Annotated in this window: 40 protein-coding genes and 3 tRNA genes; 35 read left to right on the forward strand and 8 right to left on the reverse strand. The window is 61.9% G+C overall.

Annotation, left to right across the window (positions count from 1 at the left end):
- The 10 genes from ACO59D_RS07740 to ACO59D_RS07785 form a co-directional block, all read left to right on the forward strand.
- Nucleotides 1-195: hypothetical protein (locus tag ACO59D_RS07740; protein WP_485126496.1), on the forward strand; the 195-nt coding region annotated here is incomplete at its 5' end.
- Between the two features lie 75 nt (nt 196-270).
- Nucleotides 271-588, forward strand: coding sequence for a YbaB/EbfC family nucleoid-associated protein (locus tag ACO59D_RS07745; RefSeq protein WP_130811674.1), 318 nt, complete (start codon nt 271-273; stop codon nt 586-588).
- A gap of 2 nt (nt 589-590) precedes the next feature.
- The gene (gene recR, locus ACO59D_RS07750) at nt 591-1196 is read left to right on the forward strand and encodes a recombination mediator RecR (RefSeq protein ID WP_485126497.1); all 606 of its coding nucleotides are present in this window, start codon (nt 591-593) and stop codon (nt 1194-1196) included.
- Nucleotides 1197-1248: 52 nt separating this feature from the next.
- Entirely contained in the window at nt 1249-2094 is an 846-nt protein-coding gene (locus ACO59D_RS07755) for a hypothetical protein (protein WP_485126498.1), read from the forward strand.
- A gap of 446 nt (nt 2095-2540) precedes the next feature.
- A tRNA-Asp gene (locus ACO59D_RS07760) sits at nt 2541-2617 on the forward strand.
- Between the two features lie 221 nt (nt 2618-2838).
- Nucleotides 2839-3600: an HAD family hydrolase gene (locus tag ACO59D_RS07765; protein ID WP_485126499.1), complete on the forward strand. Its 762-nt coding sequence runs from the start codon at nt 2839-2841 to the stop codon at nt 3598-3600.
- Nucleotides 3601-3602: 2 nt separating this feature from the next.
- Nucleotides 3603-4082, forward strand: a complete 480-nt coding sequence (locus ACO59D_RS07770) for an RrF2 family transcriptional regulator (RefSeq protein WP_485126500.1) — start codon at nt 3603-3605, stop codon at nt 4080-4082.
- Entirely contained in the window at nt 4079-4960 is an 882-nt protein-coding gene (locus ACO59D_RS07775; RefSeq protein ID WP_485126501.1) for an HhH-GPD family protein, read from the forward strand. The genes ACO59D_RS07770 and ACO59D_RS07775 overlap by 4 nt, the downstream gene beginning before the upstream one ends.
- 91 nt (nt 4961-5051) lie before the next feature.
- Nucleotides 5052-5597 carry a rubrerythrin gene (gene rbr, locus ACO59D_RS07780; RefSeq protein WP_485126502.1) on the forward strand — a complete coding sequence of 182 codons (546 nt, stop codon included), beginning with the start codon at nt 5052-5054 and terminating at the stop codon, nt 5595-5597.
- 352 nt (nt 5598-5949) lie between these two features.
- On the forward strand, nt 5950-7269 hold the full coding sequence (locus ACO59D_RS07785) for an O-acetylhomoserine aminocarboxypropyltransferase/cysteine synthase family protein (protein ID WP_485126503.1): 1320 nt from the start codon (nt 5950-5952) through the stop codon (nt 7267-7269).
- A gap of 624 nt (nt 7270-7893) precedes the next feature.
- On the opposite strand, the gene nth is transcribed toward ACO59D_RS07785, so the two are convergent.
- Nucleotides 7894-8571, reverse strand: coding sequence for an endonuclease III (gene nth, locus ACO59D_RS07790; protein ID WP_485126504.1), 678 nt, complete (start codon nt 8569-8571; stop codon nt 7894-7896).
- Nucleotides 8572-8923: 352 nt separating this feature from the next.
- Between nth and glgB the strand changes: the two genes are divergently transcribed.
- From glgB to ACO59D_RS07865, 15 genes are all read left to right on the forward strand, one after another.
- Nucleotides 8924-11095 (forward strand): 1,4-alpha-glucan branching protein GlgB, encoded by a 2172-nt coding sequence (gene glgB, locus ACO59D_RS07795; RefSeq protein ID WP_485126505.1) that lies wholly within the window; start codon nt 8924-8926, stop codon nt 11093-11095.
- Nucleotides 11096-11226: 131 nt separating this feature from the next.
- Nucleotides 11227-13656: a glycogen/starch/alpha-glucan phosphorylase gene (locus ACO59D_RS07800; RefSeq protein WP_485126506.1), complete on the forward strand. Its 2430-nt coding sequence runs from the start codon at nt 11227-11229 to the stop codon at nt 13654-13656.
- A 73-nt stretch (nt 13657-13729) separates the two neighbouring features.
- Entirely contained in the window at nt 13730-14875 is a 1146-nt protein-coding gene (locus ACO59D_RS07805; protein WP_130811302.1) for a glucose-1-phosphate adenylyltransferase, read from the forward strand.
- A gap of 3 nt (nt 14876-14878) precedes the next feature.
- The gene (glgD, locus tag ACO59D_RS07810) at nt 14879-15973 is read left to right on the forward strand and encodes a glucose-1-phosphate adenylyltransferase subunit GlgD (protein ID WP_485126507.1); all 1095 of its coding nucleotides are present in this window, start codon (nt 14879-14881) and stop codon (nt 15971-15973) included.
- A gap of 11 nt (nt 15974-15984) precedes the next feature.
- Complete coding sequence (gene glgA / locus ACO59D_RS07815) at nt 15985-17484, forward strand: glycogen synthase GlgA (RefSeq protein ID WP_485126508.1); 1500 nt, start codon at nt 15985-15987, stop codon at nt 17482-17484.
- A 3-nt stretch (nt 17485-17487) separates the two neighbouring features.
- Entirely contained in the window at nt 17488-20763 is a 3276-nt protein-coding gene (locus ACO59D_RS07820) for a 4-alpha-glucanotransferase (RefSeq protein WP_485126509.1), read from the forward strand.
- 195 nt (nt 20764-20958) lie between these two features.
- Nucleotides 20959-22773, forward strand: a complete 1815-nt coding sequence (locus ACO59D_RS07825; protein ID WP_485126510.1) for a phosphotransferase — start codon at nt 20959-20961, stop codon at nt 22771-22773.
- Nucleotides 22774-22798: 25 nt separating this feature from the next.
- On the forward strand, nt 22799-23743 hold the full coding sequence (locus ACO59D_RS07830; protein ID WP_485126511.1) for a DMT family transporter: 945 nt from the start codon (nt 22799-22801) through the stop codon (nt 23741-23743).
- A 714-nt stretch (nt 23744-24457) separates the two neighbouring features.
- Nucleotides 24458-27928 (forward strand): transcription-repair coupling factor, encoded by a 3471-nt coding sequence (gene mfd, locus ACO59D_RS07835; RefSeq protein ID WP_485126512.1) that lies wholly within the window; start codon nt 24458-24460, stop codon nt 27926-27928.
- A 207-nt stretch (nt 27929-28135) separates the two neighbouring features.
- Entirely contained in the window at nt 28136-30241 is a 2106-nt protein-coding gene (mazG, locus tag ACO59D_RS07840; protein ID WP_485126513.1) for a nucleoside triphosphate pyrophosphohydrolase, read from the forward strand.
- A gap of 90 nt (nt 30242-30331) precedes the next feature.
- The gene (locus ACO59D_RS07845; RefSeq protein WP_485126514.1) at nt 30332-31162 is read left to right on the forward strand and encodes an FtsB/FtsL family cell division protein; all 831 of its coding nucleotides are present in this window, start codon (nt 30332-30334) and stop codon (nt 31160-31162) included.
- Nucleotides 31162-32160, forward strand: a complete 999-nt coding sequence (locus ACO59D_RS07850; RefSeq protein WP_485126515.1) for a Ppx/GppA phosphatase family protein — start codon at nt 31162-31164, stop codon at nt 32158-32160. The genes ACO59D_RS07845 and ACO59D_RS07850 overlap by 1 nt, the downstream gene beginning before the upstream one ends.
- Before the next feature lie 14 nt (nt 32161-32174).
- Nucleotides 32175-32259, forward strand: a tRNA-Leu gene (locus ACO59D_RS07855).
- 171 nt (nt 32260-32430) lie between these two features.
- Entirely contained in the window at nt 32431-34089 is a 1659-nt protein-coding gene (locus ACO59D_RS07860) for a UTRA domain-containing protein (RefSeq protein ID WP_485126516.1), read from the forward strand.
- Nucleotides 34082-35080 (forward strand): transketolase family protein, encoded by a 999-nt coding sequence (locus ACO59D_RS07865; protein WP_485126517.1) that lies wholly within the window; start codon nt 34082-34084, stop codon nt 35078-35080. The genes ACO59D_RS07860 and ACO59D_RS07865 overlap by 8 nt, the downstream gene beginning before the upstream one ends.
- A gap of 37 nt (nt 35081-35117) precedes the next feature.
- On the opposite strand, the gene ACO59D_RS07870 is transcribed toward ACO59D_RS07865, so the two are convergent.
- The 4 genes from ACO59D_RS07870 to ACO59D_RS07885 form a co-directional block, all read right to left on the reverse strand.
- Entirely contained in the window at nt 35118-35414 is a 297-nt protein-coding gene (locus ACO59D_RS07870; protein WP_485126518.1) for a PTS sugar transporter subunit IIB, read from the reverse strand.
- A 182-nt stretch (nt 35415-35596) separates the two neighbouring features.
- Nucleotides 35597-35671: transfer RNA gene (locus tag ACO59D_RS07875), tRNA-Glu, on the reverse strand.
- 31 nt (nt 35672-35702) lie between these two features.
- Entirely contained in the window at nt 35703-36674 is a 972-nt protein-coding gene (locus ACO59D_RS07880) for a hypothetical protein (RefSeq protein ID WP_485126519.1), read from the reverse strand.
- Nucleotides 36671-37744, reverse strand: a complete 1074-nt coding sequence (locus ACO59D_RS07885) for a response regulator receiver protein (RefSeq protein WP_485126520.1) — start codon at nt 37742-37744, stop codon at nt 36671-36673. The genes ACO59D_RS07880 and ACO59D_RS07885 overlap by 4 nt, the downstream gene beginning before the upstream one ends.
- A 422-nt stretch (nt 37745-38166) precedes the next feature.
- Here ACO59D_RS07885 and ACO59D_RS07890 point away from each other — a divergent pair, with 422 nt between their 5' ends.
- The 4 genes from ACO59D_RS07890 to ACO59D_RS07905 all read left to right on the forward strand — a co-directional run bounded on the left by ACO59D_RS07890 (nt 38167) and on the right by ACO59D_RS07905 (nt 43125).
- Nucleotides 38167-40002 carry a carbon starvation CstA family protein gene (locus tag ACO59D_RS07890; RefSeq protein WP_485126521.1) on the forward strand — a complete coding sequence of 612 codons (1836 nt, stop codon included), beginning with the start codon at nt 38167-38169 and terminating at the stop codon, nt 40000-40002.
- Between the two features lie 427 nt (nt 40003-40429).
- The gene (locus tag ACO59D_RS07895; protein ID WP_130811286.1) at nt 40430-41656 is read left to right on the forward strand and encodes an iron-containing alcohol dehydrogenase; all 1227 of its coding nucleotides are present in this window, start codon (nt 40430-40432) and stop codon (nt 41654-41656) included.
- A gap of 103 nt (nt 41657-41759) precedes the next feature.
- The gene (locus ACO59D_RS07900) at nt 41760-42236 is read left to right on the forward strand and encodes a transposase (RefSeq protein ID WP_485126522.1); all 477 of its coding nucleotides are present in this window, start codon (nt 41760-41762) and stop codon (nt 42234-42236) included.
- A 40-nt stretch (nt 42237-42276) separates the two neighbouring features.
- Nucleotides 42277-43125 (forward strand): IS3 family transposase, encoded by an 849-nt coding sequence (locus ACO59D_RS07905; protein ID WP_485126523.1) that lies wholly within the window; start codon nt 42277-42279, stop codon nt 43123-43125.
- 258 nt (nt 43126-43383) lie between these two features.
- Here the strand turns inward: ACO59D_RS07905 and ACO59D_RS07910 are convergent, their stop codons facing one another.
- Nucleotides 43384-44145, reverse strand: a complete 762-nt coding sequence (locus ACO59D_RS07910) for a DeoR/GlpR family DNA-binding transcription regulator (RefSeq protein WP_130811284.1) — start codon at nt 44143-44145, stop codon at nt 43384-43386.
- A 243-nt stretch (nt 44146-44388) separates the two neighbouring features.
- Between ACO59D_RS07910 and ACO59D_RS07915 the strand changes: the two genes are divergently transcribed.
- From ACO59D_RS07915 to ACO59D_RS07925, 3 genes are read left to right on the forward strand one after another with little or no spacing between them, the layout of a single operon-like run.
- Nucleotides 44389-45090, forward strand: coding sequence for a class II aldolase/adducin family protein (locus ACO59D_RS07915; protein ID WP_485126524.1), 702 nt, complete (start codon nt 44389-44391; stop codon nt 45088-45090).
- Between the two features lie 54 nt (nt 45091-45144).
- Nucleotides 45145-45597 carry a PTS sugar transporter subunit IIA gene (locus tag ACO59D_RS07920; protein ID WP_130811283.1) on the forward strand — a complete coding sequence of 151 codons (453 nt, stop codon included), beginning with the start codon at nt 45145-45147 and terminating at the stop codon, nt 45595-45597.
- 52 nt (nt 45598-45649) lie between these two features.
- Nucleotides 45650-45952: a PTS sugar transporter subunit IIB gene (locus ACO59D_RS07925; protein ID WP_130811282.1), complete on the forward strand. Its 303-nt coding sequence runs from the start codon at nt 45650-45652 to the stop codon at nt 45950-45952.
- A 16-nt stretch (nt 45953-45968) separates the two neighbouring features.
- On the opposite strand, the gene ACO59D_RS07930 is transcribed toward ACO59D_RS07925, so the two are convergent.
- Nucleotides 45969-46166 (reverse strand): hypothetical protein, encoded by a 198-nt coding sequence (locus tag ACO59D_RS07930; protein WP_485126527.1) that lies wholly within the window; start codon nt 46164-46166, stop codon nt 45969-45971.
- On the opposite strand from ACO59D_RS07930, the gene ACO59D_RS07935 reads away from it, so the two are divergent.
- From ACO59D_RS07935 to ACO59D_RS07945, 3 genes are read left to right on the forward strand one after another with little or no spacing between them, the layout of a single operon-like run.
- Complete coding sequence (locus tag ACO59D_RS07935) at nt 46090-47421, forward strand: PTS transporter subunit IIC (RefSeq protein ID WP_485126525.1); 1332 nt, start codon at nt 46090-46092, stop codon at nt 47419-47421. The genes ACO59D_RS07930 and ACO59D_RS07935 overlap by 77 nt on opposite strands.
- A 30-nt stretch (nt 47422-47451) precedes the next feature.
- Nucleotides 47452-48123, forward strand: coding sequence for a class II aldolase/adducin family protein (locus ACO59D_RS07940; protein WP_130811280.1), 672 nt, complete (start codon nt 47452-47454; stop codon nt 48121-48123).
- A gap of 23 nt (nt 48124-48146) precedes the next feature.
- Entirely contained in the window at nt 48147-48692 is a 546-nt protein-coding gene (locus ACO59D_RS07945; protein WP_130811279.1) for a YcxB family protein, read from the forward strand.
- Between the two features lie 1031 nt (nt 48693-49723).
- On the opposite strand, the gene ACO59D_RS07950 is transcribed toward ACO59D_RS07945, so the two are convergent.
- The gene (locus ACO59D_RS07950) at nt 49724-49846 is read right to left on the reverse strand and encodes an IS3 family transposase (RefSeq protein ID WP_485126526.1); all 123 of its coding nucleotides are present in this window, start codon (nt 49844-49846) and stop codon (nt 49724-49726) included.
- Nucleotides 49847-49866: the final 20 nt, after the last annotated feature.

Here is a 49866-nt window from a genome sequence, read left to right on the forward strand (position 1 = left end):
GTCCCGGCCCCAATCCCCAAGCCTGCTGCGGCCCAAGCCCCGCCCGCCAAGGCACCCGCAGACGATGCCCCGGTCCTCACCGAGGAGTTTGCAAGCATTGCGGCTATGCTTGAGGATGCGTTTGGCGGCTCGGTCGTCGTGAAGCCCGACGACCAGGGGGCGCCCTCGGCATCCGACGGGGAAGGCACGGATTAGCTCTCCCAAGAGCTTCCACCAGAACACAACCAACAGGAGGAACACATGTCCAAGGGATCTAGAGGCGGCTACAACATGGGTGGCATGAACCGTAACCAGATGATGGCCCAGGCCCGCAAGATGCAGGAGCAGCTTGCCGCGGCGCAGCAGCAGGCCGCGTCAGCCGAGGTCTCGGCCTCGGCCGGTGGCGGCACGGTGAAGGTCACGGCCACAGGCGACCTTCGCCTCACCTCGGTGACCATCGACCCACAGGCGCTCGACCCAGAGGATGCCGATATGCTGCAGGACATGATCCTCGCCGCGGTGAACGATGCCCTCGAGCAGGCAGAGTCTGCCACCGAGAAGGCCATGAGCGCCGTTACCGGCGGACTTAACATCCCGGGGCTCTTCTAGGGATGGATCAGCTCAACGACGGCCACGCGCTCCAGCGTCTTCTCGATGAGCTGGGCAGACTTCCTGGTGTGGGACCCAAGTCCGCCCAGCGCATCGCGTACTACCTTCTCGAGGCAGATGCCGAGGAGGCGCGCAGGCTTGCCACGGCAATCCTCGAGGTAAAGGAGCAGGTCCACTTCTGTCCCATCTGCTTTAGCTACGCCACGCACGATACCTGTGACGTATGTTCCGACGTCTCGCGCGACCGCACGACCATCTGCGTGGTCTCCGAGCCGCGTGACGTCTCGGCCATCGAGCGGACGGGCAGCTACCACGGGCTCTATCACGTGCTTGGGGGCGTCATCTCGCCCATGGACAAGATTGGCCCCGAGCAGCTCCACGTGAGGGAGCTGCTTTCCCGCTTGGCATCGGGCGAAGCCCAGGAAGTAATTCTCGCCACAAACCCCGACGTGGAGGGAGAGACGACCGCCACGTATCTCTCGCGCATCATCCGCCCGCTTGGTGTTCGCGTGTCTCGCCTTGCCAGCGGGCTGCCTGTGGGAGGGGACCTGGAATATGCCGACGAGGTGACGCTTGGCCGCGCTATCGAGGCGCGCCACGAGGTGTAGCGCGCGGAGGGGCTAGGATGGTATTGGTTCGAGAAGCACAGGGGGAGACGAGATGAGCTACGCATCTAATGGCGAGAAGTACAGGCGCTCCGCGCATGCCGTGCACGCTGCAGGCAGGCGCGCCGTTGGCGGTGCGCCCAGGAGTGGTGCGCACGCAGCCCCCGAGGACATCGACGACAGCGCAGCCCCGCGTCAGAGCGCCGCTCCCGCAGGCTCCCTCGAGACCCTCTCCGCCGGTCAGGGCGCACGCGTTACCACACGCGACAATGCCACCGAGGCAGCCGACATCGCACGCGATCGCGCCGCCGAGCGCTCTCGCAACCGTCGGCTTAGCGGACGCAACAGGCCTAGCTATGGGCATGAGCCCCAGCGCAAGTCCCCCGACGTGAAGTCGGTCCTGCTCGTTGTTGCGGGTGTGGTGGGGCTCTTCGTGATTCTCGCCATCGCGGCCTTTGTCACGTTCCTCAATGCCCAGGACACCCCCCAGTCCCAAGAGACCACGACCACCGTGGAGGAGCCGCAGCAGACACAGACCACCGCCGACGGCACCGTTACGTATCAGGGTATTACCTACAGCATCGAGGCCGCCGAGGCCGGAGGGTATGCTGTGATGGGCACCGACTCCCAGGGCAACAAGTCGCAGGAGTTCACCGTCGAGGGCACACCCGTCTCGCTCATCCTCTACAACTCGGCCATCGTGGTTCCCGAGAACAAGTCCAACGGCACGTGGGACGTGGTGGCCTACACGATTGGCGGCGACTCGGCGCCCATGTCGGTCGTCGACTCTTCTGGCAACGCCATCATGGGTATGGGCACCATCTCTTCTGCCTCGCTTGATGGGTCCGTTGTCCATGTGACGGACTCAAACGGTGCCACCACGGACGTCGCGCTCGAGTAGGGGGGTACGGCGATAGCGGGGGCGGTTGTGGCTGTGACTGTGGCGAGAAATTCTCATCGTGCGTACTCACAGGTGTACTTTTCTGTCCGTTGGGGCCTTCGGAAGCGGGGGTGTGGTAGATGCTTCCCCTTGTGCGTACGCATAAGCCTTAACCTCTGACACGTCTCTTCTCGGCAACTGGGCAGACGCGATGGCCCTGTCAGAACTTGTCAATCGTGCGTACGCAGAAGGGGAGTAATTTGCCAGCGCGGGGCTCCAAGGCCCGCCTTAGGGCAGAAAACCGCACGTGTGCGTATGCACGATGGCTACCTTTTGCCGCAAGCTCCTACGGGGAAGATCCCCGCGAACGGCAACGCATGGCATCTGTGGCATCCACAAAACTTTTCCATAGTTCTGGCTAGACAGATCTCGCATTCCCTGCGTATAATAGCTCCCGCAACGCGCGTGGGGTATTAGCTCAGCTGGTTAGAGCGCCGGCCTGTCACGTCGGAGGTCGCGGGTTCGAGTCCCGCATATCCCGCCATTGTAGATTCTAGGAGCCCCGAAAGGGGCTTCTTTCATACCCATGCGTGCCACGGTCGCCAAACTGCGCCGCAATCCGCGGCCTCTCTGGGGCATATTGTGACAGGCTGCCCCCAATCGCTTCAATTGATACGGTAAATAGTACAATTGATTCAACCGCTGATGCCGCACTGGTATCATTGGAGCAATACGATTTCCGAGAGCACTATGGAGACGCACAGCATGCTCGCTTCCACAAACGATAGCGCGCAACCGCAGAGAAAAGCCAGGCTTGCCGTGTTCGACTTCGATGGCACGTCCATTGACGGCCAGTCTGGCGCGCTCTTCTCGGTGTACCTGTGGCGTCACGGGCTCATGTCCGTCCCGCGCGCCCTTGCGCTCAGCTGGTGGGGGCTGCGCTACAAGCTGCATCTGCCGCAGAGCCAGGACGAGGCACGCGAGCTTGTCTTCGGGGCACTCGAAGACCTGGGCCATCGCGACATCGACAAGATCATGCACGAATTCCATGAGAGCGTCCTCAAAGACCGCTATCGCCCCGAGGCTCCGGCAGAGGTTGCCAAGCGGCGCAAGGAAGGCTGCGTTACCCTGCTCGTCTCGGCAACGTTTGCACCCATCGCAGCCGATGCAGCCAAGACCCTAGGGGCAGATGACTACATCGCCACGGGCATGGAGTGTGACGCAGACGGCAACTATACCGGGCGTGTCGCAGGCACCGTGATACAAGGCCCCGAGAAGGTCGCAGCCGTTACCCGCTGGGCGGACGCTCACCTTGGCAAGGGTGCATGGACCCTTGCGTATGCCTATGGCGATCACCACACAGACGCCACGCTCCTCTCGGCGGCAGCAAAGTGCTATGCAGTGTGCCCAGGGGAGACGCTTCGAAAGTTGGCACGGCAGCATGGCTGGGAAGTCCTCGAGTGGGGCGACTCTCCAGCAAAGATGAGTCCGAAGAGGGGGCCAGCCCGTCGGGCTGCCAGGAGGTAGAAATGGAGATCTCGAGAAAGACCGATTACGCGCTCCGCATGCTTGCGTCGCTTGTCCAGAACCCGGACGGCGTTGTGTCGGTGCGCACGGCGGCGAAGGACAACGATGTCCCGTACTCGTTTGCCCGCTCCATCCAGCACGACCTTGCTTTGGCGGGCATCGTCGAGAGCACGCGCGGCGCACATGGCGGCATGAGGCTGGCTGTCGACCCGCGCACCACGTCGCTCTTGAGGATTGTGGAGGCGGTCCAGGGGTCAATCGTGATATCTGTCTGTGACTTTGCCGGAGATGATGGTGGCCCTTGCCCTCGCATGGCCGAATGCCACTTCAACCCTGTCTGGTGCAACGCCGAGCGCATGCTGCGTGACTACTTTGGCTCTGTGTCCCTCTACCAGGTCGTGATGGAGGGCAAGGTCCCGCAGATGACGGGCTCGTTCAAAGTCATGGGTCGCAGGCATCGGCAGAAGGCTGTTGCCGAGTGACGCCAGCGCTGCCCCCAGAAGTCCTTGCTGCGTTTCGCGCGACCGTGCTGGCACGTGGGCGCGAGTTCTACCGCGACTTGCCGTGGCGGCGGACGAAAGACCCCTATGCCATCTGGATCTCGGAGGTCATGCTCCAGCAGACGCAGGTCTCGCGTGTCGACGGGCGCTGGCAGCACTGGCTTGAGCTCTTCCCCACGACAGACGCGCTGGCCTCTGCGGACGCGGCGGACGTGCTCGACGAGTGGCAGGGCCTGGGCTACAACAGGCGTGCGCTCTCGCTTTGGCGAGCAGCGCAGGAGGTCTCTGCTGCAGGTGGTCATGTGCCGTCCGACGATGCTGCCCTGCGCGCGCTTCCCGGCATCGGGCCGGCTACGGCGGCGGGGATTCGCGCCTTCGCCTTTGACCTCCCGGGCGTCTATCTCGAGACCAACGTGCGCACCGTCCTTCTCCACGAGCTCTTCCCGGAGGAGCAGTCCGTTTCGGATGCGACGTTGGCACCCATTGTGCGCGCGACCTGCCCGTCGGACGCCGACAATCCGTCGGACGACCCACGTACCTGGTACTATGCTTTGCTCGACTACGGGGCGCACCTCAAGGCCACTGTCCCTAATCCCTCGCGACGCTCTCGCTCGCACGTGAAGCAGTCTCAATTCGAAGGCTCTCACCGACAGAAGCGTGCGGAGGTCCTGCGCATCCTCCTCGCTCACCGAGATGATCCGCGTGGCGGCGTGGACCTTGATACTCTTTGCGTGGAGCTTTTCCGCATGGAGCGCGCAGCGGGTAGAAGAGGTGTGAGTGCGTCGGATGCCCAAGCGTTGTTGGCAGAGCTTTCGAGAGAAGGATTCTGCCATAATCACAGTAGCATTTGGTGTACCTGATGCTATCATGTGTATCACCTGCGCAAGCAGGGGGGGATCCGAAAGGGGGATTCCGACGTTTCCCCAGTGGCGGGGAAGGAGAGGAGCGGTAATGGCAGTCGATTTCAAGAGCTCTCAGACCAAGAAGAACCTCGAGGCAGCATTTGCAGGCGAGTCCCAGGCAAGCCGCAAGTATTCCTACTATGCCAGCAAGGCCAAGAAGGAGGGCTACGTCCAGATCTCTGACATCTTCACCGAGACTTCTGGCAACGAGTCCGAGCACGCCAAGCTCTGGTTCAAGTACCTGCACGACGGCGACGTGCCCGACACCCTGACCAACATCAGGGATGCTGCGGCTGGCGAGAACTACGAGTGGACCGACATGTACAAGGGCTTCGCCGAGACTGCCGACGAGGAGGGTTTCAAGGAGATTGCTGCCAAGTTCCGTCTGGTCGGCGAGGTCGAGAAGCATCACGAGGAGCGCTACAACAAGCTCGCCGAGCGCGTCGAGAAGGGCGAGGTCTTCAACCGTCCGGGCGTCAAGGTTTGGAAGTGCCTCAACTGCGGCCACCTGCACGTTGGCCCCGAGGCCCCCAAGGTCTGCCCGGTCTGCAACCACCCGCAGAGCTACTTCGAGGAGCAGGCGATCAACTACTAGTACCTCGTTGCTCATCGCATGCCCTGCGCCCGTCCTCATGTTGAGGATGGGCGCTTTTTTGTGTGACCTTGCAGGGGCATGCGTTGCCAGACCACGGCAAAATCACTGATCAGGAAATATCTTTGAAAACGATAGCCAGTTGCTATCAAACACTCTACCAATGCTGGTAGATTTTGCCGCCATAAGCGTTACTATGCAGGTCATGAAAAAGACGGTGACATATACAGCGTTATCGGGGAATCAGATGCCATAGCCCGAGAAGAGACGCCGCAGTGCGGTGACTGGTCTCGGGCTTCCTCGCTTCCCACACGCTCGGCGCAGATGGCGCCACCATCAAAAAAAGGAGAACATCATGGCCTTCGAACTCAACCCCGACTTTGCCAAGGATCCCGAGAAGCACTTCAACACCCTACAGGTTCACGCCGGCTGGTCACCCGATCCCGTTACCGGCGCGGCAGCCCTTCCTGTCTACGCCTCGGCCGCATTCCAGTTTGACGACGCCGCCGACGGTGCCGCCAAGTTCGCGCTTGCCAAGCCCGGCAACGTCTACGGCCGCCTGACCAACACCACCACCGACGCCGTTGCCGCCCGCATTGCCGCGGTGGAGGGCGCCGCCGGTGCCGTGGCCGTTGCCTCTGGCCACGCCGCCGAGATTCTCGCCCTCACCAACCTGGTTGGCGCCGGTGACGAGATTGTTGCCTCCGACTCCCTCTATGGCGGCACGTGGAACATCTTCCTTCACACGCTGGGTGACCTTGGCGTCAAGACCACGTTCGTCGAGAACAACGACATCGACGCCTTTGTTGCCGCCACCACGCCCAAGACCAAGCTCTGGTACGTCGAGACCATCGGCAACCCCCTCGTAGACGTGGTCGATGTCCCCGCCATCGTCGAGGCGGCCAACGCGCTTCCCAGCCCCGTGCCCGTGTTTGTGGACAACACCTTTGCCACACCGTATATCTATCGTCCGGCAGAGGATGGCGCGGCAGTCGTGATTGAGTCTCTCACCAAGTGGATTGGCGGCCACGGCACAACGCTTGGCGGGGCCGTTGTCGATACGGGCAAGTTCAACTGGAAGCAGGACCCCGAGAAGTGGCGCACCATCGCCCAGCCCGACCCGTCCTACCACGGCGTGGTCTTTGCCGACGCGGCACCTGCCGCCCCGTTTGCCACCCGCGTGCTCGCCAACAAGCTCCGCGACTTTGGCCCTACGCTCTCCCCGTATGCGGCTCAGCTCATTGGCCTGGGCATCGAGGACCTCTCCCTGCGCGTCCAGCGTCACTCCGACAACGCGCTTGCCGTTGCCAGGTGGCTCAAGGAGAATCCCAAGGTCTCCTGGGTGCGCTACTCCGGACTCGAGGGCGACCCCTCGCACGAGGTCGCGAGCCGCATCCTGCACCACGGCTTTGGCGGCGTAGTGGTCTTCGGCGTCAAGGGCGGGCGTGAGGCTGGCCTTGACGTGGTGAACAATGTGAAGCTCTTCACGCACCTCGCCAACGTGGGTGACGCCAAGTCCCTCATCATCCACCCCGCCTCCACCACGCACTCCCAGCTCACGGCCGAGCAGCTCCAGGCCGCGCACCTCTCCGAGGACCTCATCCGCCTGTCCATCGGCATCGAGGACGTGGATGACATCATCGCCGACCTCGACCAGGCCATCGCCAAGGCATAGGGGGCTGGCAGCGACTCGCCGGTCCTGTGCCTGGCCTACATGGGCTTGCTGCATTCGGGTCCCGTCGCCGTTTGGCGCCGGGGTCCGATGCCGTGGCGGGCGTCCGTGGGCCTTGGGGCAAAGGTTCGGGCTTGTGCGTACGCACGACGCGGGTTTCTCGCCAAAAGACGCCCTCGGGAGGGCTGGCTGGGCAGGATGTTCCCGTTATGCGTACGCACGACGCGGATTTTCTGACAAGGGCCTCGTGTTTGCCCAGTTGGACGAGAGGTGCCTGGCAGCAGGCGGAGGTTGTGCGTACGCACGACGCGGGTTTCTCGCCAGCAAGCAGCCCCAGGGCTCCCATCTGCCAAATAGCATCGGTTGTGCGTACGCACGACGTCGCTTTTCTGCCGCACCCGTCGTCCCCTACCTCTTCCCGCGGGAGGCAGCGAGTTTGCCTGCGCAACCGTCGACGGGATCCTGCAGCCCGACATTGGCTCTCCGACGGGGGCGAGACGCAAGGCAACCGGGTGGTACGCGTGACGTGCAACACCGACCTGCTCGTTGGTGCAACGGGAACGTCGTGTGCCGATGCCCCTATCGATAATGGCAACGCTGACAACCCCGCAGGGTTACTTCTTCCCGCTACTGCTTCCGCTTGGTGTAGCGGTCGGGCCTTCCCGCGCTGGGGCAGATGTCTGCCATGGGGCATCCCACGCACTTGGGGGCGCGTGCGGTGCACACGTCTCGCCCAAAGTGGATCCACTCCTCGTTGACCGGTCCCCAAAGCTCGCGCGGGATGATGTCGAGAAGGTCCTTCTCGGCATCAAGCGGCGTCTTTGCCCTCGTGAGGCCAAAGCGCGTGGCCAGACGGTATACGTGGGTGTCGACGGCGATGCCGTCCACCACGCCAAAGGCCTTGTTGAGCACGATGTTGGCAGTCTTTCTCCCCACACCCGGCAGCTGGCAGAGCTCCTCCATGGTACCGGGCACCTCTCCGCCAAAGTCGGAGACGATCATCTGTGCCGCCTCGACGCAGTGACGCGACTTTGCACGCCAGAATCCGATCGTGCGTATGACCTCGCCAACCTCCTCTGGGTCTGCGGCTGCCATGGATTGCGGGTCTGGCCAGCGGCGGAAGAGCTCGGGTGTCACGCGGTTCACAGCGACGTCGGTTGTCTGCGCCGAGAGAAGCACGCAAATCACGAGCTCAAAGGGGTCCCTAAACGAGAGAGCGCTCTCAGCGTCGGGATAGAGCTCGCCCATGCGCCGGCAGATCTCGCAGGCGCGCTCGCGCTTGGACGACTTTGACTCCCTGGACATCCCAACCCCCTTCTCTGACACTCTTGCTGTGCGGAGTCTATCGCTTTTTGCGTGAGAGGACGGGTCACATCGAGCAGTGGGTGCGGAGACGGGCCTGGTATGGAGCCACACCCCGATGCAGAGTTCATCGCTTTTCCCGAATCTGCGGCCGCTGCCGTCCGATAACCGCCCGCACCGCGCATTGCGCCGTTCGCACCCCCATGTGGAACCGTTCCCGCAGTCATTGGCTCAACACTTGTGCGACCTCAGCCGATTTGCGTTTATGGAATATAATTGGAGAAAACGGGGTGGGCGTCCAATAAGCTGCACGTCACGCCCCATGGGGGACACAAACGACGCGTAAGGAGCGAGCATGCAGACTCGTGACAGTTCTCTGTACCTGAGCGGCGACGATCTCTACCTGCTAGCAAAGGGCGAGTGGTATCGCAGCTATGACAAGCTGGGCGCACACCAGGCCGTCGACGAGAATGGCACCGGGGGCTTCCACTTTGCCGTGTGGGCACCTGGGGTTAAGAGCGTCCACGTAATCGGCGAGTTCAACGATTGGGACGAGGGGGCCAACCCGCTTGCCCAGACCAAGACCGGTGACGTGTGGGAGGGCTTCGTCCCTGGTGCCGAGATGGGCTCCCTCTACAAGTTTGCCATAGAGACAAACTCCGGCGCCCGGCTCTACAAGGCAGACCCGTACGCGTTCCTTGCCGAGAAGGTACCTGGCACGGCGTCGCGCACCTATGACATCAATGGCTATGCGTGGGGCGACAAGGCCTGGCTCGCCCAGCGTGCCAAGGCCGATAAGCTCAAGAGCCGCCTCAACATCTACGAAGTGCATCTTGGATCCTGGCGCCGCCACGGCGACGAGCCCCAGGGAGACCCGCGCCCCGATGGCACCTACCCTGGCCCTGGCGACCCGTTCCCCGCACAGCGTGGTGAGTTCTACTCGTATGACGATCTCTCTGTCGAGCTTGTCGACTACGTGCGCACCATGGGCTACTCACACATCGAGCTCATGCCCGTTATGGAGCATCCGTTTGACGGCTCGTGGGGCTACCAGGTGACGAGCTATTTTGCTCCCACCTCGCGCTACGGCGAGCCCAAGCAGTTCAAGCACTTCATCGACGCCTGCCACAAGGCCGGCATTGGCGTCATCCTCGACTGGGTGCCCGGCGGCTTCTGCGCAGACGAGCAGGGCCTTGCCACCTTTAACGGCGAGATGCTCTACGAGAACGAGATTCATCCCAACTGGGGCACGCACAAGTTTGACTTCTCGCGCGGACAGGTGCGCACCTTCCTGATCTCCAACCTGCTCTACTGGGTGGACGAGTACCACGCCGACGGCATCCGTATGGACGGCGTGACCTCCATGCTCTACCTCAACTTTGGTGTGGACGACCCGCGCCTCAAGAAGTTCAACGCGCGTGGTACCGAGGAGGATGACGACGCCATAGCGTTCATCCGCCAGTGCAACTCCACGATGGGCAAGTACTACCCAGACGTCTCGATGATTGCCGAGGAGTCCACGGCGTGGCCGCTCGTGACCTACCCGCCCGAGGACGGTGGCCTGGGCTTCAATTTCAAGTGGGACATGGGCTGGATGAACGACACGCTGCACTACATGCAGACCGACTTCCCCTATCGTCCGGGCAACCACAGGCTGCTTACCTTCTCGACCATGTACCAGTTCAACGAGAACTTCCTGCTGCCGCTGAGCCACGACGAGGTGGTCAACGGCAAGTGCTCGCTCATCACGCGCATGCCCGGTGACTACTGGCGCCAGTTCGCTGGCATGAGGGTGCTTGCCTTCTACCAGATGACGCATGCGGGCGGCAAGCTCAACTTCATGGGCAACGAGATCGCCCAGTTCATCGAGTGGCGCTACTACGAGGGAATCCAGTACTTCCTCGCCGAGCAGTATGACACGCATCGCCACCAGCAGCAGTTCATCGCCGCCCTCAACGCGTTCTACAACGCGCACCCTGCGCTCTGGCAGCGCTCCTACACAAGCGGCGGCTTCGAATGGATCGACGCCGACAATGCCAAGCAGTCGGTCATCTCGTTCATCCGTAAGGGCGACAACCCCAAGGACGACCTCGTCATTCTCATCAACTTTGATGTCAATGCGCGCGAGGGCTTCCGCCTTGGCGTGCCCGAGGAAGGCTACTACGATGAGGTCTTCAACTCCGATGCCGAGCAGTTTGGCGGCTCTGGCGTGGTCAACGTTGGCAAGCTCGAGACGAGCGAGACGGTGTGGAACGGCCGTAAGCAGTCCGTCATTGTCCGCGTTCCTCCCCTCGGTGGCCTTGTCCTGCGCCGTACCGGCGCTCTGAGGAAGCGTCGCACCACAACCACGAAGGCCAAGTCGTCTGCCGGTGCGACAAAGAAGCCCGCGAGCAAGGCCGAGAAGTCCACTACGGCCAAGAAGCCTACAGTCAAGAGGCCCGCAAGCAAGGCCGCTGCCCCCAAGGCGGCTGCCGCCAAGAAGCCCGCAACGCGCCGCGCGTCCTCCGGAGGGACGACAAAAAAGTAAGAAAACCGCTTTCGTCATGTCATGCGTACCATTCAACGTGCACATGACGAAAGCGCTCGTATAATGTGACGGGAACGTTCCCATATCTTCATCGGGGCGTTCCGGTCTGCAAGACATGACATTGGAGTCGCATGGCACAGGGAAAGATCTTTAGGGACACCGCGGATTTCGAGAAGCAGTATCGCGAGGCTTGCATGGCAGACCTCAGCAAGAAGTTCGAGGACTGCACTGCGCTCGAGCGCTACCAGGTGCTCGCAACGCTCATCGCCAAGAAGTCGCGCAATATTGGCATCGCAACCCACGAGAAGGGCGAGAAGAAGGTCTACTACTTCTCCCTCGAGTTCCTTTTGGGGCCCCTGCTTGACAACTACCTGCTCAACCTTGGCGTCCATGACATCGTCGCCAAGGGCATGGAGGACATGGGAGGCTCCCTCGAGACCATCTGCCGCCAGGAGGCAGACCCTGGCCTCGGCAACGGAGGCCTTGGTCGTCTCGCCGCGTGCTTCCTCGACTCCATGGCCCATGAGGGCATCGCGGGCTACGGTAACGGCATGCGCTACCAATACGGACTTTTCCGCCAGGTCATTGAGGGTGGCCGCCAGGTCGAGAAGACCGACAACTGGCTTGAGAACGGCTTCCCTTGGGAGTCTCGCCGCGACTCCAACACGGTGATCGTCCAGTTTGGCGGCGAGGTCGTGCGCCACGAGGACGAGACAGGCCGCTACTGGTTTATCCAGGAGGGCGGCGAAAAGGTGCGCGCCGTCCCGTACGACGTGCCCATCGTTGGCTACGGCACCAAGAAGGTCAACCGCCTGCGCCTCTGGAGCGCCGAGCCCTACGAGGAGAACTTCGACCTCGACGCGTTCAACGCCGGCGACTACGCCAAGGCGAACAAATTCCGCTCCGACGCCGAGGCCATCTCGACCATCCTTTACCCCAATGACTCCGGCGAGCACGGCAAGATTCTGCGCCTCAAGCAGGAGTACCTGTTTGTCTCCGCAGGCCTCCAGACCATCCTCGCCACCTACGAGCGCGACTTTGGCCCCGACTGGGAGCACCTTGCCGACCACGTGGCCATCCACACCAACGACACGCACCCCGCAATGTGCGGCCCCGAACTCATGCGCCTGCTGGTTGACGGGTGCGGCGTGGACTTCGACCTGGCATTCAAGATCGCCAAGGCGACCATCTCCTACACCAACCACACGGTCATGCCCGAGGCACTGGAGAAGTGGCCCATCAACACCTTCCGTGCCCTCATGCCGCGCCTGTACATGTTCATCGAGGAGATTGACCGCCGCTACCGCGAGAACTTCCCCCACACTTCCCCCGACTGGGGCGAGATGCTCAAGAGCACGGCCATCCTGTGGGACGGCCAGGTCCGTATGGCGAACCTCTCCATCATCTTCAGCCATTCGGTGAACGGCGTCTCCGCGCTCCACACGGGCATCCTCGAAGAGGGCGTGCTCAAGGACTTCTACCGCCTGTACCCCGAGATGTTCAACAACAAGACCAACGGCGTCTCTCACCGTCGCTTCCTCACGGAGGCAAACCCCTCCTACGCCGGTCTCATCTCCGGTGCCATTGGCAAGGGCTGGCTGGACGATGCCTGCGAGCTCGAGAAGCTCACGGCCCTCGAGGGTGATGCGGGCTTCCTGGACGAGATGGAGAAGGCAAAGCGCACCGACAAGGAGCGCCTTGCGGCCTATATTCGCGAGACCTCCGGCGTCGAGCTTGACTGTTCCATGGTCTTCGATGTGCAGGTGAAGCGCTTCCATGCCTACAAGCGCCAGCTTCTCAACGTGTTCAAGATCCTGGACATCTACAACCGCGTCCTGGCCGACCCGCACTTCGACCCGCGCCCCACGGCGTTCATCTTCTCGGGCAAGGCAGCCCAGAGCTACACCTTTGCCAAGGAGGTTATCCGCCTCATCAACTCGGTCGCCGACGTGGTGAACAACGACGCCCGCACGAACGACAAGATCAGGGTCGCCTTTGTCCCCAACTTTGCCGTGTCGAGCGCCCAGCTCATCTACCCTGCCGCCGAGATCTCTGAGCAGATCTCGACTGCTGGCACTGAGGCGTCTGGCACCTCGAACATGAAACTCATGATGAACGCGGCCATCACCCTTGGCACCTACGATGGCGCCAACGTCGAGATCGCCAAGCTCGTGGGTGACGACAACATCAAGATTTTTGGTCTGCGCACCGAGGAGGTCGAAGCCCTGCGCACCTCTGGCTGCTACTTTGCATGGGACCAGTACAACGCCGACCGCGAGCGCCTTGGTCGCGTGGTGGATATGCTCTCCGATGGCTCCCTTGCACACCTCTCGGGCAACTTCGAGAGCATCCACGACTACCTCATGGCGAGCAACGATCCGGACCTCGTTCTGCGCGACTTCCGCTCCTATGTTGACGCTTGGGACGAGCTCACAACCGCCTACGGAGACCGCGGCGCATGGAACCGGGCTGCGCTGCACAATACCGCCAAGGCGGGGTACTTCTCTAGTGACCGAACTATTCGCGAGTACATGGCGGATATCTGGCATATTAAGGCGTAGGAATCACCCCGCGGTCCTGCGGGTTGAAGGTACGAGGCATGTGTTGGGACGACAGAAGGAAATGGGGGACCTTATGAGCAAGAAGGAATGCATAGCGATGCTTCTTGCCGGTGGGCAGGGCAGCAGGCTCGGTGCGCTTACCAGCAACGTGGCAAAGCCTGCAGTCTCGTTCGGGGGCAAGTTCCGCATCATCGACTTCGCGCTCTCCAACTGCGCGAACTCGGGCGTCACAACGGTGGGTGTGCTCACGCAGTACCGTCCGTATCTCCTGCACTCCTACATTGGTACCGGCGAGGCCTGGAACCTCGACGAGCGTGACGGTGGGGTCTCCATCCTCCCGCCGTACGCCACCCAGACCGGCGGCGCCTGGTATGAGGGCACGGCAGACGCCGTGACGCAGAACCTTGGCTACATCGAGCAGAACGACCCAGATTACGTGCTTATCCTCTCTGGTGACCAGCTCTACCGCATGGATTACGGCAAGATGCTCGAGAACCACAAGCGCCACAACGCCGACCTCACCATCGCGGTTATGCCCGTGCCTTGGGAGGAGGCCTCGCGCTTTGGCATCATCACCCAGGACGAGGACGAGCGCATCGTCAAGTTCACCGAGAAGCCCAAGAAGCCCGATTCCAACCTCGCCTCGATGGGCATCTACATCTTCAACACCGACCTTCTCGTGAGCTCGCTCAAGGAGGATGCTATCGACCAGACCTCCGAGCACGATTTCGGAAAGGACATCATCCCCAAGCTCCTGGCAGACGGCAAGCGTCTGTACACCTACGAGTTCAACGGCTTCTGGCGCGACGTGGGTACCATCTCGAGCTACCACGAGACGAGCATGGACCTTCTCGGGCCCAACCCCGCATTCGACCTCTACAGCCAGGACTTCCCCATCATGAGCAACGCCTCCACGAGGCCGCCTGCGTATGTTGGGTGCGACGGTGACGTCGACGACTGTCTGGTTGCCAATGGCGTGCAGGTATTCGGTAAGGCCAAGCACTCGATTCTCTCGGTTGACGCTTACGTTGGCGAGCATGCCACGGTTGCCGACTCCGTCCTGCTTCCCGGTGCCGTCGTGAAGAACGGTGCGCACGTCGTCCGCGCGATCCTGGGCGAGAACTCTGTCGTCGAGGAGAACGTGGACCTTGGTAGCGTCGACTCTACGAAGGACACGGCCGTCATTGGGAATGACGTCGTTGTCGGGAAGGGGGAGTAAGCAATGGATAAGGTCATAGGTCTCATTACGTGCAACTACTCGGCCAAGTCTCCGAGCGCACTCGTCGAGAGCCGTCCGGTCTCGTCCATGCCGTTCCTTGGCCGCTATCGTCTGGTCGACTTCCCCCTGTCTAACATGGTCAACGCTGGCCTGCGTACGGTGGGCACAGTCATGCCGTACAACTACCGCTCGCTTATCGACCACGTTGGGTCCGGCAAGGACTGGGGGCTTGACCGCAAGAACGGCGGCCTCTTCATTCTGCCTGGCTCTGCCTTTGGCACCTCACGCACGGGTGCGCGCTTCCTGCTGCGCGACCTTGTCCACAACAAGGTCTTCTTCACGAGGTCGAAGTCCGACTACGTGGTCTTCTCGACCGCCAACTTCGTGTACAATATCGACCTCGACGGGCTGTACGACGCCCATGTGGCCTCTGGTGCCGACATCACCGTGCTCGTGAAGCAGGCCAGCGGCAACGACGCCGACGTCACCGGCTTTGGCCTTGACGGCTCTCGCGTCACAGGCGTGAAGCACGGCGTTTCCTTTGGCGATGCCGCTTTCCTCGACTGCTTCCTCATCAGCCGTCAGCTCCTGCTCGACATGTTCGACTGGTACGCTGCCACCGATTACCTCGACCTGTTTGAGGCCATGGCCAACGACTATGGTCGCGTGAACGTCCAGGCGTACAACTTTGACGGCTATGCCGCTGCGGTGTTCAACAAGAAGAGCTACTACCGCTCCAACATGGACGCCCTTGACCCGCGCATCAACGCCGAACTCTTCCCCGAGGGTCGCTTCATCAAGACCAAGGCGCACGATACCTCTCCCGCAAGGTTCGAGGTTGGCTCCCACGTCACCAACTCGCTCGTCTCGGCCGGCTGCCGCATCTTCGGCAGCGTGGGCGATTCTGTCCTGGGCCGCAACGTGATCGTTGAGAGCGGCGCCACCATTCGCGGCTCCGTGGTGATGCAGGACTGTGTCATCAAGAGCGGCGCTCGCGTCGAGAACGCGATCGTCGACAGGAACAACCTCGTCCCGGCGGGCACCGAGCTTCGTGGCACCCCTGAGGACGTGCTCGTCAAGGAAAAGGGTCGCGAGTAAAGGTGGAGACCATGCCAACAAGCGCACACCGCAGGAAGCTGAGGGTTCTCTTCGCATCCTCAGAGGCGGTGCCGTTCGCCAAGACCGGCGGCTTGGGCGACGTGGCGGGCTCCCTCCCGCGCGCGCTCAAGCACGCTGGTGCCAAGGCGGCAGTGATTATGCCCAAGTACGGAACGATCCCCCAGGAGTACAAGGGCCGCATGAAGCACGTTGCGGACTTCTATGTGCCCCTAGCCTGGAGGAATGTCTACTGCGGCATCGAGAAGCTCGAGCTGCAGGGGCTCGACTTCTACTTCGTGGACAACGAGGCGTACTTCAAGCGCGATAGCCTCTACGGTTACTTCGATGATGGCGAGCGCTTTGCGTTCTTCGCAAAGGCCATCTGCGAGGCCATCGTCAAGGTCCCCGAGCTTGCGTGTGACGTCTTGCACTGCAACGACTGGCAGACGGCGCTCTGCCCCGTCTTTCTCCGCGAGTTCTATCGCGGCGCTCCGCAGTGCAGCGACGTGAAGACTGTGATGACGGTCCACAACATCAAGTTCCAAGGTCAGTACGGCGACGACATGCTCTCCGACGTGCTCGGCCTTGCCGACATTCCCGCGGCACGTGACCAGCTCTACTGCGACAGGGACTCGATCAACTTTATGAAGGGCGGCCTGTGCTACGCGGACGCCCTCACCACCGTGAGCCCGAGCTATGCCTACGAGCTGCAGATGCCGTTCTACGGGGAGGGGCTTGACCCCATCTTCCGCAGGCGTTCCGGCATCCTCACGGGCATCCTCAACGGGATTGACACCAACATCTGGAGTCCCAAGACCGATGGCATGATCACGGCGAATTACTCTGCCGAAGACCTTGCCAACAAGGCCGAGTGCAAGCGCGCCCTCCAAGAGGAGCTTGGCCTTCGGCAAGACCCCACGCGTCCGCTTGTGGTGATGATCGGTCGCCTCACCAACCAGAAGGGCCTGGGCCTTGTCCGCTATGCCATGGACGGCATCATGAAGCGCGGCGTCCAGGTGGCCATCCTTGGCACCGGTGACGCGGACCAGGAGGAGGCGTTCCGTTACTTCGACCAGAAGTATAGCGACATGATGTGCGCGCGCATTGCCTTTGACAACGCGCTCTCGCACCGCATGTACGCAGGCGGTGACATCCTGCTTATGCCGTCCGAGTTTGAGCCCTGCGGCCTCTCCCAGATGATTGCCATGCGCTATGGCACGCTTCCGCTCGTGCGCGAGACGGGCGGCCTGCGCGACTCGGTGGCCCCGTACAACAAGTTCACCGGTGAGGGCACAGGCTTCCGCTTTTCCAACATGAATGCGGACGAGATGTCCGACACGCTCCTAGGGGCCTGCGAAATCTTCTGGACGAACTCCGAACTCTGGACTAAGCTCATGCTTCAGGCCATGGCGACAGACTTCAGCTGGCGCCGTGCCGCGAACGACTACATGGACATCTACCACGGACTTCATCCAGAGGTCATTAGGTACAACAAGAGAAGAGACAGGTAAGGCTTGAAGGCGCGTCACGTAACTTCCGACAGGGAGTACCGATATCCCTTTGGCGCCGTCCGGTTGGGCGGCGCCGTTACTGTAGGCATTGACGTCTGGGATGACGAAGTCGTGTTCTGCACGCTTCGCACCTGGGCCGATGGCATTGGCGAGCGCTTGTTCGAGATGCATGGCGAGAGGCGCGGCAGCGTGACGCACTTCTCGGTCACCTTCACGCCGGAGCGTACCGGCGTCATCTGGTACAGCTTTGACATCGAGGCGTCGGATGGTGCCGTATGGCGCTACGGCGCACAACCCGGCTGGACCACCGGCGAGGGCGCGTTTGCCTACGGAGACCCGCCGTCGTTCCAGATCACGGTCTACAAGCAGCGCGCCATCCAGCCCAACTGGTATCGCGGCGGCATTGTCTACCAGGTCTTCCCCGATCGCTTTTTCCGCGGCAAGGACTGGCGGCACAGGGTCGATGTGGCCATGGAGCGCCCGCACATCGCGGGTCCCGGCCGCACGCTGGTTGACGATTGGTCGACCCCGCCCAGCTACGACAAGGACGAGAACGGCCGCATCAAGCATTGGGACTTCTATGGCGGCACGCTTGAGGGCGTCCGCGAGAAGCTGCGCTACCTCAAGGACCTTGGCGTGACGGTCATCTACCTCAACCCCATCTTCGAGGCGGCGAGCAACCACCGCTACGACACCGGTGACTACATGGCAATCGATCCCATGCTGGGGAACGAGGAGAGCTTCCGCCGCCTGTGCGTGGATGCCGAGGAGATGGGTATCTCGGTGATTCTGGACGGCGTGTTCAACCACACCGGATGCGATTCTCGCTACTTCAATAAGTATGGCAACTACCCGGATTCTGTGGGCGCCTATCAGGACGTGGACTCTGTCTACCGCTTGTGGTACACCTTCCGCGACGACGGGACGTACGACAGCTGGTGGGGCGTGGACGACCTGCCGACCATCAACGAGAACGATCCCTCCTACCATGCGTTCATTTGCGGCCGCGAGGGCGTAGTGCGCCGCTGGCTGCGCGACGGCGCGCGCGGTTGGCGCCTGGACGTGGCCGATGAGCTGCCGGACTCGTTTATCGCCGACATCAAGCATGCGGTGCTCGCCGAGAAGCCCGACGGCCTTCTCATCGGAGAGGTGTGGGAGGACGCCAGCAACAAGACGGCCTACGGGACGCTTCGCCAGTATTTTGAGGGCTCTGAGCTTGACGGCACGATGAACTACCCGCTGCGCAAGGGGCTTCTCGCCTTCATGCGCAACGAGATTGGCGCGCAGGAGCTCACGCGGCGTTTGGAACAGCTGGGCGAGAACTACCCAGGCCAAGCGCTCTACAGCGAGCTGAACCTGCTGGGAAGCCATGATCGTGCGCGTCTGTTCACGATGCTCGGCGGTGCTCCCAACCCCGATGCGCTCTCCGAGTCGGAGTGTGCGTCCTATAGGCTGGACCCCGGTCAGCGAAACCTTGCCAAGAGTCGCCTCTGGGCCATTACGCTGCTGCAGATGACCCTGCCTGGCGTCCCTTGCATCTACTACGGAGACGAGTGTGGCATGGAGGGGTTCCGCGACCCCCACAACCGCGCGACGTATCCGTGGGACGGCGGCGACAAGGACTGCTTCGACATCTACCGCAATGCCATTGCCGTGCGCAAGACGCTTGACGTGCTGGTGGACGGCAGGTTTAACCCGTTTTCCGTTGGCGATGACGTGTTTGGCTTTTGGCGCAGGAGCCGCATCAAGAGCGACTGCGTCTGCGTGCTTGTCAACGCGAGCCTGCATGTCTCTCGTACCGTACGCGTGCCCATCGAAAGCGGCATGGAGGTCTCCGACGTCATCTCCGGCCAAGATCCCAAGGTCTCTCAGGGCCAGGCCGAGGTCTTCCTTTGGCCACTGGGGACGGCGGTGCTCCACTTCCACAGGCACGAGCGCCTGCAGAAGCCTCTTGAGCGCGGCATGGGCGTGCTGTGCCATGTGACCTCGATTCCCAACGACGGCAAGCCGGGAACGTTGGGGGCACCCGCCAGGCGCTTCGTCGATTGGCTTGCCAGCTGCGGCCAGCGCTACTGGCAGGTGCTTCCGGTGAACCCCACCGACGAGTACGGCTCGCCCTACGCGGGCCTGGCTGCCTTTGCGGGCAACATCGCCCTTCTCGAGCGTAATCCCGAGGAGGTCCTTGCCGATGACGCGCTCTTTGGCGACGGTCGCTTTGTGGAGTTCTGCGATGACAACGACTACTGGCTTACCCCCTATGCCACCTTCTGCGCGCTCAAGGACAAGTTCGACGGTGCGCCGTGGCAGCTGTGGCCAGAGCAGTATCGCGGGTATTCTCCGCACTTGGCAGATGACCCCGAGCTTGCCGTGGGCATCGAGATTACGTGCAAGCTGCAGTTTGAGTTTCAGCGCGAGTGGAGCGAGCTTCGGGCGTATGCCGCCGAGCGAGGCGTGCGCATCGTGGGCGATATGCCCATGTACGTCTCGCAGGACTCTGCCGACGTGTGGAGCGAGCCCGACATCTTTGACATCGACGCGGACGGACGTGCCGCGATGCAGGCCGGCGCTCCGCCCGACCAGCTTTCCACCGAGGGCCAGCTCTGGGGCAACCCCACCTACGACTGGGATGCTCTGCGCTCTGATGGCTACGATTGGTGGCTCCGCAGGCTTGACCGAGCCTTCAAGCTCTATGACTACGTGCGGCTGGATCACTTCATTGGGTTCTCCTCGTACTACGCGATTGAGGCGGGCAAGCCGGCAACCGAGGGTTCGTATGCCTTCGGGCCAGGGGCAAACCTCTTCCGTGCCGCAAACAGGCTCTTCGGCGGCCTGCCACTGATTGCCGAGGACCTGGGCAACGTCACGCCGGCGGTGCGTGCGCTTATCGCCGAGACGGGCGTGCCCGGCATGAGCATTGTGCAGTTTGCCGACCAGGACGTTCGCAAGGAGTTCACGCCCGGCAAGGGGACTGTGGTCTACACGGGCACGCATGACACCGAGACGCTCGTTGGCTGGTGCGCCCGAAGCTTCGCAGGCGGCGATGAAGAGAAGGCTGTCGAGCTTGCGCGTGACATCGAGCGTCGTACTGTTGGCGTGGAGAACGATGTGGTGATTATGCCGCTGCAGGACGTGCTGCTCCTAGGCGATGACGCGCGCATGAACGTGCCTGGCGTGGCCGAGGGCAACTGGACGTGGAGGGCCACCGAGAGCGACGTGCGTGCCGCGACCGAATGGCTGAATGAGCTTGCGGACGGCTCGGGAAGGGCCGTCGAGAGGTAAGCGCCATGCTTGCGTGGCCTGGGGGGCCTGGTGGTCGCGTGTCCGCCGGGCCCCCAGGCGGCAGAACCAGCTGTCCAGCCCGCGGTTATGACAAACTCAATCTAATTGAATATTTTCTTAAGCTCCCTGTTGGCGTTCAGTTATGATAGTCGTCATCCTTTACCTGAACCTTACCTTAGTCAGAAGGATTCGACCATGGCACTCACGCGCAAAGAGTTCGATGTCTTGAGTTCTCTGGCCACCAGGGGGGATGGCGACAGGGCGGAGCCCACGGAGTTCGCTGGCCTTCGCACCTCGGGGCTTGTCATGGACAATGGCCTTACGGACCTCGGCCGCATGGCGCTCGAGCCATACCGCGTGGACAACGCAATCATCATGGCAGCGGGCCTCTCGTCCCGCTTCGTGCCCGTCTCGTACGAGCGTCCCAAGGGGCTCACAAGCGTGCGCGGCGAGGTTCTCATCGAGCGCCAGATTCGCCAGCTCCACGAGGCCGGTATCACCAACATCACCGTTGTCGTGGGCTACCAGGCGGGGGAGTTTTCCTACCTCGAGGGCAAGTTCGGCGTTCGCCTGGTCACGAACGACCTCTATGCCGAACGAAACAACAACTGGACGCTGTGGCTTGTCCGCAGCCAGCTGAGCAACACCTACGTGTGCTCCTCGGACGACTACTTCATGCAGAACCCCTTTGAGCCCTACGTCTACAAGGCCTACTACGCTGCGGTGTACGTCGATGGTCCCACGGACGAGTGGTGCCTGGGCACCAACGAGGACGGAAGGATCGTCTCGGTAGACGTGGGTGGGTCCGACGCTTGGGTCATGCTCGGCCACGTGTACTTCGACCAGGCCTTCTCGGCCGCGTTTGTGGACATCCTTGGCAAGGTCGTGTCGGATCCGTCGTATGGCAAGGCGCACGCGGGGGACCTGTGGGAGGCAATCTTTGCCAGCCACCTCGATGAGTTTGACATGGAGATTCGCCACTACCCCGAAGGCATGGTTCAGGAGTTCGACTCGCTCGACGAGCTTGCCGCCTTCGATCCCGAGTTCTTGGATACCGTCACGTGTCAGCCGCTCGACGATGTGGCGCTTGCCCTGGGCTGTGATCGCTCGGACCTGCACGACTTCTATCCTGTGACCAAAGGGCTTACCAACCAGAGCTTCCACTTCTCCGTTGGCAAGCGGGAGTACATCTACCGCCGGCCCGGCCGAGGCACCGAGAAGTTCATCAATCGCAAGGCCGAGACGGACGCGGACACCGTGGCCCGCAACCTTGGCATTGACCGCACCTTCATCTGCGAGGACCCGGAGCGCGGCTGGAAGCTCTCGCATTTTGTCGCGGACGCAAGGAGCGTGGACCCCTTCAATCCCGACGAGGTCGCGCGCGCCATGGCGCTTGCAAGGCAGATCCACGAGTCCGGTGCCAGCATCGGCACCAGCTTCGACTTCTTTGCCGACGGCTTGGGCTATGAGCGTCTGCTTCTCGAGCATGGTCCCATTGCCATCCCCGGCTACCACGGGCTTCGCGAGAAGATCGTTCGCCTAAACGCGCTCTCCTCGGCGGACGAGGGCTTCCCCACGTGCTTCTGCCACAACGACTATCTGCCGCTTAACTTCCTCATCGGCAAGGACGGCTCCATGAGCGTAATCGACTGGGAGTTTGCCGGCATGGGCGACCCGGGCAACGACACGGCTACGTTCATCATCTGCTCTCAGTACGATGAAGCGCAGGCCAACGCTGCTATCGACGCCTACTTTGGACGCCCGGCAACCTTTGGGGAGCGTCGCCACTTCTGGGCCCGCGTGGTGCTGGGCGGCTGGTGCTGGTACGTGTGGGCGCTCGAGAAGGATGCCGAGGGCGCTGGTGTGGGTGAGTGGCTCGACATCTACAAGAGCTACGCCACGACCTATATAGACGAGGTTCTCTCTTGGTACGAGAGGGATGACGCCTCGAAGGCGGGGCGCGGCGCTGCCCGTCGCGCAAGTGACGGCATTGCCGCAGACAATCGTTGACGAAGACTATCCGAGAGGGGAACACATGCCCTATGGGTTTGGAGCAGCGCTCACCTGGGCGCTCGACACGGTGATTCTTGGCATGGCACTTGCCGGCCCAGCGTTTTTCTCGTCGCCCCAGGGAATTGCGCTCGCAGCGTTTACCAGCACCTTCCTGCACGATGCCTGCTCTGCAGCCTTTGCGTTTGGCTATATGGGCCTGCGTCATAAGCTCGGCGAGACCTGGAAGACCCTGCGGAGCAAGGCGGGGTTGGTCATTGTGGTCGCGGCCCTCATCGGCGGCCCTGTGGGCATGACGGGGTACGTGCTTGCCATCAACAACATTGGTCCTGCGTATACAGCTGCCATCTCGGCATTCTTCCCGGCGTACGGCGCGGCGCTCGCCGCGCTTGTGCTCAAGGAGCGCATGCGCCCCTACCAGTGGGTGGGCCTTGCCGTGTGCCTGGTTGCCGTGGCGGTTCTGGGTTGGACGCCTGTTGACGGGGTGCCCGGAAGTTGGACCACGGGCATTGTCGGCGCACTTGTGTGCGTGCTTGGCTGGGGCACCGAGGCCGTGGTGATCGACTGGGGCCTGCGCAACGCGAGCGTGGATGACGAGTGTGCCATGCAGATCAGGCAGACCACCTCGGCCGTCGCGTATGCGCTCGTCATTTTGCCGCTCCTGGGCGGCTGGCCCAGCGCGATTGAGGTTCTTTCCTCAGGCTCCATGCCCACCATCGCGCTTGCCGCGCTCTCGGGCACGGTGTCCTACCTGCTCTACTACAAGGCGATCGCAACGATTGGCGCTTCGAGGGCCATGGCGCTCAACATCACGTACTCCGCGTGGGCCATCCCGTTCTCGATGCTGCTCTTGGGCACCATGCCCGACGTGCGTGGGGTTGTGTGCGCCACCGCGATCATCTTGGGTGCGATAGCTGCTGCTACGGACGTGAGGCCGCTTCTCTCCCGCGGGAAAGGGGCCTCGGCGTAGGCGCGGGGCAGGTGGCGTTCGTGCTTCAGGAAAGGCTGCAGCTCAGTTGTATCCTCTCGGAGAGCCACAGGCTTGCTGCCTAGTGAGCTCGAACAGCGGCTTGGAATTCGTTGCGCCCTGAGCCGCCATGGCGCCCCACACCCCTCGCGGCAATCTGCCACGTGTTTCTGTCGGGGCATCGGACCAGTCGATGCACAAAATTGCCCTAGCGCTGGGAATTTCCGTCTCGCGTGCACAAAAACGGTCTATCGCGGGGCACTTTGCAGCACCGACATCAAAGGTACAACTATAGTATGCATAATAGTGCATTTTGATGATAATGTATGCAGTCTAATGGAACTATGGTTCAATAGTTGATCCTATGGTCACCAAAAGACCCCGCGATAGACCGTTTTTGTGCATGGGCACTCCGTTTTCCCAGCGCTAGGGCAATTTTGTGCATCGCGTCGTGGACGATGGCCTCGAGGAGAGACGTCACGGCTGCTGGTGACTTTATCCCAGCGGGGTGGCGAGTCGCTGGGGCTGTGATTGAGTCGCAGTTTTGGAGTGCTCGCCTTCCGGCCTGCGCCCAAAGCTGTGCGGACGTGGTGTGGCTGGGTTCAGCGACTTCTACCTGCTACAATCGCGAAGAAGGACCGTCAGGCACCGCCCGCGCGCAACCGTGCGCGGGCAGTTTTTTCATGACCATGCCACTTGCCCAAGGAGCCTCCCCGTATGTTCATCAACCGCGTCTCTCGTCAGCTTCTCTCCGCGCCGGAGCTCACGCCGCTTCTCCATGAGCTTCGTGCCGGCAGGGACGCCTCGCTCGCCGTGGGCCAGAGCGCCCGCCCCCTTGTGATTGCAGCTTTGTGGGCGCACAACCCTCGCCCCTGCCTGGTGGTTGTTTCCGGCGAGGAAGCCGCCGACCGCACGGCCCGCGCCCTTGCCGCGTGGCTGGGGCAAGATGTTGTGGCGCGCTATCCCACGCGGCGTGACTACCCCTGGGCCGACACCGCCCCCGACGACGCCGTCATTGGCACACGCTGCCGCTCGATTGCCCGCCTGGCCGCAGGCGAGAGCTGTGTGGTTGTGGCCTCGGCACCGACGCTTCTCCGTCGCGTCCCCCCTGTGGGCTCGGGCTACTTTGCCTCGAGCTTTTTCTCGGTGGGTGACGAAGTGCCCTTTGAGGACGTGGCTCCGCTGCTGGTGGGCATGGGCTATGCGGACGTGGGCGATGCCGAGGATGTGGCAGCGCCGGGCACCTTCCATGTGCACGGAGACGCCGTCGACGTGTTTCCCGCGCAGGCAACGTCTCCGGTGCGCATCGAGTTCTTTGGCGACGAGATTGACCGCGTGCGCCGCATGGTGCTCTCGACGGGCCAGACCATCGGCGAGCTGGACTCGGTCGAGGTGGTTCCCTGCCGCGAGATGGCCCTTACCAACGAGACCGTCACCAGGGCCGAGAAGGCCCTCTACAACCGTGCGCACGACAACGGCAGGGTTGCGGCAGACCTCGAGGCCATCCAGGCGCGCTCTGTCCAGCCGTCACTCGAGAAGTACCTGCCGATGCTCTATGGCGGCACAGCCAGCCCCATCGAGCACATCTCCAAGGATGCCCTGATCGTTCTCTCGGAGCCCCGTGCGCTCTTTGATGACTGCCAGCGCGCCACAGAAGACATTGCTGCCTCGGCGTCGTCGGCGCACGTCCCAACCGACGGCCTCTACACCAGCCCGCGCGAGATGGACTTTGGTCGCCAGCAGCGCCTGTCCCTCTCGTCGATCCTGCGCGTGGGCGGATCGATGACGGCGGAGCTCAAGGTGCGCCAGCCCGACGTGGCTGGTGCCGACAGCAAGCTCATATCGGTGGTGCGCCAGCTGGTGAACGACAATGCCAGCGTGGTCTTTGCCGCTCCGGACCGCGGCGCCCGAGAATCGCTTGAGCTGCGCTTGAACGACGAGCACATCCCCTTTGCGGAATCTTTGGGGTCGGCGGGCGAGAATGCCATCCCCGTGACCTCGCCGGATGCCAACGATACCGCAAAGCCGCTGCGGCGCGGCTCCGTGATCTTCACCGACGCGCCGGTGCCCGCAGGCATTGTGGTGCCCTCGGCGCACCTGGGCGTGCTCTCGATCTCTGACCTCACGCCGCGCACGGCCCGCAACCGTCGCCGTGCGAAGCGCGTGGACCCCACGAGCGTGACGTCCCCGTTCAAGCCTGGTGACTACGTGGTCCATGCCACGCACGGAATCGCGCTCTTCTCGCAGATCGTGCGCCAAGAGGTCGCCGGTCGCATGCGCGACTACTTCCTTCTGGAGTATGCTGGCGGCGACAAGCTCTACGTGCCGCTCGAGCAGGTGGACCGCATCACGCGCTACGTGGGTCCCGACGGGTCGAGCCCACGCCTCACGCGCCTCAACACGGCGGACTGGTCGCGCGCCACGGGCAAAGCCAGGCGCTCGGCCAAGAAGCTTGCATTTGACCTTGTTGACCTCTATACCCGCCGCGCCTCGGTGACGGGCTATGCGTTCTCGCCCGACACGCCGGCCCAACTGGACATGGAGTCAAGCTTCCCCTACGACCCCACTCCCGACCAGGCCTCTGCCGTGGCCGACATCAAGGCCGACATGGAGGCGAGAAAGCCCATGGACCGCCTGCTCTGCGGCGACGTGGGCTTTGGCAAGACGGAGGTTGCCCTTCGTGCGGCGTTCAAGTGCTGCCAGGACGGCAAGCAAGTCATGGTGCTGTGCCCCACGACGATTCTGGCCGAGCAGCACTTCGAGACGTTCTTTGCGCGCTTCTCGCCCTTTGAACTGGACGTTCGCGTACTCTCGCGCTTTGTGACTCCGGCGCAGCAGCGCCAGGCGCTCGAGGGCTTTGCGGTAGGTGCGGTGGATGTGCTCATTGGCACGCACCGGCTCCTCTCTGCAGATGTTAACCCCCATGACCTGGGCCTCGTTATCATCGACGAGGAGCAGCGCTTTGGCGTGCAGCACAAGGAGCAGCTCAAGAACATGCGCGAGCAGGTCGATGTGCTCACGCTCTCGGCCACGCCCATCCCGCGCACCATGCAGATGGCCATGAGCGGCGTGCGCGACATGAGCCTCATCATGACGCCACCGCCGGGGCGCCTGCCGGTAAGGGTGCACGTGGGGGAGTGGGACCCAGACCTGGTCTCGGCTGCCATTCGCAACGAGCTCGAGCGCAAGGGGCAGGTCTACTACGTGAGCAACCGCGTGACGACCATCGACGACGCCGTGGACCGCGTGATGGAGGCCGCGCCCGAGGCCCGCGTGGGCGTGGCGCACGGCAAGATGAGTGCCCGCGAGGTCGAGGACGTGATGCTGCGCTTCCAGGAGCACGAAATCGACGTGCTGGTGGCCACGACGATCATCGAGAGCGGCCTTGACAACCCGCGCACCAACACGCTGGTCATCGAGGACTCGCAGCGCCTGGGCCTGGCACAGCTCTACCAGCTCAAGGGGCGCGTGGGCCGTGGCCGCACGCAGGCGTACGCGTACTTCATGTTCCCCTCGACGGCACCGCTCACGCCCGAGGCCACCGACCGCCTCACGGCCATCAACGAGTACCAGGACCTGGGCAGCGGCATGCGCATAGCCATGCGCGACCTCGAGATTCGCGGTGCCGGTTCGCTCATGGGCGCCGAGCAGCACGGCAACCTCTCAAGCGTGGGCTTTGACCTCTTCACTCAGATGCTTGGCGAGGCCGTTGCAGAGGCGCGCGGCGAGACGGCCGAGGTGGAGGTGCCCGAAGTCACCATTAACCTCTCGGCAGACTTCTACCTTGCGGAGGAGTACATGCCCGAGGTCGACCAGCGCGTGCTTGCCTATCGCAGGCTTGCGGCTGCAACCGAGCTTGCCGACGTGGACGCGCTCCAGCACGACCTGGAGGAGAGCCACGGGGCGCTGCCGCTTGCTGGGCGCAACCTTCTTGATCGCGCGCGCATCCGCATCCGCGCGCAGCGCCTGGGATGCACGTCAGTCTCGCTTACCAACGGGCGTCTCGTCTATCAGGGGATTGACGTGCCTCGCACGGAGGTGCTCAAGCTCAAGGAGCGCGGGGCTCTCGTCTACCCCAAGACGCACAAGCTGGCATACCCCTTCCATGCGAAGCAGGAGGAGGTCATGCCTGCCGCGCTTGGCGTGTTGGAAGAGATTGGTGGCGGGGACGAGACGGACGACGAGTAGGACGTGCCCCAGGGTCTAGGGCCTGGGCCGTCGACGAATGTGTTGCGGGTTGTCACACGATTGGGACCGAATGTGTGACGCGCGCAGGATGTCACAGAATCGTTGACGAATGTGTGACGGACGGCAACACAATCGGGCCGACAAGGGCGCAGGTGTCCTACCCTGGTGGCACCTGGCCACAGAAACACGATGAGAGGAGCGGGCCCCATGGCTTTGAGCAAGAACGACAGGGCAAGGCTCGTCAGGTCTGGCAGGCTGGCGCACACGGCGCTCGCTGCGGCGCGCATGGGGTCGAGAGGGACCCTGCACTTCACAGGGGAGGCCGCAGCCACCCCGACCACAACGCCAGCTCCCGGTGACATCACAGACTATCTGCGGGGTGCCCTTCTCGTTGGGAATGCGGACGACGGCCTGATAGAGCCCTATCGCTTCTCAAAGAAGCAGCTGCGCTACCTGGACTCCGTTGGCCGTGGCCGCAGGGCCTGTGCGACGGCCGGCGTGTGCCTGGCACTCGTGACCACGGGCAACGCGGTCTCCCTTGACTGCCGCGTGACAGGGGCCCTCGATCCGGCGCACCCGCTCTACGACGCGGTCATGAGCCGCCTGGGAAGCCTTGGCCAGGCAGAGGACGGCCTGGTAGACGGTATCGACGTGGTCATCGAGGGCGGACAGGTCCATACCGCTGCGGTGCGTGACGGTCGCATCTCCGTGGACTTTGACAACCCCGGGCACGCGCCTGTCGAAGTGCGCATCTACCTGCCGCTCATCATGTCGGTTGCCGTGGGGCGCCTCGCCACGAACGGTACGGCGACACCCGCGCGGCGCCGCGGATACCTCCTCACCCTCGGTGACTCCATTACCCAGGGCTTTGTTGTGGGCTGCCCGTCGCTGGCGTATCCGGCGCTCCTCGCAGAGGCGCTTGGCCTTGACCTTGTAAACCAGGCTGTCTGCGGATACGTCTTTGACCCGCGGACGCTCATTGGCATGAAGGCGCTACACAAAGACCCGCCTGCGGCAATCACCGTGGCGTACGGGACCAACGACTGGGGACGCAAGGGGTCTGGCAAGAAGATGCGCCGCGATGTCGCCGCCTACCTCGACCGACTTTGCGAACTCTTTCCCAAGACTCCCATCTACGTGCTCACGCCGCTTTGGCGCGCGGACGAGGAGGACGAGGCCACGCTTGCTGGCATCCCCAGCGGCAAGCCGCTTTCCTGGGTGCGTCGCTCCATCGAGCGCGCCTGCCGCCGCCATGCCAACGTGACCGTGGTCGACGGCTTGGGGGTTCTACCGAGAAACCCCTTCATGTTTGCCGACGGACGCCTGCACCCGGGCTCCACGGGCGCGGCAATTGTTGCGGAGGCGCTGGCCGCTGCCATGCGCGGGGACGTTGCCGAGGAGGGCAGAGGCGTGCTGCGGCCGGCGTCGGGGGCTGCGGTCTCTGCGTCTGCTGCAAGTGGACTTGACGCAGTGGACGCCGAGAGCCTCTCGCGCCCCGGCGCCCCTGGAGCGCACCGTGAGTTCGACCGCCTCGTGCGAACGGTCTGGCGGCTTCGCCAGGAGGACGGCTGCCCCTGGGACCGCGAGCAGACACACGAGTCGCTTGTGCACTACATGGTCGAGGAGGCCTATGAAGCGGCCGACGCCCTGCGCACAGGTGACCCCTCTCACATGGCCGAGGAGCTGGGAGATGTGCTCTACCAGGTCGTTCTCAGCTCTCAGGTGGCATCGGAGGAGGGCTCCTTCAACATCGACGACGTCTGTCGCGCCATTGACGAGAAGCTCGTGCGCCGCCATCCACACGTCTTTGGAGACGCAGACGCATCCACCCCTGAGGACGTCGCGCGCATCTGGGACGATGCGAAGCGCCACGAACGCGAAACGACCGGCGCCACGCTCGCCGGCGAGAAGGGCCAGGCGGGTCTTCTCGACTCGGTTCCGCGTTCGATGCCGGCACTCATGCAGTGCCAGAAGATCAGCGCCCGTGCGGCCAAGGCGGGCTTCGAGTGGGATGACGTCTCTGGTGTGTGGGACAAGGTGCGCGAGGAGCGCGATGAGTTCGAACGAGAGCCCAAGGGCTCGCAAAGCCGTGCGCTCGAGTTCGGCGACCTGCTCTTTGCGCTGGTAAACGTTGCGCGTATGGAGGGAATCGACGCTGAGGGAGCCCTTGCGCAGAGCAATGACAAGTTCCGTCACCGCTGGTCGCGCATGGAGGAGCTGGCCCGCAAGGACGGCCGAGAGTTCACTGCCTTATCGACCGCTGAGCTTAACGAGCTTTGGGACCGTGCGAAGCGAGAGGAGAATTGGTCCTGAGCCTAGCCGCGAGCCCTTCTGGTATAGACTGGAACCCATGCGGTAGACCCGCGCTGTTACGCCAAACCACACTAGAAACGAAGCGACGGCATGAGCAGATATTCAAGCATGGAGATTGCGCTGGGAGGGTCCACAAGCATGGTGCCCCGTCCGGCTGTCTACACCTATTCCACAGGCAGAAGCCATCGTCCGCCCTTCTCGGCAGTGAGGGAGGGCGTACGCGTGGAGGAGGACGGCCCAACCGGTCGCCATGTGGGAACGGGCTCCGCCCCGCGGCCTCGCTCGGACGGGATGCAGTCCACGGCCGCCCGTCGGCGCTCGTCTCGCAGCGCGTCTACCAGCCGTTCCAGGGAAACGCGTTCCGTGGGAGCTGCCCGCGCCCCTCGCGTGCGGTCGCGTTCCGAGCGTCGTGGCGGGCGTGCCGCAGAGCCTGCCTCGGCAGCCGTCTCTGGCGTTGCCGACAAGGTCGCGGGTGTTGCCTCCGGGGCCACATCTGCTGCCTCTGCCACGACCTCTCGTGCCGAGGAGTTTGTCTCTGCGCATCGCTTCCCGGTGATCATCGCTGCCGTCGTCATCGCCGTGGTAGTCATGCTCTATGGGCCTACGTGCAGCCTCTATGCCGCGTGGCGCTTGGGCCTTGACCTCCAGGCCACCTATGACGTCACCACCCAGAGCAACGACCAGCTCACAAGCGACGTCGACGCCCTCATGACGCCCGAGGGCGTCCAGGACCTCGCGCGGCAGCGCGGCTATGTGGGTGAGGGCGAGACGGGCGTGGTGGTCGAGGGCCTGCCGGGCGAAAGCTCCGATGCCACCCCCATGGGCACGGGCACGTACGTCTCGGCAGACGTCCCCTGGTACGTGAGCGTTGCCGACGTAATCTTTCAGTACCATGGCGACACAGCGGGGAGCGGCAACTAATGCGCAGGGTCGCAGTTATCGATATTGGCACCGTCACCTGCCGCCTTGCGGTGGCAGACGTCGAGGGGCCGCGCGTCATCTGCCTGGGCAAGCAGTCGAACATCTGCAACCTTGGCCAGGGCGTCGACAGGACCGGCAAGCTCGCGCAGGAGGCCATGGAGCGCGTCTTTGCGTGCGCGAAGGCCTACGTCGACTCGGCGCGCGAGTCCGGTGCCGAGGCCGTGTGCTGCACGCTCACAAGCGCCGCCCGCGATGCCTCGAACTCGCCCGAGTTGGGTGCGGCATTGGCCTCGCTGGGGCTTGACCCGCTTGTCATCCCCGGACAGATCGAGGGCGCGCTCACCTTCCTGGGGGTTGCGCAGGACTTCGACGACCGTCGCATCCTTGTTGCCGACAACGGTGGCGGCTCCACCGAGCTTGCCGTGGGAGAGCTTTCCGGCGGCACGCTTGACCTGGGTTGGGTTACCTCAGTCCAGATTGGCTGCAGGCGCCTGACGGAGCGCTTCCTCTCGCGTCAAGACCCGCCCTCTGCAGAGGATCTGGCCCAGGCACACGAGTACGCAGGACGGCTCTTCTCACAGGCGCTTGCAGATGCCGGCGACCGCATGAAAGACCCCCAGGCGCTTGTGGTCACGGGCGGAACGGTGACCACGCTCGTGGCCATAGACGGCGAGCTTGAGCCGTACGACCCGTCCTACGTGCATCTCCACGAGCTCTCGTGCGAGCGCGTGGGGGCGCTTGAGCAGCGCCTGGCCGCCCTCGCGCAGGAAGAGCGCGCCACGCTCAAGGGCATCCAGGCAAAGCGCGCGCCCGTGATCTTGGGCGGTGCCGTTGCCATCTCTGAGCTCCTGTGCCAGACGGGATTCCCAAGCCTCACCGTGAGCGAGAGCGACCTTCTCTTTGGCCTTTCCATCGTCGCTGCTGCTATGCTTGATGGGCGCGAGTCTCCGGTGGTCTGGAAGCCCGTCATGAGGCCGCTCAAGGCGCCGGGACAGTAAGGCGCCACATACCTGGGGGCGTGGCGGAATTGGCATACGCAGGGGACTTAAAATCCCTCGCCGAAAGGATTGTGGGTTCGAGTCCCACCGCCCCTACCAGCCCGCTTCTCGCGGAGGCACAGCGTTGCCGGAGCCATGTGCCGGGGTAACGCCCGCCGTGTTGTTTTGGCGCATGCGCCCAGAACATCCCGTTGCGTGCTACATATGGAGACAAGTGGTGTACAACTATGTCTCGCAACGTCGATGCGCCTGAGGCAGGGGAGGGGCGACATGGCAGAGAACGGCAAGGGCACGTTTCATGACGCGCCGCAGGCAGTGGCTGACGGGGCTGTGAGGCGAGTCGCCGGCAAAGCGGGGTCTGCCCCCGTATATTCCCAGCTGGCAGACCTCCTGCGCGAGAAGATTGGCCTGCACGAGTGGGCGCCCGGCTCGCGCATCCCCTCGGAGCACGAGCTCATGGCGCGCTTTGGGATCTCGCGCGGCACTGTTCGCCGCGCCATCGGCGAGCTTGTGGACGATGGGTTTCTCGTCCAGATGCGCGGCTCGGGCACCTTTGTCTCCGAGCGCGCCCTTGCGCATCCGGCGGGCGAGCGCCCCCTCTCGTTTGGCGAGTCCCTGCGCGAGCAGGGCAAGGACTTTGTGACCCACGTGCTTGAGAAGCGCGTGGTGCCTGCGCCCGCAGACGTGGCCGAGCACCTGCGCATCCAGCCCGGAAGTCCGGTGCTCTACCTGCTGCGCGTTCGCACGGTGGGAGGCAGGCCGGTCATCTGCCAGGAGGGTTGGGAGAACTTGGGCGAGTGTCCGGGCTTAGAGGATGCGGACTTCTCGCATGAGACGGCCTTTGATGCCGTAGAGCGCTGCTCGGGGAGAAAGATCACCTGGTCAAAGGTGCGTTACTCCGCTACGGTGGCAGGGAAGCGCGCGGCGGCGCTGGGGTGTGGCGAGCATGACCCCGTGCTCGTACTGCGCCAGACCATCGGCCTTGCCGATGCGACGGTCATCGAGCAGGGCCTCACGTGGCTGCGTGCGGGGCAGGAGGTCGCAGGCACCTCGGTTCAGGGCGGCTGGCTTCCTACGGCGCTTGCCCCCGCGCTTGGGGCCTCTGAGCGTCGCCGCCTCGCGGGGCTGGCGCAGGAGATCCGCAGAGGCGTGGTCGAGTTCGCGCATGCCAACACGAGCATACCGTTCCACCTGGGCGGAAGCCTTTCCGCAGCAGAGATCTTCGCCGTGCTCTACGGCGGCGTCATGCGCACGGGGACCGATGGCACCCCCTGGGAGCAGCGTGACCGCTTTGTGCTCTCAAAGGGCCACGCTGCGCTCTCGCTCTACCCGGCTTTGCTCCATGCGGGCCTTGTCTCACGGGAGGACATTGGCCGCGGGCTTCTCGGCCCCAATGCGGTGCTGTTCAAGCACCCCAGGCACGACCCTGCACGTGGCCTGGAGACCTCTGGCGGCAGCTTGGGCATGGGGCTGGGCTATGCCTGCGGGCTGGTCATTGCCGCCGAAAGGCGCGGGCTTCCCTCGCGCGTCTTCTGCCTCTTGGGCGACGGCGAGTGCAACGAGGGTTCGGTCTGGGAGTCTGCTGCGCTTGCCGGACACATGGGGCTGGGGTCGCTCACGGTCATCGTGGACGTCAATGGGCTGCAGCTCGATGGTCCAACGGCACAGGTGCTCGACACGGGAAGCCTTGCGGAGAAGTTCCGCGCCTTTGGCTTTGAGGTCATCGAGGTGGACGGCCATGACGTGAGCGCCCTCTGGAGCGTGCTGGTGCCCGGTCACATGCGCCCCCGCGCGGTGCTTGCCCACACCACAAAGGGCAAGGGGCTCTCGTTTGCCGAAAACTGCGTAGAGTGGCACGACAACAAGCTGACCGATGAGCTCTATGCACAGGCGTTACGGGAGCTTGGCAGGGAGGTGGGCCATGCCTAGGGAGGCTGCTGCCGCGGCTCCAGTGGCCGCTTTGGATGCTGCCGAGTTTGACCGACTGGACTCTCGTGTGGCCTTTGGGCGTGCACTTGGTGGGATTGCCGAGAATGACCCGCAGGTCATGGTCGTTGTCTCGGACTATGGCCGCCGTCTTGCGCTGGACGGGCTTCGCTCCAGGCTTCCGGGCTCCGTCATTCAGTGCGGCATTGCCGAGCAGAACCAGGTTGAGGTGGCTTCGGCCCTTGCCAACGAGGGCTTCCACGTGTTCGCACCGTCGTATGCGCCGTTCATCACGGCTCGCGTGCTCGACCAGGCGCGCGTGAACCTGGGGATGATGGAATCGCCTGTCGTGCTAGTGGGGCTTGGTGCAGGCTTCCATGCGGGCATTCTGGGCCCCAGCCACATGGCGCTGGAGGACCTGGCCTGCATGCGGTCGATTCCCGGCCTTACCGTGGTAACCCCGACGACCAACACCGAGCTTGCCTCCGCGCTCGCCGAGCTTGCGCACGATCCGCGCCCCGCCTATGTGCGCATCACGCAGGCACCCGCCGGAGACCCGGCGCTTCCCATGGGCGACTTCCAGATTGGCCGCTGCCACGTGCTGACGGACGACAATCCCGGGCACATGGTGGACGTTGCGATTGCCGCCTGCGGCTCCATTACGGTGCGCGCAGCTGCGGCCGCAGATCTTCTCAGACAGCGCGGCCTTGCCTGCCGCGTGGTGAGCGTGGGCACCGTGAGGCCCCTTGACCGGCGCGTAGTTGAGCTTCTCGGCCGCGCACGGCTTGCCGTGACGGCGGAGGAGCACAGCGTGGTGGGCGGCCTTGGCGGGCTGGTTGCCGAGTCTCTGCTCGAACGGCGCGCAGCACCAGGGCTTTTGCGACTGGGTGCACCTGACGGCTACTTCGAGGCGGACGAGCAGGACCGTCTTCTCGAGCGTGCGGGCCTCACGCCCGAGGGCATGGCTGCGTCCATCCGTGCTCGGCTGGGGTAGGGCGGCTCGCGGGTGCCGGTGCTTTGGCGCGCTGGCACTACTGCTCCATGAGGGCGAGGATCTGCTCGTTGGTGACTTCCTCGCCGTGCCCCATGAGGTAGGGCGTTCCGTCCACAAACGGGCAGTGCAGCTCTGAGGGGCAGATGGATGTTGCCACAATAAAGTCGCAGTCCTTGGACTTCTCGCCTGCGGTGCCCAGGGGCACCTGCGCAATCTCGTAGCGGCCCTTGTAGCCGTGTGCGTCGAGCAGTTCTTCGACCCTCTTGCGTGCGATCGTCGAGGTCACGATGCCGGATCCACATGCAATGAGAATGCGCCTCTTCTTATCCGACATCCCTGAGCTCCCCTCGATGCGGGCGGCGCATCGCTGCCCACGAGCGTCCGTCTTGACATTGCCATAGTAGCCCGAGACCGGGGCGGGTGGTAGCTTTTGGCGCCACCGCTACGGCGAGAGGTGCTTCTCGACGGACAAAAGAGGCCGCCTTCCTACCGAAGGCGGCTGTCACTTGGTGCAAATGGTGCCCCCAACGAGACTCGAACTCGTGTCGTCGCCTTGAAAGGGCGATGTCCTGACCACTAGACGATGGGGACGCAGGTGAGAGTATATCAGAGCGAGACAACTCTACCACTCGTAGCCAGTATCCTCCGAGAAGGACTCTCCTGCCGCGTGGAACCACGGGAACCTGTCGGCCCAGCCCACAAAGTCGGGGATGTCGGCGATGATGGGCTCTGCCTCGTGGACGGCGAAGGTTGCCTCCTCGAAGCTGCCGGCCGGGGCCTCGGGCCTGTCGGGGAGGTAGAGCTCCACGTACGTAGGCCTGAGCAGGGCGTACGCCGCGCCCTCGCAAAGCTCGCCATACCCACGCAGCGCCCTGCGCGCGGCGCTCATGCGGCCAAGCTTGTAGAGAAGGATGGTGCGGCCGAGGTTGAGCCAGCAGTTCTCGCGCCCGGCAAGACGCGCGTCAAGCTCGTTGAAGCCCTCCTCGTCCTCGAGGCGAGCCAGCGCCAAGGCGGCCGTGAGGCGTCCGCCAACAGCGTCGGCGGGAGATGCCGCCATGAGGCCATGCGAGACCTCGATCGCCATGCGATAGCGGCTGCTCTCAAGGCAGGTGCGCGCAATGGCGTCCCACAGGCGCAGGCGGGGCCGCATGAAGACGTCGTCCCAGGCATCACCCGTGGCACCCAGGCCAAGCTCGATGTTCTCGTCCGCGTCGCCCTCAATTTGGAGCAGGGCGTCAAGCCTGTCATCGGAATCCAGCTCTGCGGCAAGCGTCTGAACCAGTCGGGCGTCGATGCACCCTTCGTCTTGCGCGAGCGCCTGCGCGCATGCGGCCGAGAGGGTCTTCAGCCTGTGCGCACGGGCGGCACAAAACTCGTCATCATCGAGCAGTTCATCATCATGTTCGGCATGGTGAAACGCCTCAAGTGCCCCTACGAGCGTTGCGAACGCCTCCTGCTCGGGAGAGTCCACAAAAGCCGTGGGGTTCTCCTGCACCGCCAGGCGAAGCTCGGCAAAGCCCTCGTCAGAGAGAGTGCCAATCTTCTCGCGACGCCTCTGGGCGCACCTTAGGACAAACTCCTCTCGTCCGTTCACCAGGCGTCACCGCCCTGGGGTCCCTGCCCATCGCGCTGGTAGTAGGGCCTCGAGAGCTCCTGGGCCTCCGCCAGCGCCTTGGGATAGAGCTTTGCGGTGGCCCGGGCAACCCATGAACCCAGGACTCCTCGTCCGCTCTTGTCCTCGCCCTCCTGCAAAAGCACTGTCGCCTCCGAGATGGCAAGGATGAACTCGTCTTCGCTGTAGGGCGGCACTGCCAGGCGAGCAAAGACCCCATCCGGAAGCTCCATCTGGGTGATGAGTGCCGAGGCGTAGCCCTCGTAGGTGCTGCACAGGCGTTCGAGGAGCTGACGCGCCAGGGCCATGTCATGGCTCTTGTGGGCAAGTGCCAGGTGGGCTATGCCCATCCAGGCGTCATCGGTCGCGCGGGGGGGAACAACGGCCTGGTAGCGCTTGGCCAGTGCGTCGAGCGACGCCGCATCCTCGAGCTTGGCGTAGGCAAGGGCCAGCGTGAAACGCACGTCTGACTGGTCGGAGGGGTCCTGCTCAAGCAGGCGCTCGCCAGTCTCTATGCAGATGCGGTTGCGCCCGCAGATGAGAGCCTCCTCGGCAAGCGCGGCCATCCAGCGCCGATAGGGGCGCATGGCAATGTCTCGGCTAAGGGCGATGCGCTCGTCATCGCCGTCATCGGGAACCGCGTCACGCGTGGCTTGGCAGGAAGCCAGAACCTCGTCGGTGCCTTCGGAGAGGAAGGCGAACTGCGCGTCGAACGTGAGGCTTGTGCGCGAGGCGCGCATGCGAATGGCGTCGTAGCAGTTGGGGTCAAGCGAGATGGCCTCGTCAAGAAGGTCGCGGCCACGCGAAATGAGCGAGCCTGCCTTGGCCTCGCTGGAGAAGGGCAGCTGGTAGTCGATGACCTCGGCGGCAACGGCCACCAGGTGGAAGGCGCGGTCGGCATCCGATTGAGGGAGCGTGTCCCTATCGCGGGCAAAGCGACGACCAAAGTCCGTGAACGCGTGAGCGGCAGCCACCGGGTTGCCCTTTGGCAGCGACTGCGCATAGCGCAGCGCCAGGCGCTGGTAGTCTTCTCTCCTCGGGTCATACGACACGGCTGCCTCCCTTCGATGTTCCCCATGGTATCCCATGTGTCAAAGATTATCGTCCGCCGTAGGGAACGGGATGCCTTGCCCCTTTAATGTGCGCCTCAATACGACAATTGCTATGAACGGTCACCAGAGGACGGTAAACGTTGGGAAATTGTTTCGAACTAAGGCCCAAAACGATTACGTTTTGGAGAAAGTTTGGAGAGGCCTCCATTGCGAGCAGCGTTGTTGAGCCGACTTACCGTATCCAATATCTAAGGAAATCATTTGGCCTCTATCCTAATTCATACAGAGAATTGCAGAAATATCCAACAGTTTGGCTCTCTTCGAGGGGCTTCGGCCCAGCCCCAAAGGATGTACCATGCCCCGCACCGAGCGCAATCAGCGGAAAAGATCCGCGGCGCCCTACCCAAAGGAGGTAAGACGACATGAACGGTATCGCGATCATCTTGATAAGTGCGGTGGTCCTGATTATTGGTTACCTCGGGTACGGGCGCTGGCTAGCCAAGTCGTGGGGTGTCGATCCCAAAGCGCTCACCCCTGCGGTCCGCATGGAGGACGGCAAGGACTTCTCGCCGGCATCACGCTTCACGGTCTTTGCGCACCAGTTCTCCTCGATCTGCGGCGCAGGCCCCGTCCAGGGCACCATCGTTGCCATGGCGTTTGGCTGGGTTCCCGTTATGCTGTGGGTCCTTGTCGGCGGCATCTTCTTTGGCGCCGTGCATGACTTTGGCGCCCTCTACGCCTCAATGAAGAACAACGGCAAGTCGCTTGCGCAGCTCATCGAGAAGTACATCGGCAAGACGGGCCGCCGCCTCTTCCTGATCTTTAGCTGGCTGTTCTGCCTCATCGTTATCGCTGCCTTCACCTCGATGGTCGCGAGCACCTTCAAGGTGGTTGCCGCCGACGGCGGCGGGGTTGACCTTGCCAGGTCCTACTACGGCGCTGCCGCAGGCACCATCTCGCTGCTCTTCACGTTTGTCGCCATCGCCTTTGGTTGGTTCTGCCGCAGGTTCGACCTCAAGGGCTGGAAGCAGTTCGTCTGCGCCCTGGTGCTCATCGTTGCGATGTTTGCCGTGGGCATGCAGTCCCCCATCTACCTCGATACCAACGGCTGGATTGCCGTCACGATGGCCTATCTCGTGTTTGCCGCCGCGATGCCCATCCAGAAGCTCAAGCAGCCGCGTGACTACCTCACCACCATCATGATGGTCGTTATGATCGTTGCCGCCGTGCTCGGCATCTTTGCCATGGGCGTGAACGGCCAGGCCGAGATGACCGCCCCTGCCTTTGTTGGATTCACCAATGCAAGCGGCCAGCTCCTCTTTCCCGTGCTCTTCGTCTCCGTTGCCTGCGGCGCCCTCTCGGGCTTCCACAGCCTCGTCTCCTCCGGGACCTCCTCCAAGCAGGTTGCCAACGAGACCGATGCGCTCCCCGTTGGCTATGGCGCCATGGTGCTCGAGTCCTTCGTGGGCATGCTCGCGGTTGTCATCGCGGCCATCATGTACAAGGACATGAACGCGGGCAATGCAACGCCCTTCCAGATCTTTGCCGGTGGCGTGGCCAAGGGTGTCGAGCTCATGGGCATCAACTCCACCATCGCAACGGTCTTCATGACCATGTGCGTCTCGGCGTTGGCGCTCACCTCGCTTGACGCCGTGGCCCGTATCGCCCGTGTCTCTCTGCAGGAGTTCTTCGCTAAGACCAACGACGCCCGTGCCGTCAGCACCGAGAAGGCCGGCATCATGAAGGTTGTGGGCAACCCCTGGTTTGCGACCGTGGTCACCCTGCTCGGCGGTCTGTCGCTCACCTTTGGCGGCTACCTCAGCATCTGGCCGCTCTTTGGCGCCTCAAACCAGCTGCTCGGTGGCATGACCATGATTACCATCGCCGTCTTCTGCAAGGTTACTGGTCGTAAGGGCTGGATGCTCTACGTGCCTGTGGCATTCCTGCTCTGCTGCACCTTCACGTCGCTGGTTCAGTCGCTTGCTGGCTGCGTCGTGGCCATCAGCACCTACGGCCTGTTTGGCACCACCTCGACCGGTGCGTCCGTGCTTGTCACCTCGGGCATCCAGCTCGTCTTTGCAGTGCTTCTCGTGGTGCTGGGCGTCATTGTCGCCTACAACTGCCTGAAGGAGTTCTTCACCAAGAAGGCCGGCTCCATCCCCGACGAGGAGCCCGAGTGGTCCGAGCTTGGCCGCAAGCACGTCGAGGTGTCCAAGCGCGACGTAGCCATAGACGCTAAGACCAAGGTCACCGCGTAGGGTGTACCCCTCACCTGGGGCGAGGCTTTCGTGGCGTACGGTTGGGCGCATGGTGCTGGTGGCACCAGGCGCCCTTCCTGTGTGTGGCGCGCGTCGTGAGCGGGTCGCACACCAGTTGCACGCGATTCTGTAATGTGTTGAAACTATGACGATTTGGTCACGGCCGGGTGTCAGAGAATCCCAAGGGTAAGCACCTCGGTGGAGCAAGGACGCGACCTTGTGCCTGCATAAAACCGTTTGCTAGAAAGAGGCTCGTCTCCATCTCGCATTTGGTAGGATGGGTCGGCTTTCAAGGACGGGCTGGAGGTATGCGTTGTGCTGCCCGTCAGGCTTTGTGTTGTTCCAGGTAGGGCATCAGAGAGGGCCAAACGGCCTTCTCGAACATTTGCCACCATCGGTGGCGGCCAGTGAATTGGAGGATGTGCTTATGGGACGTTTTACTAACCCGCGTGACCTGTACTTTGGTGAGGGCTCTCGCCACGAGGTCAAGAACCTCAAGGGCAAGAAGGCCATCATCGTCTCCGGTGGTCACAGCATGCGTCGCGGCGGCTTCCTGCAGGATGTCCAGAAGGACTTGGAGGACGCCGGCTTTGAGGTCAAGCTGTTCGAGGGCGTCGAGTCCGACCCGTCGGTCGAGACGGTCATGAAGGGCGCCAAGTTCATGCAGGACTTTGGTCCGGACTGGATCATCGCCATCGGCGGCGGTTCGCCCATCGATGCGGCCAAGGCCATGTGGATCAAGTACGAGTACCCCAAGTGCACGTTCGAGGACATGTGCAAGGTCTTCGGCATCCCCGAGCTGCGCCACAAGGCCCACTTCTGCGCCATCAGCTCCACCTCCGGCACCGCGACCGAGGTCACGGCCTTCTCGATCATCACCGACTACCAGCAGGGCATCAAGTACCCCATCGCCGACTTTGAGATCACGCCTGACGTCGCCATCGTCGACCCCGAGCTCACGTACTCCATGCCCGCCAAGCTCTGTGCGCACACCGGCATGGACGCCCTCACGCACTGCCTCGAGGCGTACGTCTCAACCGCCGCGTCCATGTTCACCGATGCCGACGCCCTGCACGGCATCCGCGAGATCCACGAGTGGCTGCCCGTCTCCTACACTGGCGACAAGGACGCACGCCAGCACATGCACGAGGCGCAGTGCCTCGCCGGCATCGCCTTCTCCTCCGGCCTGCTGGGCATCGTGCACTCCATGGCGCATAAGACCGGTGCTGCCTTCGAGAACGGCCACATCATCCACGGCTGCGCCAACGCCATGTATCTGGGCAAGGCCATCCAGTGGAACTCCAAGGACCCGCGTGCCCACGAGCGCTACGCCTATGTCGCCAAGGAGATCCTGCACCTGTCGGGCGACAGCGACGATGCGCTGATCGAGAGCCTGGTCCAGGAGATTCGCCACATGAACGACCAGCTCAACATTCCGCAGAGCATCAACAACTACGCCAACGGCGGCGTGAAGGCCGATGCCACCGGCGAGTCCGTCATGGTCTCCGAGAAGGAGTTCCTCGAGAAGCTCCCGACCATCGCTGCCAACGCCGAGAAGGACGCCTGCACGCCCGAGAACCCGCGCAAGACCACTGCTGCGGACTTCGAGAAGATCCTCAAGTGCTGCTACTACGACGAGCCGGTGAACTTCTAACAAGTCACGCGGCCGCGCCGGCTAAGGTTGAACGAAAAGGGGAGCCCGCCGGCATGTGAACCGCCTCCCATTTCTTGGACATGAGAAATGGGAGGCGTTCTTTATGTCCGTCAACTCTGGCAGCCGCCACGACGAGGGCACGAGGCGGCGCGCCGCAGAGATGTTCGGCTCCGGCGTCGGCCATGAGGCGGTCGCGGGAACCCTGGGCCTGTCGGCGTCGACCGTGCGAAAATGGCACCTGACCTACAGGGCGATCGGCGCGGAGGGGCTGCTGGACATGGGCGGGGCCCACAGGAGATACGACTACGAGACGAAGCTGGCCGCCGTCCGGGCGGTCGTCGAGGAGGGCGTCACGAAGGCGCAGGCGATGGAGCGGTTCGGGATAGCCTCGCGCACCCCGCTCGACAGGTGGTGCGAGGCGTACCGCGAGGTCGGCGCCGAGGCGCCCGGGCCCAGGCCCAAGGGCAGGCCGCCCGGATCGAAGCCGAGGCCCGTCGAGCCCACCCGCGAGCGGGGGCTCGAGCGGAGGGTCGAGAAGCTCGAGGCAGAGAACGCCTACCTAAAAAATCGATCGCCCTGAAGGCGGGGAAGCGCTCTCGAGCCGCGAGAGGGCGGCAGTCGTGAGCGGGCTTTCAGGGCAGTACCCCCTCGCGGACCTGCTGGAGGCCGCGGGGCTGGCGAGGTCGAGCTACTACTGGGCGCTCAAGAACCCCAGGTCGCCCACGGGGCCGGGGCTGTGGGACAAGGCCCGCGAGATATTCGGCAGGACCGCCAACGGCTGCGGCCACAGGCAGATCGCCATGTGCCTGCGCGCCGAGGGGGGCGCGGCCACAGCCGACAGGACCGTGCTCAAGATGATGCACGAGATCGGGATTTCCTGCGGGATCCGCCGCGAGACCGACTACCACAGGCACGACTCGTACAAGGGGGAGGTCGGCGAGACCTTCGAGAACGTGCCGGGCAGGGACTTCTCCGCCGACGGGCCCTGGCAGAAGCTGGGCACCGACGTCACCGAGTTCAGGCAGCCCTGGGGCAAGGCCTACCTCGCGCCCGTGTGCGACTTCGGCAGCAAGGGGATTCCGGCCTTCTCGATATCCAGGCACCCGGACATGGCCCAGCAGGGCGAGATGCTCGACATGCTGCTGCCCGAGGTCCCCGAGGGGGCGCACCCGGTGATGCAGTCCGACATGGGCTGGCAGTACCAGCACGAAAGGTACTGCTCGAGGCTCAGGGAGGCGGGGATCGTCCAGGGCATGTCCAGGAAGGGCAACTGCCTCGACAACGGCGCCACCGAGCAGGTCTTCGGGCACATCAAAGACGAGTTCTTCCGAGGGCGCACCTGGCCGGACTTCGAGAGCCTCAAGGCGGACCTCGAGGAATATACAATCCACTGGAACACCAAGAGGAGGCAGGTGAAACTGAAGGGCCTGACCCCGGAGGAGTTCCGGGGCCAGGCCCTGGCAACCTGATTTCTATTTAGCCCGTCCAAGTTTTGGGGCGCAGTTCAATGTGTCGACGGGCCCCCTTGTGCGTGCGGGTGCGGGAGTTCGCGGGGCGCGAACACAGAGCATTGGAAGTAAGGCTCTGCGTTCGCCAGCAAAACCGCAGGATTCTGAGGCAGGCCAAAATATAGTTATGCGTTCGCTGAAGTGCAGCGTAGATGGCGGCAGGCGGAAGACTGCTGCGCTACCATTCTGTTTCTCGCGAAGTCTGTCTGGGTGCGCGTTCTAATCCTCGTCAATCAGAATGCAGCCTGTCTTGTCGAGGCTCTCACGCCACGCTTCACTCAAGGGGTGGTCGGTAATGATTCCCGTCACCTCGTTGAAGTCGCAGAGATGAACAAAGGACGTGTTGTCGAATTTGGAATAGTCGGCGACAAAATAGGTGCGCTGAGAGTGCTCGAGAACAATTCTCCTCACATCATTCCACCGGTCCGTAGAATCGGTAATCCCGCTCTTCAGCGAAAGCGATCGGCAGGAAAGGAATGATGTATCCACATAGTAGCGTCCTATCGTCAGCTCTGCAATCGGCCCATAGAAGGCTTTTTCGGTGGTGGAATAGTTGCCGCCGATGCCAATGAGCCTGATATTGGGGCATTTTGAAAGCAAATTAAGGATCATCAGATTATTGGTCAGCACCGTTATGCGCATGTCCTGGAGAAGCTTCGCTATGTAGAAGCAGGTGGTGGAATTGTCCAGGAAGATTGTGTCTCCGTTATTTACGAACTGCAGGCAGCGAGAGGCGATTACTTCCTTGCTGCCGCGGTATGCGGTGGTGCGGATATTAACGTCCACAAGATTGTCGACGCCGGTCTGGACATAGGCTCCGCCATACGAGCGCTTTAGCGTGCCTTCAGATTCGAGGGCCTTGAGATCCCTTCTGATGGTTTCGCCGGTAACTGAGAAGATGCTTGCCAGCTCTGATACCGAAGCGCTTTTCTTCTCGTGTACAAGCTCTGCTATTTTTTGACGTCTAACTGCACCAATCATAGCTCACCAGTCCGAAAGCCTAGAAACCTTGGTAGAGCATAAATGATGACCTATTTTGTCCGATGCTGCCCCAGCCTTTCCGTCAATCGCCGCTCACCGGCAAAACAATAACATCGGGCAGAAAACCAACAATATTCCTATTACATCATCAACAGTATGCGTTATATATTGCATTGTATTGATTGTATCTGTTGGAAAATGTTTAAATATGGAAGGGTGGTGAAGGAAATGCAACAGATATATATGCCTGAAGCGGAGGCGCGCCACTCCATTGTCGAAGTTGGAAGACGAATGTATGAACATGGCTATGTCGTAACCAATGACGGCAACATTTCCGTCAAAATATCTGACTCTGAAATCATCGTGACGCCCACTGGTATCTCCAAGGGATTCATGACACCAGAAATGATCGTGAAGATGAACTTGGATGGGAAAGTGCTCGCGGCTGAAGGAGCGAAGCCGTCCAGCGAGGTGAAGATGCACCTGCGCGTCTACGCAGAGAGCGATACGGTCACGGCTGTAGTCCATGCGCACCCGATTTACGCGACTTCTTACGCGATTGCTGGCATTCCACTGGACGAGCCGATTCTGTCTGAAGCGATGCTCCAGATTGGCGCTGTCCCAATTGCCAAATATGCAAAGCCCGGAACATATGACGTGCCAGATGGAATTGCTCCGTATGTGAAAGGCTACGGAGCGGTGCTTCTATCGAATCACGGAGCTCTGACATGGGGAACGACGCTCAGGGAAGCTTTTGCCCGCATGGAAGTGCTCGAGAATTACGCCCACATCAACTTTATAGTGAACCAGCTCGGGGGAGGACGCGGACTTGACGCAGAGCAGGTTGCCGGGCTGGAAGGCATTCGCAAGGACATGGGGCTCGCTCCGATTGCCATGCCTAAAGGCCGGCCTGAAAGGGAGAACGGGGAGGACCTGGTTCCATAGGCGTGAAGACATCTTTGAGCGTCGGCAATATATGGAGCGGAGGGTAACTTCAATATGCTTTTAAGAAAAGAGCTTGTAAACGTGAATCTGGAAGCTTCGTCCAAAGAGGATTTGCTCCACAAGCTTGCAAATGAGTTTCTGGACGAAGACCTAGTGAAGCCATCATTCATGCAGGCCATTCTCGATAGGGAAGAAGAATATCCCACTGGCTTGCCTGCGGTGGCATTTGATATCGCCATCCCACATTGTGCAGCATCGAATATAAATGAGACATCGATGGGCGTGGCAACTCTCGCGCATCCCATCGAATTCCAGCAGATGGGTTCACCAGAAATAACGCTGCATCCAGAAGTGGTTTTCATGCTTGCTATCCAAGATCCAGGTAAGCAGCTGGAGACGCTCCAGAAAATCATGGCTGTTATCCAAGACTGCGGACTGCTTGAAAGTATCCGGGCTGCAAAGAGCGCGGACGAGCTATATGGCCTGCTGGCACCGAGGGTCAATTAGCGTCAATTTGCCGGAGGGTCCGGCATAGTGAGGAAGGAAGAAGGAAGAAACCATGTCCAAGAAAGTCAAGTTCCTGTCAGTGTGCGGGTCTGGTGTCGTGACATCCCACATGATGGCCAACAAGATCGTCGATATGCTCTCTGACGAGGGCTATGACGCGGAGGCCGACGAGTGCAACCCCTCCGAGCTTGATGGCTATCTGATGCGTGGCAAGTATGACTTTATCGCCAATTCCAGTCCCATCGGCGACTCCCATGGAGTGCCTGCATTCTCCGCAATGGGCCTTATCACTGGTCTTGGTGACGCGGAATTCCTCGAGCAGGTGCTCGACCTTCTGCATAAGGAAGGCAAGTAAGGCCGGTAGGAGGGAATCAGCAATAAGAGAGAGAAAGGGAAAGAATGGACGCATTTCTCAACGCCTTGAACCTTTTCTTCACGACGTTCAAGGCCGCGGTCTTTGTCCCTGTTTTTATTTTCGTCATTGCCCTCGCTATGGGCGTGAAGCCCAAGAAGGCTTTTTTCTCCGCCTTGTCGGCCGGCGTTGGTCTCGAGGGCTTCTCCTTGGTCATTGGCACATATAGTCCGATTCTTCAGCCAATCATTAGCAACATGATCAACTCCGTCGGTATCAACCTGCCCATTGTCGACCTTGGCTGGCAAACGACTTCGATCATCGCCTATTCATATCAGGTGGGTATGATTTATATAGCCGTTGCAATTGCGCTTCAGGTCATCCTGTACCTCATCAGGTATACGACAATCTTCCAAGCGGGTGATCTGTGGAACAACTATTCGTATTTCGCATGGGGCTCCTGCCTCTTCGTCCTGACCGGTAGCTTCTGGCTTGCAATGGCATGCATGGTCGTGCAGCAGCTCTATACCCTCCTGTGCACCGAGATCATTGCCAAGCGTTGGTCTACCTATTACGGCTATCCGAACTGCTCCATCGCATCCCTTCATACAGCAACCTGCGGCATCATAGCCGTTCCTCTCAATCTCCTTCTTGACAAGCTTGGCCTCTACAAGACCAATGCCGACCCCCAGGCGCTTCGTCAGAAGCTCGGCTTTATCGGCGAGCCAATGACGCTCGGCCTGTTCCTCGGCCTTCTTATCGGCGTGATTGGCGACTTCAATAAGCTGGGTGAGCTTGCTACCTGGGGCGAGATTACGACATGTGGCATTGCGACGGCTGCGGTTATGGCTGTCTTCCCGAAGGTCTCGGGCATCTTCGCTGGCTCCTTCTCTGCTATCACCGAAGCAGGCAAGAAGAAGATGAAGAAAGCGGGAACGGGCAACCGCGAATGGTACCTGGCAGTGAATGACGCTACTGGTTACGGCGAGGCAGCAACTCTGATTACGGGCATCTTGCTCATGCCGGTCACCCTGCTCGTCGCATTCATCCTTCCGGGTAACCTCACGCTCCCGATGCTCGACCTTGTCGCCATTCCTTACATCATCCAGCCTTTCGTCGCTTGCTCGAACGGCAATATTGTCAAGTCCTTTATCGGTGGCCTGATTTTCATGATTATCGACCTCTATTGCTGCTCGCTGACGGGCGCTGCTTTCACGCAGGTCGCTGTCTCTACGGGCATTGATATGGGCTCCTATGGCATGATTACCTCCCTTGTTATCCTTGGCCAGCCTGTTGGCGCCATCATCTTCATGGCGTTCCTCAGCCAGAATCCAATCATCATCGCTGCCGTTGTTGCCGTCTACGTTGTCTGCTACATCCTTGTCCACAAGAACATGGATGCCATCCATGCGTTCATTGAGAACTCTGCGGTGAACCATCAGGTCGGCGTTCCTGCTGAGGCAACCGAGTAGCGGAGATAGGAAAGAAGGAGATTCATTTACATGCCTTCCGTAAAAGATATCAAGCCGGAGCTGATAACGCTTGTCAGATTGTCTGGTGTCCGCATGATTGACTCCGGCCTTACCGTGGCTACCTGGGGAAATATCAGCTGCTGTGATCGAGAGACTGGACTCATGTATATCACGCCCAGCGGCATGGATTACCACGAGATTGTCGACGATGATATCGATGTATATGACCTCGAAGGCAATCTTGTGCAGGGACACAGACGCCCCTCAATCGAGCACGACCTGCATCGCGGTATGTATAATGCTCGCCCTGAGGTTTCGGCTTGCGTCCACACCCATCCCATTTTCTCGACGGTGTTCTCGTCGATGGGGGAGAATATCCCCATCAATCTTCACGACGAAGCGGCCCAGGCGCTTGGAGATACTGTGCGCTGCGCAGACTACTGTCTGCCTGGGACGGTCGAACTTGCAGATGCTGCAGTAAGGGCCATGGGCAAAAAATCGAATGCCTGCCTCCTGCGCAATCATGGAGCGGTCTGTATCGGCGCGGATATGGATGGTGCCTTCAAGGTTTCCACTGTACTGGAAATGGTTGCTGAAATCTATTGGCGCATTCGTGCTACCGGCGGCACCTACGTTCCCATCTCCGACGAGAATGTTGCCGCCATGCAGGTGTTCGTCAAGACGAAGTACGGCCAGTACTAGAGATTCGTGCGGAGAGATAGACCATGACGTATACATACAAGTTTAAGATCGATGCCCCCACGTTTCGCAAGGCGCTCTACTTTAATGCCTTCGCACGCAAGCGAAACCAGTTGGTTTTCGTGGTTGCTGCATGGGTCGGGGCAATCATGCTTGCCTGCATGAACGTCTTTGGCAGACTGAGCCTGTCGAATGTAGTTCAGATTTGCTATATCGTGGTACTTCTCTCCGTACCTCTGCTTGTCTTCTCCTGTGAAAGGGGCTGGCGCGAATATCGCGACAGCGGGTTGCCTGAACGCGACAGAAGCATCTCCATCAGCGATGACTGGATGAAGTTTCGTATAAGCGGAAATCCGGATTCTGAGAAGGTCGGATGGCATAACGTCTCTGCCATTTTCGAGCTTGCGCAGGAGTTCATCATCTATCGAGATGCTGACCAGATGGTTGTCCTTCCAAAATCGGTGATGAAGAATGAGGACATTCCTCTCATAAGAAGTCTCTTTGCCAGCAAGCTGGGGAGGTGCTATAAGACGCGCGGTGTGGTAGCGCGGGAGCTATACACTGCTTCATAGCCTCTATGCACTAATTTTGAGTTTGAACGGCGGGAGGACCTGCATATGCAGGCCCTCCCGCCGCACGCAACGTTAAGTATTGTCAGCGCCTATACTCTGGCGCTCTTCTTGGAATTACTCGTTACGAGCGATATCACAGGCATGGTCGAGGGGACGCTCAAGGCTCGATGCGTCAACTATTCGATGCTCCTGCATGTACGAAGACTATCTTATGCGAAACCCTTCTGGAAGAAGGGCTCGAGCTTGCCTCAAGGGATGAGGCCGTCCTGACCGTCCTTCGCATCAGGTCTTCCGCCGAAGAGACTGTGGAGGGCGTCGTTTAGCACGATAAAGAGCTCCGTATTCGTGGGGGGAGGCATCAATCGCAAGTGTCTTCACGGGTACCTTTTTCCATATAGAGAGGATGGATCCTCTTGCCGTGTGGCGTTTCGACCTCGTTGATGTATTACGCGAGACGGGCTCTGAGCCGGGAGAGACAGTTCATGAGGGTCCGCTCACTCCCCGGATTTTGGAGGACGTGGATAGTAGAGTAGCGTAGCTGTGGAGCATTCTTTGGTAGGCTCAGTGGTCTTGGGTGAACTGTTGAGCGTCTGGCGGAGGTAAATCCACGACGCTTCTCACAAGGGCATAGTTGTCTCATCTGATGTCTTCGGGGCGCTGATTGAGCAGAGGAAAGACCGCGGAACGCACTGCGCAAACTTCGAAGTTCGATGCGATGTCGCAGACGCCGGTAGCAAGGAGCCCCAACTGTCCTTGTCGAAGAGTCTCTGCTCGAGGCTCGTTGAGGCTCCCCGTTCTGGACGCAGCCCCGCATTGCCACATCTCGGCTGCAGATACGATGACTCCGGCCTAGCCATGGCGTGTCCGATGCGCGTGAGGGCAGTGACGGAGGCCCAGTGTCCGCAACCGGCGCACCCCCCGGAGCGCCACTGCGTTTATAGCTCCGCGCCCGCCGCTCTCCTCGCCAAGCTGTGTTTGATAGCCTCAGAGTTGCGGGTTGGGGGTGGTACCGCTTTTCCGTACCGTTCTCGCTAGGCTGCAAGGGCTGGGCTTTGCCTGTATGCCAAGGGGCTCATCGAGCCCAGCGAGCGCCTGATCCTCTTTGTGTCGTGCCACTCCATGTAGTCATCGATCCTTTTCCCGAGCTCCTCCAGGCTGACGCTCTCCCAGTCCC

The sequence above is a fragment of the Tractidigestivibacter sp. genome (assembly GCF_057241865.1).

What these genes read in the sequence shown, in the direction of transcription:
- ACO59D_RS07825 (WP_485126510.1), top strand. Translation starts at nt 20,959, where the DNA reads ATGGCACTCACGCGCAAAGAGTTCGATGTCTTGAGTTCTCTGGCCACC.
- mazG (WP_485126513.1), top strand. Translation starts at nt 28,136, where the DNA reads ATGGCTTTGAGCAAGAACGACAGGGCAAGGCTCGTCAGGTCTGGCAGG.
- ACO59D_RS07755 (WP_485126498.1), top strand. Translation starts at nt 1,249, where the DNA reads ATGAGCTACGCATCTAATGGCGAGAAGTACAGGCGCTCCGCGCATGCC.
- ACO59D_RS07945 (WP_130811279.1), top strand. Translation starts at nt 48,147, where the DNA reads ATGACGTATACATACAAGTTTAAGATCGATGCCCCCACGTTTCGCAAG.
- ACO59D_RS07870 (WP_485126518.1), bottom strand. Translation starts at nt 35,414, where the DNA reads ATGTCGGATAAGAAGAGGCGCATTCTCATTGCATGTGGATCCGGCATC.
- glgB (WP_485126505.1), top strand. Translation starts at nt 8,924, where the DNA reads ATGCAGACTCGTGACAGTTCTCTGTACCTGAGCGGCGACGATCTCTAC.
- ACO59D_RS07935 (WP_485126525.1), top strand. Translation starts at nt 46,090, where the DNA reads ATGGGCGTGAAGCCCAAGAAGGCTTTTTTCTCCGCCTTGTCGGCCGGC.
- ACO59D_RS07850 (WP_485126515.1), top strand. Translation starts at nt 31,162, where the DNA reads ATGCGCAGGGTCGCAGTTATCGATATTGGCACCGTCACCTGCCGCCTT.
- ACO59D_RS07770 (WP_485126500.1), top strand. Translation starts at nt 3,603, where the DNA reads ATGGAGATCTCGAGAAAGACCGATTACGCGCTCCGCATGCTTGCGTCG.
- ACO59D_RS07805 (WP_130811302.1), top strand. Translation starts at nt 13,730, where the DNA reads ATGAGCAAGAAGGAATGCATAGCGATGCTTCTTGCCGGTGGGCAGGGC.
- ACO59D_RS07865 (WP_485126517.1), top strand. Translation starts at nt 34,082, where the DNA reads ATGCCTAGGGAGGCTGCTGCCGCGGCTCCAGTGGCCGCTTTGGATGCT.
- recR (WP_485126497.1), top strand. Translation starts at nt 591, where the DNA reads ATGGATCAGCTCAACGACGGCCACGCGCTCCAGCGTCTTCTCGATGAG.
- ACO59D_RS07900 (WP_485126522.1), top strand. Translation starts at nt 41,760, where the DNA reads ATGTCCGTCAACTCTGGCAGCCGCCACGACGAGGGCACGAGGCGGCGC.
- ACO59D_RS07940 (WP_130811280.1), top strand. Translation starts at nt 47,452, where the DNA reads ATGCCTTCCGTAAAAGATATCAAGCCGGAGCTGATAACGCTTGTCAGA.
- ACO59D_RS07800 (WP_485126506.1), top strand. Translation starts at nt 11,227, where the DNA reads ATGGCACAGGGAAAGATCTTTAGGGACACCGCGGATTTCGAGAAGCAG.
- ACO59D_RS07920 (WP_130811283.1), top strand. Translation starts at nt 45,145, where the DNA reads ATGCTTTTAAGAAAAGAGCTTGTAAACGTGAATCTGGAAGCTTCGTCC.
- ACO59D_RS07785 (WP_485126503.1), top strand. Translation starts at nt 5,950, where the DNA reads ATGGCCTTCGAACTCAACCCCGACTTTGCCAAGGATCCCGAGAAGCAC.
- rbr (WP_485126502.1), top strand. Translation starts at nt 5,052, where the DNA reads ATGGCAGTCGATTTCAAGAGCTCTCAGACCAAGAAGAACCTCGAGGCA.
- ACO59D_RS07830 (WP_485126511.1), top strand. Translation starts at nt 22,799, where the DNA reads ATGCCCTATGGGTTTGGAGCAGCGCTCACCTGGGCGCTCGACACGGTG.
- mfd (WP_485126512.1), top strand. Translation starts at nt 24,458, where the DNA reads ATGTTCATCAACCGCGTCTCTCGTCAGCTTCTCTCCGCGCCGGAGCTC.
- ACO59D_RS07860 (WP_485126516.1), top strand. Translation starts at nt 32,431, where the DNA reads ATGGCAGAGAACGGCAAGGGCACGTTTCATGACGCGCCGCAGGCAGTG.
- glgD (WP_485126507.1), top strand. Translation starts at nt 14,879, where the DNA reads ATGGATAAGGTCATAGGTCTCATTACGTGCAACTACTCGGCCAAGTCT.
- ACO59D_RS07845 (WP_485126514.1), top strand. Translation starts at nt 30,332, where the DNA reads ATGAGCAGATATTCAAGCATGGAGATTGCGCTGGGAGGGTCCACAAGC.
- ACO59D_RS07930 (WP_485126527.1), bottom strand. Translation starts at nt 46,166, where the DNA reads ATGACCAAGGAGAAGCCCTCGAGACCAACGCCGGCCGACAAGGCGGAG.
- glgA (WP_485126508.1), top strand. Translation starts at nt 15,985, where the DNA reads ATGCCAACAAGCGCACACCGCAGGAAGCTGAGGGTTCTCTTCGCATCC.
- ACO59D_RS07895 (WP_130811286.1), top strand. Translation starts at nt 40,430, where the DNA reads ATGGGACGTTTTACTAACCCGCGTGACCTGTACTTTGGTGAGGGCTCT.
- ACO59D_RS07745 (WP_130811674.1), top strand. Translation starts at nt 271, where the DNA reads ATGGGTGGCATGAACCGTAACCAGATGATGGCCCAGGCCCGCAAGATG.
- ACO59D_RS07910 (WP_130811284.1), bottom strand. Translation starts at nt 44,145, where the DNA reads ATGATTGGTGCAGTTAGACGTCAAAAAATAGCAGAGCTTGTACACGAG.
- ACO59D_RS07765 (WP_485126499.1), top strand. Translation starts at nt 2,839, where the DNA reads ATGCTCGCTTCCACAAACGATAGCGCGCAACCGCAGAGAAAAGCCAGG.
- ACO59D_RS07925 (WP_130811282.1), top strand. Translation starts at nt 45,650, where the DNA reads ATGTCCAAGAAAGTCAAGTTCCTGTCAGTGTGCGGGTCTGGTGTCGTG.
- ACO59D_RS07890 (WP_485126521.1), top strand. Translation starts at nt 38,167, where the DNA reads ATGAACGGTATCGCGATCATCTTGATAAGTGCGGTGGTCCTGATTATT.
- nth (WP_485126504.1), bottom strand. Translation starts at nt 8,571, where the DNA reads ATGTCCAGGGAGTCAAAGTCGTCCAAGCGCGAGCGCGCCTGCGAGATC.
- ACO59D_RS07915 (WP_485126524.1), top strand. Translation starts at nt 44,389, where the DNA reads ATGCCTGAAGCGGAGGCGCGCCACTCCATTGTCGAAGTTGGAAGACGA.